Genomic DNA, 57,671 nt, shown 5'->3' on the forward strand with positions numbered 1-57,671 from the left:
GTGACTCGGACTCAGACAGCGACAGCGATTCAGATTCCGACAGTGACTCGGATTCGGACAGCGACAGCGACTCCGATAGTGACTCGGATTCGGATAGCGACAGCGATTCAGATTCCGATAGTGACTCGGACTCAGACAGCGACAGCGACTCAGATTCCGATAGTGACTCGGATTCAGACAGCGACAGCGACAGCGACTCAGATTCCGATAGTGACTCGGACTCGGATAGCGACAGCGACTCAGATTCCGATAGTGACTCGGATTCGGACAGCGACAGCGACTCCGACTCCGATAGTGACTCGGATTCGGATAGCGACAGCGACTCGGATTCCGATAGTGACTCGGACTCGGACAGCGACAGCGACTCCGACTCCGATAGTGACTCGGATTCGGATAGCGACAGCGACTCGGATTCCGATAGTGACTCGGACTCGGACAGCGACAGCGACTCGGACTCCGATAGTGACTCAGACTCCGACAGTGACTCGGACTCGGACAGCGATAGCGACTCAGATTCCGACAGCGACTCAGACTCCGATAGTGACTCGGACTCGGATAGCGACAGCGACTCGGATTCGGATAGTGACAGCGACTCAGACTCCGACAGTGACTCGGATTCGGACAGCGACTCGGATTCCGACAGTGACAGCGACTCAGACTCCGACAGTGACTCGGATTCGGACAGCGACTCGGATTCCGACAGTGACAGCGACTCAGACTCCGACGGTGGCGGGGACAACGGATCCGGTAACGGTGGCAATAACGGCGGAGGAACCGGTAACAACGGCGGCGAAACAGGCAATAACGGCGGAGGAACCGGTAACAACGGCGGTGAAACAGGCAACAACAGCGGAGGAACCGGTAGCAACGGCGGTGGATCAGGAACTAGTCAGGATGGAGGTAGCCTCGACGGCAATGGAGATGGCAACGCAGCCGGATCGGGACTAACCGGCAATGATGATGCTAATGATCCTGCTGGCGACGGGATTGACTACAACAACGGTAATGTAGATTACAACAATAACCGTAATGATGAATGGGAAGCGGTAGAAGCAGTTTATGATGGCGCCGGTGTGCTCGTAGGAGGAGACGGTTCTTATAACAACAACAACCGTTTGCCAAATACAGCCTCAACATTGTGGAATCAAGCAGCTGCCGGCGCTGCACTCTTGTTCGCCGGTTTGGCAGCCAGATTTGCAGGCAAACGAAGAAAAGAGAGCCAAAAGTAAGCGAAACGGATGGCTGGAACGTGGAAGAAGCAAATTTTATATTTGCTTCTTCTGCAAGGTGGTTAAAGGATTTATTTTTATCGCTTTAGCCCACTTGCTGAGGAAGCAACATCGCGCCAATCTCTATACAGCCCCGTTATTTGGAGGAGGACTGCCTTTTACCGAGAGAGACGGCAATAGTCGTATCATCTCATTTTTTCACAAAAGCATAATGGAATCTTTTTACTAACGAAAGGTGGAGTGCTGAAATGAGAACGATTCAGGTCACAAAGGTGCAAGACCGTTTGAATGCACTGAAAATGAAGCTGGAGCAGCATTTAAGCGAGACTGAAACCAATTTGAGGGCGGATTTGGATGGAGATATGCAATATGTCGTATTTCTATCAGTAGGCAATCCAGATATTCGGGCAAGAGTAGTAAAGGCTAGTGCCGATAATTTTATGACGGCCTGGAATCGTGTACAACGCTCTTTTTTAACATTAGTTACAAAGAAATATATAGATCCGCAGTGGATTAAGGTTGATCTTGTGTCTCATATGACCAAATGGGAATATGGGTCCTTTCAGGAGTATCTCGCCACTGTCAAAAAGAACTATTTTCGCAAAGGGATAGCGTTTGACCGCGATTTTCGGATCGCTTTTTTGGAGCAGGAGCTAAACGGGTATGCGATGATTCGGGCTAACGAGGACGACCGGCAGGAGCTGGATGAAAAAAATATCAATAACTACTTAAATTATAATTACAGCGATGCCCCTATTTTTGTGGAGCGCTTCTATCATAACAGAAGCATCTATACTTTTGAGACGATTGGATATATCGATGATGCCGGAGAAGTGTTTGAGCTGTACCGTGGTGAATTGACGAACGGCATCCGCAAGGTAGAGCGGCTTGATCTGGAGCTGCAGCAATTAATTCATAAATCAACAAATTATTTGGTAAGTCAGATTCATGCCGACGGCAAGTTCAATTATGGCTATTTCCCTTGCTTTGCCAAAGATATTGGAACCTACAATATATTGCGTCATGCAAGCACGCTGTACGCGATGGCCGAAGGATATGAAGTATTGCGGGACGAGGCGATTTTGCAAGCTATCAACAGAGGAATCGGCTTTTTGATCGACAATGCGATCGTCTATCGAGATAATCAGGCGTATGTCGTAGATCATGCCAACCATCGCGAAATAAAAGCAGGCTCCAACGCGCATGCGATTTTGGCTTTGACGAAGCTGATGCAGGTGACCGGCGACCACAGATATATTGATCTTGCCCGGGCGCTTGGACGAGGATTGCTGAGCATGCAGCAAGCGGATGGCAGCTTCCAGCATGTGTGGGAATATCCGTCCTTTGCATTGAAGGATGCCTTCCGTACGATTTATTACGAGGGAGAAGCAGTGTTCTCCCTGCTGCGCCTGTATGATTTGGATCGTCAAACCTGCTGGATGGACGCAGTCAAGCTGTCGTTCCAACATTTGATTAGAAACGACTATTGGCAGTACCACGACCATTGGCTGAGCTATGCGGCGAATGAAATAACAAATTATGCACCGGAAGATGAATATTTTATTTTTGGCTTAAAAAACTGTCAAAATAAACTGAGCTTTATTTATGACCGGAATACGACCTATCCGACATTTTTGGAATTGACAATGGCCGCTTACAAGATGGTCGGCAAAATTGAGCAGCTTGGCAAAAACCATTTGTTAACTCACATCGATAAAGATTTCTTGTTCCGTACCATCGATAAGCGGTCCGAGTATCAGCGGGTAGGGTTTTGTTATCCGGAAATCGCCATGTATTTTAAAGAGCCTAAACAGGTGCTGGGCGGCTTCTTCATTCGGCATCATGCGTTCAGAGTGCGAATTGATGACATCGAGCACAATTTATCGGGCTACTGCAACTATTTAACCTATCGCGTTCCTGTTTTGGAAAACTATGAAAGTTTAACCTTAACTAATGTGTAGGGACAAGCAAGGAAGCATATATACTGAATGAAGGGGTGGATGAATGATGGGAAAAAGGCTGGGTACGCTGCTCATAGCAGTCGGACTCATTTTCATCTCCGTTGCGATCTATCAGTATGTAGATTATCAAGTGAGTACCCGCAAGGCATTAGAGGAGGCTGAAAATATGCTGCGCCGCAAACTGCCGCAGGCGCAGCAGCCGGCTGATACGATGACATCAACCGGGCATGAACCGGATTTGCCGGTTTACACGGAACGTGAAGATTTTGAACCAAAGGACGACGATGTCGTTGGAATTCTTAATATTCCGAAGCTGGATGCCGAATTGCCGATTATCGAAGGCACTGAGGAAGAAATGCTCGCCAAAGGAGTGGGGCATTATACGAAAAGTGTGTTTCCATCAGACGGAGAGCAAATTTTACTATCCGGTCACCGAGACACCGTGTTTCGAAATTTTGGTTTATTAGAGATTGGCGATCGTTTTATTGTCGAGCTTCCATACGGTAAATTTGAGTATGAAATTAAAGAAACAAAAATTGTCGACGAGGATGACCGGACCGTTATCCGGCCGATGGGAGAAGAGGTGCTGACGGTTTCAACCTGCTATCCATTCCGTTTTATCGGCAATGCGCCGCAAAGATATATAGTATACGCCTATCCGGTTACTTTGAATAATTCGCTAAATTTATAGGGCGACGCTCCTTATTGGAGTTGTCGTCCTTCTTTTTCATATTGCTAGAGTCTCATTTTTTTCTTGTATAGCCCTACTAGTATACTACTTAAATCGTTGTTTAATTACACTACTTAGGACCCCCTATGAAACTTTTGGCGAATAGAGTAAAATTTAAAAACAGTAAGATTTGGAAGTAAAGGAGCATGGTAGGGGGGTGATCGTCATGCATCATTTTCATCTCGATAGGTCTTATGATATGTCGCTCGTCATACTTTCGATTGTGGTGGCGATGTTTGCTTCGTATGCCGCTTTAAACATCGTTCATCGCGTGCTGCATCAGCTGAAGCGGTTTACCCTGGTTTGGATTGTCGTCGGTTCGTTTGTTGAAGGACTGGGAATTTGGAGCATGCATTTTATCGGTATGATGGCGCACAAGTTGCCCTTTCCGGTCGCCTATGATATTACACTGCTTATTGTCTCGATGCTGCTTCCCATCTGTTCCTCGTTCATTGCATTGCGAATTGTTACCCTTGGATCCAACTCGATGAGGAGATGGATTTTTGGCGGACTGTTTATGAGCAGCGCAATTGCCGGTATGCACTACACAGGCATGGCTGCGATGATTATTCCTGCCAATATTTCATATGATCCCTATCTTGTACTTCTGTCAATCCTAATTGCTCTGGTAATTTCCTACACAGCATTATGGTTATATTTTAAAAGCAGCTCCCGCAGGCTTAAAAATAAAGAAAAACTGCTTGGAGGCTGTTTGCTGGGTGCCGCGATTGCGAGCATGCACTATACGGGGATGGCCGCAGCAAAATACGAGCTTGGCGACCCGGTGTCGTCCGTTGGCAAAAGGGTGCTAGCAACCGCAGATCACTTTACTTTAGTGATTTGGGTAAGTGCCGCCGCCTTGCTAATGCTGCTGCTCATTTTTCTTAGCCGGACAATTGAAAGCAGAGTGGTCATACGCATGGCAAAATGGGGGGAGAGACGTTATTACTTTATGTTCGAGCGCAGTCCCGATCTTGTCAGTCTGTTCGATGTTCAAGGCAATCTTCTGCAAGCGAACCCCAGCGTGCACAGAATTAGCGGCTACTCGGCAAGAGAATTGGCAGCCATTCAACCGCTCCAGCTTGTCGAGCAGACAGAGCGGGATAAGGTGAAGTCGATGTTTAATCGATCAGCGACCGGAGTCTCCCAAACAGGTGAGATCGCGATTCGCCATAAAAAGGGGGATCGAATTTATCTGAATCTTACAATGATTCCGTTAATTGTTAGCGGGAGGATCGAAGATATTTATATGCTCGCGCAGGATATTACCGAGCGCAAGCAATTGGAATTGCAGCTATGGGAAGCAAATCAGGCCAAAAGCCGATTTTTGGCGAGTGTCATTCACGAAATACGTACGCAATTAAATGCCATTGCCGGGCTGAGCCATCTGTTGCAGCGAACCGAGCTATCGGAAAAGCAACAGGACTATTTGGGGATTATTCAATCGGCATCGAGGTCGATCCGCAGTATAATTAATAACAATCTTGATTACTCCAAAATTGAATCAAATATGCTTGAGCTGGAGGTATGCCCCTTTTCGCTGGAAATGGTGCTAAAGGATGTTGCCGATGTCGTGGCATTGCGAGCGGCAGAGAAAGGGCTGGAGCTCTTTATTTTACATGACAGCAAGGCGCCTAAGCAGCTAATAGGCGATCCAATGCGGCTCGGTCAAGTTTTGACGAATCTGGTTGATAACGCAGTCAAATTTACGGAGAACGGCAAAATTATCGTCCGGACAACTTTAGTGGCGCAATCAGCTGAGAAGACAACGATTCATTTTTCAGTTAAGGATGACGGCATCGGTATTTCCAAGGAGCATCAGACGCTGCTTTTTGAGCCGTTCGTTCAGGCGGAATCATCGACAACGAGGAAATATGGCGGCACAGGACTAGGCTTGCCTATAAGTAAGCGGCTAGTAGAGCGAATGAATGGTCAAATTGCAGTAGAAAGCGAGCTTGGGGGTGGAAGTGAATTTTCATTTACAGCAGATTTCGGTATAGAAATTGAACAGCCGGCGGCAAAGGAGACGGTCGAGAAGAAGCTGCATATTGCTATCGTAACCGACAATAATGCAATGTGCCAATTTATTGTCGAGACCTTGCAGGCCGAAGGACACTTGATTGCTCTCGACAAGGACGGCAAAAGGACCAGGAAAGCTTTGTCGCAAATGCAGTCAACAAGTATGCCATACGCTGATCTTATTATTCTGGACTGGGAGATGGAGGGAAATGCTGAACAGGACGAACGAGCAATAATAGTAGAGCAGGCAAGAGTTCATAGTATTCCAATATTCACATTGGTAAATTGCTTGCATCGCGAGCAGCTCAATGGGGATATGGAGCAATGGACGGAAAACTATTGGATATTGCAAAAGCCGTTATTAAATTTTGAGCTGTTATCTGCCGTAGAACATTTGATGCATGCGAACTTTGCAAGAAAGCAGCACCGGCAGCCGGAACAAGAAATTGTCGAAAATGAGGTTGCTGCAACGGCAACCGATGAAGCGCGTATTCTTATAGTGGAGGATTTGGAGCTCAATCGGGTTATTTTGCAGGAACTGCTAAAGCCTTATATCCGCAATATTGAAGCGGTAGCTGATGGAGTTCAGGCAATTAAACGGCTTGCGAATACAAGTTTGCCGCCGTTTGACCTCATCCTGATTGATCTGCATATGCCTGAAATGGACGGTTACGACACTACCAAAAGGATTCGCCAGTTAGACCAGGCAATTCCGATTATCGCCGTTTCGGCCAATGCGTTTATTTGGGAGAAGCAAAAATGTGTGGAGGCCGGCATCGACGACTACATTGGCAAGCCGATTGATCCACAGTTGCTGCATCAGACGGTGAGTATTTGGCTGCAGGCAGGCAGCCGAATAAAGGGAAGGCAGGAAGGGGAGAATTATGCTTTGCAGCAGGATGAAGGGATCGGATTGCTGAATTCCTATGACTTGCTTGACCGCCTTGGCGGAAGCCCTGAGCTGCTCAATCAGCTCTATATGATCTTCTATCGGGAACAGGCAGAGCTGGATTTGAAATTGCAGCAGTTAGTTGAACAACAGGATTGGGCAGGCTTGCAGCTTCAACTGCATAATTTGAAAGGAGCGGCAGGCAACATGTCGATGGATATGCTTGCGGAAACAACGAGGGAGCTTGAGTCGAAAGTAAAGCAGGGGAAAGTAGCGGAAATAGCCGGCGATATAGAACAATTGATTTCATTACTCCATAAGGTACTTGCCGCCGTTTCCGCGCGATTGGCCCGCGAAGGCTTAGTATAGCGAAATCTACGAAATGGAAGTGAGATCAAGCTTGAAAGACAAACATACCTTATTAATCATTGATGATACATTGACGAACATTGAGCTGATAAAAGCGATTATTGACGATGAATATAATACTTTATCTGCTGTCAATGGAATGGACGGACTTGAGCTTGCCGAGCGAATGCAGCCGGATCTCATTATTTTGGATGTGATGATGCCGGAAATGGATGGCTACGAAGTGTGTCAGCGTTTAAAAAGAAATCCAAAAACAGAAGCGATTCCGGTAATATTTGTAACCGTATTGGATCATGACGAGGATGCCGAAATCGGATTAGTTGCCGGCGCGATTGATTATATTGCCAAGCCGTACCATCCCGCATCGGTAAAAGCAAAAATTCGCAATCATTTGGCCTATCGGGCGTTAATTGAAAAAAATCGGATTGGCTAAAAGTAAGGGGGCATCCAGAAAGCGGTTGAAAAAATTAAACCCTTGTTTTACACTGGTGTTTAACAGAGAGAGTATAAACTGGGGTGAGCGATGTTGGAAATCGTGACAAGACGAAAGACAAATAAATTATTCGGCAGGATTCCGGCATTATCGCAGGATGATGTGACGTATTTGACCGCAGAGCTGAACAAGCGGAAACGTAATTTGTTCGATATATTACAAAGAAAAGCAACATACCGGAATCCTGAAACGACCAATCGCATTGCACTTAAGCTAGCTTTAATCAATGAAGGATTAACCTGCCTGTCGTTGCGAGACTTTTCCAATCCGCAAAAAATAGAGGCATTAAAGCAGCTTTTCGATGATCAGATGTAAGCTTATCGCTGCGACAGGCCTGACAAAACAAAGTGGGTCGTCTGCTTTATTTCGTAATCTGGCCCGGCATCGGCATCTCGGCCGACAGCCCATGCTTCAGTAAGCAAGGAATCATAAGCGGGATAGACAAGAATAGAAATGATGTACATTTCAATTTGGGGCAGCGATTCGAAATGAAAGACGTCTTGTTCTTTGCCGGAGGTTAAAATAGTGCGCAGGTAATCGAAACAAGGGGTCAAGATATTACGAATCGCTTGTTTGAGCGGCCCGCTGGATGAGAGTTCGTGTTTGAGAATCATATGAAATAGCTTGTTTTCATAACGCGCTCTAAGGAAAAGCTGGATAAAATGGCACAGTTCCTCAGCCGGCTCTTCAATTTGCTTTTGCCCCTGGTTGAATAAAGAGCTGACATCCTGTGTCAGCCGCTCGATGACGGCATAATATAAATTTTCCTTGGAGCCAAAGTAATAAGACACTAGAGCCAGATTTGCATCTGCCGCATCGCAAATTTGGCGTACAGAAGTGTTGTTGTAGCCGCTCTCAGCAAAGCATTGCTTCGCGGCATCCAAAATTCTCTTCTTTGATTCTTCCTTTTTGTTACTCATTATTCCTCCATTGGCCTTTTAGACGATTATAATTTTTGTACAGCATACATACAAGTTCATAGCCGGAAGATTCCAAGCGCAGGCATTACTGCCTGGAATCTTCCCGCGGGCTGCGCAGTAGAAGCGATTTTCGGGATGTTGAAGGAAATATACGTGCCTTGATTTGAGTGACGGCACTATGTCCCGCTCATGCCAGATCCTATCGTCAATGACGGCGAATGCTTCATGCGAAGGACGATCTATGATTTCTATCTTTATTATACTTCCATTTGCGCGAGTTAAAAGACCGTAACGCAAGGCATTTTCTACCAGAGGTTGCAGGGTAAGCGGCGTCAGCCTTTTCTTCTTGATTTTATAGAATTTATAAAATTCGGCTGGTTTGGCCTTAGAGTTGGAGAATGTCAAGTGTTTTTTAAGCCAAGTGGACACACGATCCGCTATTTTGTCGAATACCGACCAATTCAGAGGTGTCCCGGACACAGGATGCGTTATTTGCGGTTTAGTCGGGTTTTCGCGGTGTCATGTCTTATTCAGTTCGACGAAATGAAGGGCTTTTCCTTCGTCTGAAAATAAACATAGGGAAGAAATTAAAAAAATATTGAGGAATCTTAGAGCCTGATGTTTGGTTGCAGCTGCTTGGGGGAAAAGCATCCTAAAAGCTTCATTTACAATCGTTCAAAATATCGACAAACGACATAGGAAATATGTACTTAATTCTGGAAGTCGGGCTAGGAAAAATCGACATAAGGTGATATACTAGAGTCATAGAAATACAATATCTACCATGCTTAAGTCTATGGGAAAAGGACCCTTGATATGAAAGCTTTCATAGTTGATGACGAACGACTAGCTGCTGCAAGGCTGAAGAAGCTGCTTGAGAAGGACATTGGCGGGGTTGAGGTTTTAAGTGTTTATACCATCCCAAGCGTTGTTATTGAGCAAGCAAGTGTTCTGAAGCCGGATGTTGTTTTCTTGGACATTCATATGCCCGGTATTAACGGGCTTGAGCTGGGAGAGCTGCTTCAGGAAGTGCTGCCGGATGTCGAGCTTGTATTTGTAACCGGCTACGATCATTACGCTGTTCGCGCTTTTGAGCTTTACGCGCTGGATTATATTGTGAAGCCGGTGCGCGTGGACCGTCTAAGGCTGACGGTACAGCGGCTGCGCGTTAAGCGGCAAGAAGCGAAGACTCCTGAAGCAAAGTTGCCGAGCATATGTTGCTTTAAGGCGCTGCGCTTTCAATTTCCAGGCCAGGAGCCACGGGCAGTTAAGTGGCGGACAAGCAAGGCGCAAGAGCTATTTGCTTATTTATTGCATCATCGCAATGTTGTAGTCGATCACGGAACAATCATGGAGCTATTTTGGCCGGAGATGGATGTACCGAAGGCCATGCAGCAGATGTATACAACAATCTATCATATTCGCAAGGTGTTGAAGAGTGAAGGATTGACATCGGTGACGATTACGAGATGCAATCATGAAGCCGGTTATCTTCTTACGATTGGACAACCAGTTGAATTAGATGTTGAAATATGGGAGCAAAGCATCAGGCAGCTGGATTCCAGCAGTTCGCAGGATGTAATTGAGCTTGAGGAAATTTTGCAGCAGTACACTGGCGATTACTTGGCCGACTACGACTATTTGTGGGCTGAGCATGAGCGCGAGAGACTGCGGCAGCAATGCATAACGCTGATGAGCGCCTTGGTTAAGCTGTATCTTGATCAGGGTCAGAAGATGAAGGCGAGCAGAGTATACGGGCGAATGCAGCAGTTGTTTCCGTATGAAGAAGAGGGCTACTTTGGCTTGATGAAGCTTTATGATTTATTGGGCGAAAGTGCCAAGGTGGACGAGCAGTACCGTTTGTTAAAGTCGCGGTTAGCTGACGAGTTGGAGGTTGACGTGCATCATACCATCAATGAATGGTACAAGCGGTGGAAGCAATATCGGAGCGAGGCTGATCCTCGCCAAGTGAGCTATTCTCGATAATGGCAAACCTGTCGAAAGACAGGGACGCAAAGCTACAGGGCCTTCCCTCAAGGATGGCAGCCAGCTACCGAAATGAACAAGCTTTTTTTATTTCATAGCATGGCAAAAAAACTTTACACGATAACGGCAAACCTGTCGAAAGGCAGGGACGCAAAGCTACAGGGCCTTCCCTCAAGGATGGCAGCCAGCTACCGAAGGGAGTTTTTTTATATGCGTAAATTTATGCTGACGTTGATGGCGTTTGTTGTTTTATTGGCTGCGGTTGCTGGTGCTGCCGGCAATGTACAAGCGGCGGCAAACGCTGGACAAGCTGCATGGTTGGACAAGGGTGAACTGAATAAAGGACTTATAGCGGTTCATTACAATGCCGAACCTAAAGTCAAGATCAAGCTGATGATTGCAAAAGGCGCTGGAACCTACACCTACACGGTGCGTAACGGAGTGAAGGAAGAGCGGTTCCCGCTGCAAATGGGCAACGGAGACTATACGGTTACACTGCTGGAGCAGGTAAACGGAAATCAGTATAAAGTTATTGGCAAAGATACAGTGAAGCTGAACCTGGCTGATCAGAATGTCGTATACTTGAATACGGTACAAAATATTGAATGGGACGCTCAGAACCAGGCGATTGTCAAAGCAAACGAACTGATTAAAGGGAAAAAGACAGACGCGGAGAAAGTGAAAGCGATCCATGATTTTATTATTAACAACATCGCTTACGATAATACACTGGCCAAGACAGTGACAACCGATTATTTGCCGCAAATTGACCGGACACTCAAGGATGGCAAAGACATCTGCTATGGTTATGCGGCGTTATTTGCAGCCATGCTGCGCGCGGTAGATATTCCCGCCAAAATGACAATGGGAAAAACAACATATGTAGATGTGTACCATGCCTGGAACGAAGTGTTAATGGACGGAAAATGGGTTACAATTGATACAACGATCGATGCCGGTTTGAAAAATACAAAAAAAGCATTGCCAATGATCAAGGATGACAAGAATTACAAAGTGGAAAAGCAATATTAATGAATACAAGTGGGAGTCCTGTAGCTTGCAAGTTGCTGACAGGACTCCCTTTTTGTCATTGTTTTTTTTGGATAACCCCGCAAGCGATTCGATTGCCGGAATTGCCTGACGGATCGGTTACGTAATCATCCTGCTTCTCGTGAATAACTAAGGCGGTGCCGCCTGGTTTTTGCAAATCGTTCAAAGTAAACACCTTGCTTTCGATGGTGGCTTCTACTGTCCCGTCCTTTTGAACGAGAAGATTGGGTAGATCGCCGGTATGAAAGCCTTTCGGATTATTAAATCCATGATGCTTGTGGGTCAGATTCAGATGCTCGCCAGCTGACTTGAAATCTGGCTTTTCACACAGACCGGTTTCATGAATATGAAAACCATGCAAACCAGGCGGCAGTTTTTCCGCTTTTATGTTGATTTGGACCGCATTTTTCTGCTGCACAATTGTCGCCGTTCCAATCTCCTTGCCTTCGCTATTAATGATGGTCACAGCGATCGGTTTGTGAGCTGTGGAGCTGGCAAATGCAGCAGGTGAGATGGAACTGATGACACCCAGCATTAACAAGCTGCCGCAGCTGAATAGGCGCACCGTTTTACTTAATGACTTCCTCATTATTGGATTCCTCCTGGTAATGTTTGTGATTCTTCTTCATAGCATGTCCTCCCGGCCGGAAAAATATTAGTGCGAAGTGACCAACATTGCGTAATATTACCTAGCATGAGAGGGCGGTCAGATGCTCATTCTAAGCTGCAGGAGGTGAATCATCATAATGATGAACAAAAAAACTTATGGTGTACTGCTGCTGTCGGTTGCTTTGGCGACAACAGTAACGGCAACAGGATGCGGTAAAAGAACAACTGACGGCGTTAGAACAAATCAATACCGTACGACGACAGATAACCGCATTTATAAAGATGGTGTCCGAACAAATATGTATGGCGTTACTCCGCGGGCTCATACCTATGACCGCATGACAACTCCAACTCCAACAACTCCAGGTCCGCGGACTTATAATTATGACCACGTGACGACTCCATCTCCACGGGCTTATAATTATGACGGTATGACGTCTCCGGCCCCAGGAAGAGGAGTTACCGGTCATCAGAATAATTCCGCCGTTGCCGACAGAATGGCAACCCAAGCCAAGGCTGTAAAAGGTGTAAGCAAAGCCACTGTTATCGTTCACGGACGTGATGCAGTAGTAGGTCTTGAGGTCAAACCCGGTCAAAACGGCGCTGCTGTAGCGCGACAAGTCAAGCGTACACTGGAAAAGCGTGATGCCGGCTACAAGGTGCACATTACAACCGACAAAAAGCTTCACACACGCATCACGAACATGAAACATCAAATGAGTTCAACGGATGGAACGACTGGAACAACTGGAACAACTGGAACAACTGGAACGACTGGCACGACTGGAAGGTCGCTGGATGGCATGACTGGAAGGTCGTTTGGCGGCAGTAATATAAGGCCGCTGGATGGACACCCTGTTCGCAATTTTGCCAATGATATCGGCGTACTGATTCAAGATATCGGTCGTACAGTTACAGCGCCATTCCGTTAAGCCGACAAGATTTGTCAGCCATAATGTTCTTGTATTCGTACAAGAGCATTATGGCTTTTTAATTTTGATGGCGCAAATGGCATGATCTTACTAGGATTATGGGCGCCTGGAGTTTTTAATTGCGCGTATTTTATGTTATATTTAAATCAAACCCGAAAGCGGCGCAACATAATCCATGTCCACTGGTTTGGTTTATAAGAGGGAGCAGATGTTCAGACGGATTTGTAAGGTTTAGCCGCTCCCGGAAACAGTGTATTTGCTGTGGATAGGAGTAACTATATGATTCAGAAGATAACGGACTTTCTGATGGATTTTGGCGCATGGGGGCTGTTTATTCACTCTTTCGCTGATGCCATTATCGTGCCGATTCCGGCATTTTTTCTTCAAGTTTCTTTAAGTCTTGCCAACCCGTCCACTGCACTTTGGCTTGCTACGGTCGGTTATATTGCGTGCCTTTTAGGCACCCCTTTTGGCTATTTGATCGGTAAAAAAGTCGGCAATACGGTGCTGTACAAAATCCTTAAGCGCTCCTGGGTGGATTCCGCCACGGAGATGTTTAAAAAAAACGGGGAGACGGCAATTCTTATAGGCTCCTTTACTCCGATACCTTTTAAAGTGTTTACCATAATGTCGGGCTGTTTGAATTTCCCGCTATGGCGTTTGCTTGCTTATGCAGCTGTTGGCCGTGCTGTAAAATTTTATGTCATAGGTTTGCTGTTTTACTTTTACGGCCGCACAGCAGAACATATGGTGAAAGGTGTATCCATTTATATTTTTGTTATTGCTGTGCCTTTCCTCATTATTTATATTCTATTAAAAAAGAGAAGGCAAAAGAAAAAAGCGTCGCAGACTCCCGAAGACGCCCCGAAAGCGGAGGCTGATACCTTCTTAACAGAGGATTCAGCTGAGCCAGCGGCAAAACCTGACGCTTCACAGCCAAAAAACACGCGTCTAGGCGGAAGAGCTTCTAATGAAATAACGCAAACACCAGAGCACTAAAATATTTTTTATGTATAGAGCTGCCGATCGTTTAGGCTTTGAACGAGGCAGCTTTTGCGTGTTTTTTAAAATATAAGAAAGTAAAAGTTTTACCTTATACACAGCTTATATTTCTAAGGAAAGAAACTTGCTTCGCGCCAAGGACGGCGTCAGCCGTTTCTTTTTGTGGACTTTTATTGACCTGTATAGATTCTTTGGGCCATAATAAATTATGGCTATGATTAGTAAATGAGGTGTCTGTAGTGAGCGGTTTATTAATTCGTATGGAAGAGGCTTTTCCGTTATTAACGGCAATGGAAAAAAAGGCAGCGCGATATATTCTCGATCACCCGAAAAGCATCGTTAATTTATCTGTTCAAAGCTTGGCGAAGCTGGCGAATGTCAGCGAATCGACATTGGTGCGGTTGTCCCGTTCGATGCAGTGCAAAGGGTTTCAAGAGCTGAAGCTAAAAATTGCCGCTGATCTGGCGCTATCAGATGCGGCAGATTCGAATGCCGATGAATATCAGGATATCCAGTTTGATGATTCGATACCTAATTTGATCGCTTCGATCTCGCGCAATAACATCAAATCGATTCAGGATACGCAAATGATTTCTTCCATTAAAGAGATGGAGCAGGCGATTCAGGTTTTGCGTTCGGCACGCAAGATTGCGGTATTCGGCATTGGGGCTTCGGCGATCATTGCCGAAGATTTTAAGTTCAAGCTTACCCGGATTAACCGCTGGTGCGAATCGGCTTACAGCTTTGATATGCAGGCTGTCATTGCGGCAAATTTGAACAAGGAGGATGCTGTACTGGGGATTTCGTACTCCGGACAGACGGAGGAAACGATTCGCTCGCTCGAAATTGCCAAAGAAAATGGGGCGGCGATTATATCGCTAACGAAGTTCGGGAACAATCCGGTAGCAGAATTGGCCGATATTCGCTTGTTCGTCAGCTCGCTGGAAAAAAGCATTCGCAGCGGCGCGATGGCATCGCGAATTGCGCAAATGAACATTATTGATATTTTATTTGTCGGCATTGCGGCCGGACAAGCGCAGGAAGCCATTCAGTCGCTGGAGCGAACGCGCAAAGCTGTAAGCTGGTCGAAACGTACAAAAGGGTAGCAAAGCAGGCTGCTGTGGCTAAAAGTTAGTAATTGTATGCAATCAAATGAAATTTTGTACTAGTATAGCATTGGAAGCATGGTATTAAATTCACCCAAATCATAAACGATTTGGGTTTTTCTATTTTGAAAATAAATATCTTGATGTAAAACCATTCACTGTGATACGATGATTTCAATCGTACTTTACATATTGGGAGGCAGTTATGATGGAACGTAAGATGGCTAATAATAAAGTGCGGATTGCTGTCTGCGGCATTCTTCATGAGACGAATACATTTGCTCCTGGCAGGACGACACTTGCAGATTTTAAAGCGGATTGGCACGCTGGCGATGCTTTTTTAGAGCGTTATACCGGCACGAGAACGTCGATGGGCGGCGTGATCGATGCGACCCAAAAAGATGGGTTGGAGCTCGTCCCTGGTCTCTATACGTACACCACTCCGTCAGGGATGGTAACCTCCGAGACGCTTGATGCGCTGGAACGTGAGCTGGTTGATTCGATCGCGGCGGACGCGGACGGTATCGTCATGATTTTGCATGGCGCGATGGTTGCCGAGTCCTGCTTTGATGTAGAGGGCAGGCTGATTCGTACTGTGCGCAACAGATTTGGCAGTAATGTACCGATTGCTGTTACACTTGATTTGCATGCCAATATTACCCCAGAAATGGTGGAAGCCGCTGACATATACTCGTGCTACGATACGTATCCGCATATCGATGCCTATGAGCGTGCCATCGATGCAGTCAACATGCTGGCAGCCGCCATACGGGGTGAGGTTAAGCCTGTGCTGGCATGGAGCGCTCCTGGAATGGTTGTTGTACCCCAAGCGATGCTGACCAGCGAAGGGGCGATGAAGGAATTGATGGATGAAGCGGCAGCGATCGAGGCTGATCCGCAAGTATTGAAGGTTACTGTTGCAGGCGGCTTTCCGTACAGTGACGTTCCTTACGCAGGCATGTCGTTTATCGTAGTGGCAGACGGTTCTCAAGAGGTTGCCGATAAATATGCGCAGCAATTAAAAGCATGGGCATGGAATAACCGCCACCGGTTCATTACACCGATATATAGTGTGCAGGAAGCCTTGCAGGCGGCTTATGCAGAAGAGGAGGGGCCGGTTGTGCTGACGGAGGCCTCCGATAATGTCGGCGGAGGCGCGCCTGCCGATGGCACCTTCTTGTTAGCAGAGCTGGTGAATGCACCGCGCAAAAGCCTTATCGTCATCCGCGATGAGGAGGAAGCCCGCAAAGCTTATGCTTTAGGAGCTGGAGCGGCCTTTGCAGGCGAGATTGGCGGCAAGTCCGACAAGCTGCATGGCGATCCGGTGAAGGTATCGGCTGTTATTAGCCAGGTTAGCGATGGAAAATATCGTCATGTAGGTGCTTATATGACAGGCCAGCATGCAGATATGGGTCGGACAGCCGTTCTTGAAACGGGCAATTTAACTATTATTTTGACTGAAAATCGTGTGGCTCCATGGGACGTGGCGCATGTCACTTCAGTAGGGCTCGATCCCGGCCAGTTTCATATTATTGTAGCGAAGTCGGCAATTGCTTGGAAAACTGCATTCGGTGATCTCGCCAAAAAAGCGTTCGACGTAGACACACCGGGTTGCTGCAGCGCCTTGCTGTCGCATTTTGAATACAAGCATTTGAATAAGCCATTATATCCGTTCGATATCGCTTGAATGAATTGTGAGCAGCAACTATCGGGAATAGCTGATAGTTGCTGTTATTTTAAACGGGCATTTTGTTGCTGCCTGACAGTAAATTATCGTTGCAATTTATTGCCGGAGCGGCTACATTGGAAGATGGTTTAAATTTTCGCTCAGGGAGGTATTGTTATGGTAGAGCAAAACAAGCCGTCCGCTACGGTCAAATCGGCCGATCGTGTACTGGATATTTTTGAATTGTTCGCATCGGAGCAAGAGCCGATGAATTTGGTGGAAATTGCTCGCAAACTGGACATGCCTGTTAGCAGCACATACAAAATTTTGCAAAATCTTTTGATGCGCGGTTATTTGGAAACCGATAAAAATGAGAAAATGTTCAAGCTAGGCTACAAAATTCTGGAAATTGCTACCCGCTATGTGCAAAATACGGATCTCATTACCGAATTTCATTACATTAGCCAAAAAATTGTGGACGATATTAATGAAGCCGTCTTTCTATCGATTCGCAATGAGGATAAAATCTTGTATGTTGCCGAGAAGCAAAGCACACATCCGGTGCGTTTCGTCTCTCACAGAGGGATGAAGCTCCCGCTTCATTCTACCGCAATGGGAAAGGCGCTGCTTAGCAGTCTGGAGACAGAAGAAATTACGGCGCTCTATCCGAATGAAGAGATGGGCAAGCTGACCGACAGTACGGTGACTGACCGCAGCACTTTGTTGAAGCAGCTCGAGCTGATTCGCGCAGACGGGTTGGCATACAGTTATGGTGAGTCTGTGCAAGGCATACAATGTGTTGCCGCGCCAATTTTCAATTCGGAGGGAAAGGCCGTAGCATCCATGAGTATTTCGATTCCTTCTTCCCGATTGAATGATGAGCTGTGGCAGCGTGCGATTGATGCGGTGAAGCAGGGTGCGAAGGAATTAAGCCTTAACTTGTATCATCAAGGGGACGACAGGCTGTAGCCTGTCGTCCTTTTTGTCAAAATATAAGAAAGTATAAGTTTCACCTTATACATAGCTAATATTTCTAAGGGAAGAAACTTGTTTCGCGCCAGGATGGCGTCAGCCGTTTCTTCTTGGCGTTCCTCAATAGCCCACGAAAGGCTGTATGTTAGCGCCACAGGCCGGATTGCTTGATCTCGGCCAGAAAACGCTCGAATTCCGGAATATTCAATTGCTGGGCCGCATCCGACAATGCTGTAGCCGGATCGGGATGCACCTCCACCATAATGCCATCCGCGCCTGCTGCCAGCGCGGCCTTGGCGCAAGGGGCGAGAATGTCTTTGCGTCCAGTGGAATGCGTAACATCGACAAGGACTGGCAAATGGCTTTCCTGCTTAAGGATCGGCACGGCGGAAATATCAAGTGTGTTGCGCGTTGCTTTTTCATACGTTCGGATACCGCGCTCGATCAGCATAACTTGGGTGTTGCCGCGAGATACGATATATTCGGCAGCATGCAGAAATTCATCGATCGTAGCCGCCAGTCCGCGCTTCAGCAGAACAGGTTTCCGGACATCGCCGGCAGCTTTCAGCAGCTCGAAGTTTTGCATATTGCGCGCGCCGATTTGAATGACATCGATATAGTCGCAAGCGAGCTCGATATGGGAAGGGTCGACGATTTCACTAATCGTCTTCAGCCCGAATTCGCTGGCGGCTTCTTTTAATATTTTCAAGCCTTCCATACCAAGCCCCTGAAAGTCGTAAGGAGAAGTACGCGGTTTGAAGGCGCCGCCGCGCATAACAGTTACGCCTGCCTGCTGCAATGCTGCTGCTACTTCGCGTACCTGTTCGTAGCTTTCTACCGAGCATGGGCCAGCGATCATAACCGGTTTGCTGCCGCCGATCGCAGTATCGCCAAGTGCAATTACAGTATCCTCCTGTTTTTTCTTGCGGCTGACGAGCAGATGTTTTTTATGGTCCGTTTCTTGCAAATCGAGCGATGCTTTGAAAATTTGCTTGAACAGATGGCGGATTACTTCGTCATCGAAAGGGCCGTTATTGCGCGCGACTAATTGCTCGAGCATGGCTCGTTCGCGCACCGGATCGAATTTTGGCACCCCTTGTTTTTCTTTTTCTTGGCCAATTTGCTTGGCAATTGCCGCTCTTTCGGATAATAGCGCAAGCAATTCCAAATTGATCTCATCCAGTCTTCCGCGCAGCTGCTCTAGTGGGTTTGCCATTATGATTTCGCTCCTTAGTTTTGTATGCATTGTCCGGCCAGACAACAAAAAGACCCCCCGCCGCAAGGGACGAGGAGCCGTGGTACCACCCTTATTAGATTGGCGAGTCCCGGATGCTATGGGAACCAATAACCAATCTCACTTGAACCTTTAACGCAGGGCACGGGTATCCTTAAAGACTGCATGGCTTGCAGTCACTTCGGGAAACCAGCTCGGGAGTGAACTTCAGCAGCATGCTCGCCTCGGGTGCTCTCAGTCGGTGGCACGCCTTTCCTGTCAGGAAAACATAAGCTGCTTACTCTTTCCGTCATCGCTTTTGTGAAAGTGTGTTTGATTGAAAACCATCTTAAACCAGAATGAACCTGTCCGTCAAGCCCATGTTTTAAAGCGTATTTGCTTCAGCGCGACAGAGCAAAGAGAGAGTAAGCTGTTGCTATTGACCTTGCGAGCAAGTCAAAAAGGCTAGTCATCTGTCATAGGGCTGACCCCATATTCGGGCCATCCCGGCTCCGCTTCTTGCTTATCGGGAGCAGGGGGCGGCAGCTCGCGAAATTCCTTTGGCGTCATCCCGGTCTCCTGCTTGAAGAGGGCGCTGAACTGGGAGGCGGTCGAGAAGCCGCATTCCATCGCAATGGCTGCGATTTTCAGCTCGGGCTTAGCCAACAGTTTCTTGGCATGCTCAATGCGTTCGAGCATAAGGAAATTCATCGGGGACATGCCTGTACGCTCCTTGAACACATGGCGGAAACGATCGGTGCTATATCCGGATAATGAAGCCAGCGTTTTTAACTGTAGCGGTTGTGTATAGTTTTCTTTTATAAAATTTCGCGCAAAATGGATGCGATCCTCTGCTTCAACTTCTCCGGTAGCCAAATCCGGTGTACGACCGATTTCCAGCATCAGCTCATTGCCAAGCATATTAAGCATCAGCAGATGATAATTTTTTTTGCTTATTAATTCAGACTTCATTTTCTCGAAAATTTGCTGCACCGGATGGTGGGGTGAATCCCGAAAAACGCCGTTTGGCAGGGAAACCGGCACTTCATCGAAATGAAAACCGATAAACAGCAGCTCTGTTTCCTCGTCATGCCATTCGTTATGCAAGCTTTTCGGGCGGTTGACAGCAAAAGTATTCGGGCCATATTTGTAACGCTTGCCGTCAATCTGCGTCATGCCGGAACCGCTTTTGTAGTAGACGATTTCATAGCAAGAATGTCTGTGATATTCGACGCTCGTTGCCCCTTCCAGCAAATAAAATTGCATAAAACTTAAATTAAAATTCATTTTATATCAGCCTTTCTATGATAGTGAATAGCCGAATCGTTATATAGATTGATTGTAGTAAACATGTATACTGGTTGCAAGCAAGAGATTAGAAAGCTGCGTAATGAAGCGGTTACAGTGGAAAGGTGAGTGGGAAGAAAATGAGAAGGTTGGTTGTTGACACTGATATTGGGGGCGATATCGACGATGTGCTGGCATTGAGCATGGCGATTCATTCACCGGAACTTGTTATCGATGGGGTGACGACGGTAGGCAGAGGTTCGGAGCGCCGAGCGAAAATAGCTGCCCAGCTGCTGCGTTTGAACGGGATGGAGCATGTGCCGGTGGCTGCGGGAGCACAGCGGCCGATAGCCGGAGAATGGCCGGAGTGGGACGGCCCGAACCAGTATGGCAACGAACTCGCCGATGTGCCTGTCAACTCACAGGAGGATGCGGTTGATCTGCTTATTCGCTTGGCAGAGAAAGAGCCCGGAACGCTGACGATTGTGGCGATCGGGGCTCTCACGAATGTGGCACAGGCAATAGAGCGTTCCCCGTCGTTTCGGAACAATGTCAAAGAAATTGTACTTATGGGCGGAGCGTACACATTTCATTTTGTGGAATGCAATATTGTGAATGACCCGGAAGCGGCGCAGATTGTTTTTGAATCTGGCATTCCTATCGTAGCGGCCGGACTGGAGGTATGCCTTGATTTGCAGTTCGATACCGACGAAGCGATCCGCATTCTGCAAAACCATGGGACAGAGCAAGCTGCCTTCCTTGCGCAGCTTGTAACCCGGTGGAAGGCGGTAGGCGTTAATCGCCCGATTATTATGTTTGATGCGATTCCGTTCGTCTATTTGATGGAGAAAGGCCTTGTCCGGACAGAAGAACGGGCGGTTAAAGTGGAAACATCCGGTACTTATACTCGAGGAATGACTTATGTATTTGAATCGCCATTTAACGAAAGCTGGCCAGGGGTACCGCGCATTAATGTGTGTCAAGAGGTGCAGGCGGCCAAGCTTATGGAGCTGTTCGCAGAACGGGGGTTATTGAGTTGATCGCGGATCATATATAGCCGTTCGATGATAGTCTATTAGCCGAATAATTATATCTTTGAGCGATCACTAGCCTTTATACTTGAGAGGAACGGCTGACGCCTTCCTTGGCAAAGGAAAGCGGTTTCATATTAGGGTGAAAAAAAGGGGAGACGAAAAAATGCGAAAAAAAATGCTGATGGTCACGACTGCTTCAACGTTGCTTCTAGGTCTTCTTGCCGGCTGCGGCGGCAATAGCGGCACAAAATCCGAAGGAGATGGCGGCGGGGGCAATGGCGCTGGCGGCGAAGGCGGCAAGCCGGTGACCTTGAAGGTAGCCTTTTTCCAAGGAGGTTATGGTGATTCCTGGTTCAAATGGCTGAAGGAAGAATTCGAGAAGCAGCATAACAATGTCACCGTGGAATTGGAAGGCAGCCCGAAGATGAACGAGATTCTGGAGCCGAGAATCAAGAGTGGAAGCAATGTTCCGGATGTAGCGTTCATTGATGCCAGTTTCATGAAAAAGTGGGGCCCTTCAGGCAAGCTGGCCGACTTTACGGACACATATAATACAACACAGCTGCCTGACGGAAAGACGATCGAGCAATCAGCAGACGACCTGGTTAATCAATCGATGACGATATTGGGGAAAATATACGGGGTTCCTTGGGCGGCATCGCCACGCGGCATTGTATATAATGTCGGCATGTTTGAGGAGAATGGCTGGGAATATCCGCAAACCTGGGAAGAGATGGAGGCGCTGGTCGAGAAAATTAAAGCGAAAGGGATTGCGCCGTTCGTCTATCCGGGCAAATATCCTGGCTATGTGCAGCCTGTAGGAATTAGCGGCCTTTTACAGTATGGCGGTCCAGAATTTCTTGAGAAGCTGACCAATACTAAAGAAGAAGACATTCCCGGCCTATACGGCGATGAGGTGTTCCGCAAAGCCTATAGTCATGTGGGGCAAATGGTGAAGGACAAATGGTTTATGGACGGATCGCTTGCGCTTAACCACACCGAATCGCAAATGGAATTTCTGCGCGGCAATGCGGCAATGATTCCTAACGGCGGCTGGCTGGAAAATGAAATGAAGGACGCAATTCCTGAAGGCTTTAAAATGCGGATGGCTCCTATTCCTCCGGCACAGGACGCCGTCGTGAAGGAATCAATTATTCCAGTAGATCTGCTGGGCTTCGGCGGTATTCCGAGCGCCTCCAAAAATATTGAGACAGCCAAGCAATTTTTGCTCTTTGCCTCGACTGAGGAAGCGAACCGCAAATTTACAGAGCTAACCGGATCGGCCAAGGCGATGAAATATTCGGTTGAAGGGCTGGGGATTAGCGATTTTACAAAGAGTGCAATCGAAGTGACATCCACGTATAAAAATCTGACGTTAAACTATGAGCCGCAATCGCTTGGCGAAAGTCCGGGGATTGATGCTTATGCAGCTATTTTGTCCGGCCAAAAAACGACAGAGCAAGTGATGGAAGCGAATATTTCTGCTGCGCCGCAAAAATGGAAGGATCAGCAGGAGATATTGAACAGCAAGTAACAGGGTACAGATGTTGAATGGTGGAGCGTTCCGCAGTGCCCGGATAGCGAGCGGAGCGTTCCATTGCTTTACGAGTAAGGGAAAGGGATGAATGATATGAAAGGGCTGTTAACGAAGAAAGGCTTATTTATTACCGTAATGCTGGCATGGCCGCTTATTCACTATGCCGTATTCGGTCTTTACTTGCAAGTGCAGACACTGCTTTATTCCTTTCAATCGTGGAATCCTCTCACTGGCAATCAAACATGGGCCGGCATCCGCAATTATGTGACTGCTTTCCGGGAAATGCGTACCGATGGCGTATGGTCCTCGGCGATATTGAACACGCTGCTGTTTATCCCGGTCAATATTTTGGCCGTCATTTTGGCGATGATCATTGCGATTTTACTTTATCACAAAGTGCCGTTTGCCCGCTTTTTTCGGGTCGTCTATTTTTTCCCTTCGCTGATCTCCATCGTAGTCATTACAATGGTTTTTTCGTTTGCGCTTAATCCGACGCAAGGGATCGTGAACGGTTTGCTGGAAGCGGTGGGATTGGAGCAGTTCAAAAGGGCATGGCTTGGCGATCCGCAGACGGCATTGCTTTCTGTGTTTGTCTTTTGCATCTGGGCCGGCATTGGGGGGAGCAATGTCATTTTGACAGGCGCGCTGCAGCGGATTCCGCATGACTACTTTGAGGTCGGCAAGCTGGAGGGAATCGGCTTTTGGAAAGAGCTGTATCATATTGTTTTGCCGCTGCTCTGGCCGACGCTATCGACGTTAATTATTGTATCGACAAGCGGAGCGTTTACAGTATTTTTGCAGGTGATGCTGCTGACGAACGGAGGACCGTTCACTTCTTCTACAACAGTCGGGCTGGAGATGTACCGTCTAGTCATTGAAAAAAGTGATTACGGCATGGCCTCGGCCTACGGCATCATTTTTACAGTGATCGGATTCGTTGTCGTCTGGTGCATAAAATGGTTGACGGAACGGGTTGAAACGGCTGAATTCTAGACTGGCGAAAGGGGAATGCGAGCGTGAACAAAAGTGGGCAACAGCGCAAATTTAACAAAGTCATCCTGCTTTTTTTAGAATTGCTTTTACTATTGTATGCGATTTCATTGATTTATCCATTCATCTGGATGCTGGTAAATTCGCTTAAAACAAACGAGAACTTTTTTCAAAATATTTGGTCGCTTCCTCGTAAGTGGGCCTGGGAAAATTATGTTGCTGCCTGGAATTCGGCACGGATCGGCACTTATTTTTTCAATAGTGTGTGGATGACGGCTGTAGGCACATTTACGACCGTCATGGCAGCGGCTATGCCTGCGTATGTACTGGCCAAATATAAGTTTAAAGGCTCGAATATCGTTTATGGCTTGGCTATCATAGGATTTCTTATTCCCGCTATCGGCACTTTCGGGCCGTGGTACATTTTAATGCAGCAGCTTGGCCTTTTCAATCCGGCAGGGGTGCTGATCGGTTATTCGGGCGGTATCGGCTTTTATATGTTAATTTTGTATTCATTTTTCAAAGGCATCAGCTGGGAATATGCGGAAGCGGCGTTTATGGACGGGGCCGGCCATTTCCGCGTGTTTTTCTCGATTATGCTGCCCTTGGTGCGGGGAGGAATTGTCGCAGTGGCTACTTTCGCGCTCATTGGCATCTGGAATGATTATTTCCAACCGCTGATCTTGCTGCAGAGCGAGCATCAGTACACCATTGCCGTCGGGCTATCTTATTTGGTTGAGGCCCAGAAATATAGCGCTGACTATACGGTTCTGTTTGCGGCGATGTGGATTGCGCTTATTCCGATTTTACTTGTTTATATGGTCATGCAGGAGAAGTTAATGACCGGCTTTACGATGGGCGGCATTAAAGGCTGATTGAAAAGGGGGAAGGGACGAAATGAAACAGATTAGCGTTGCTGTTGTTGGTGCCGGGGTGCGAGGGCAAGCCTATGCGGATTATGCGCTTGACCACCCGGAAGAGGTAAAGGTTGTAGCGGTTGCGGAATGCAATACGGAGAGAAGACGACAATTTCAGCAAAGTCACGGCATTGAGGATGCAAATGTTTACTCTGATGCAGACTCGCTGCTGGCACAGGAGCGTATGGCGGACGCCGTTCTTATTTGCACGCAGGATCGCGATCATTATGAGCATACGATGCAAGCGCTGGAGCGCCGGTACCATGTGCTGCTGGAGAAGCCGATGTCCCCATCGCCTGAGGAATGCGTAGCGATGGGGGAGCGGGCAAAGAGGGCAGGGGTCGTTTTCTCGATCTGCCACGTGCTTAGGTATACGCCTTTTTTCAGCAAGCTGAAAGAATTGCTCGCTGCCGGCAAAATCGGTAGGCTTATGACCGTTCAACATAATGAATACGTTGGGTATTTGCACCAAGCCCACAGCTTCGTGAGAGGAAACTGGCGCAGCACCGCGGAGTCTAGTCCGATGATCTTGGCCAAAGCCTGTCACGATATGGATATTCTACAGTGGTTGATAGAAGCGGAATGTCGATACGTTTCATCGTTCGGGTTTTTGAGCCATTTTCGAGCCGAGAATGCGCCGCCTGGGGCGCCGGACCGATGCCTGGACGGCTGTCCGGCCGCGGATTCATGCGAATATTATGCGCCCAATCAATATTTGACGGAGCATGTGGGCTGGCCGACTTCCGTTATCAGCACAGACTTGACCTACGAGGGAAGGTATAAGGCGTTGCAGGAAGGACCTTATGGCCGCTGCGTCTACCGCTGCGATAACGATGTCGTCGATCATCAAGTTGTCAGCTTCGAGTTTGCCAACGAAGTTACGGCCACGTTCACGATGACTGCCTTTTCCAGAGACGGGGGCCGATTTATGCACCTCACAGGTACTGAGGGGGAGATCAGGGCTGCGATGGATAAAAATGAGCTGCTCGTCAAGCGCTTCGACACGGGATTGGAAGAGTTGATTACACTTCGAAATCCAGGAGGGCATGTGGGGCATGGCGGTGGCGATATGAGGCTGATGCGCGATTTCATCCGCCTGGTGAAAAGCGGTGGCGGAGAGAAAGGGCTGACATCGGCAGAAGTTTCCGTTCAGAGCCATTTGCTTGCATTCGCGGCGGAAGCTTCTCGTAAGGAGAAAAAAATGATTGACATGAATTTGTTTACGGCGGACAAACAGAAATTTTCACGCTGAAACCTAAATATGCGGTATAAGGAGGAAGCGGGTTGCGCCGGCATGCATTCTGCGTACGGAACGGCCCCCATAACAACGGAGTGGGCGGAATTTCTATACAGCGACCGCAACAAAATTAAGCTGCAGGCGGGAGGAACCTACAAGGTCACTTTTAAAGCCAAGACACTTACGTCTCCGGGGCCTGGGGGCAACTTTTACTTCTTGGCCCGTTCCACGATCGCTGGCCACATGCAAGACGTAGGTATAAACAGCTGGACCGACGGGGGCGGGGCACCCTACACCAAGAGCTTCACGTTCTCCATTCCCAATTACGAGGACTATTATTTGGTTTGGGGCGTGCACTTTGGCGGTTCCATTGCAGTGGACGATATCACGATCGAGAAGCTTTAAACCTTTCATGGGGGGGGGGTGCAGGCGAAGTTCATTTGGGCGGGGTTTGCCAAGCGATAGACAAAGAAGGGAATGACGGATAGACGCCGGGCGGAAACCTGCTGATAGCGGTGATTAGAGAGGGAGGATCGCAGTCGATGAATAAATATCGTATATTTCTGGCTGTTTTGGCCGGCTTGCTGCTTATAGGTTTGCTGCCTCCAGGAGTGCCTGCATGGGCCGAGGGAGCGGAAGCCGGACGGGGAGCGGCAGAGGCAGGAGAACAGGATTTTAGGATAGGCCAGTACGGCGGTGCTCCTGCGCTATTCGTGAACGGGCAGCCGGAGTTCCCGATGTTCCTGTTTGAACAGGAAATCTCGGAGCGGGACGCACAAGTTTTTCAGGATGCGAATGTGAAGCTGTATTCATTCATTGAGAAAACAAGCTTTCTCGACCTGGGCTGGATCGGGCCGGGGCAGCAGGACTTCTCAACGGTAGATCGCGTAATGAAGACGTTCGTTGAAAGGGTTCCAAACGGCCTGGCGCTGCCCCGTATTCATCTGTGGGCACCAGAATGGTGGCTGGAGGAAAATGATGAGGAAGAGCTCAGCTATACGCTTCAGCCCCCAGATCAGGGAGCGCTTACAAAGGATGCGTCGATGGCATCGGTGAAATGGCGCAAGGATGCGGGGGAGTCGCTGCGGAGGCTGGTCCGCCATTTGCTGAATGGCCCTTATGCCGACCGGCTGCTGGGATTGACATTGGCGGGAGGGATGTACGGCGAATGGCATAACTGGAATGCCGAATATTTACCTGACGCCAGCGAGCCGATGCGGCAGGCGTTTATTGCTTATTTGCAGGAGAAATACAGCAATAATGAAGCGCAGTTGCAGGCTGCATGGGGCGATCCGCAGATTACGTTCGGGTCGGTGACAATACCGACGGCCGAGGAACGTCAAGCTTCCGACGACGGGCTGTTCCGTGATCCGAGCGTATCGCGGCGCGTGATCGACTACTATGAAGCTTATCAGCAAGCGCCGGTAGACGCGATCAACGAATTCGCGGGGATCGTCAAGGATGAGAGCGACGGGCGATTGCTGGTCTCCGTGCTGTATGGTTATAGCCCGGACATGAGCTACATGCCGCAGGAAGTGCATCACCGGGCGGTGGCGCAGGCATACCGGCTGACAAATGTTGACATGTTCACATCGCCGCATTCCTATTACCGGCGGGCACCGGGCGATGACGGAGCGCTGCGCACGTATCCGGGCAGTCTGGCACTGCACGGAAAGCTGTTCATTGACGAAGCGGATGATCGGACTCATCTGGCTCCGCCGGGCACCTCATTCGTGCAGGCGACCAATATGAACGAGTCGCTAGGCTTGCTCCGCCGGGCGTTCGGGCAGGCGGTGACACATGGCACCGGCATGTGGTATATGGATCACTCGTCCGGACAATGGTACAACGATCCGGCGTTTGCTGCGGAGTTCAAGAATTTGAAGAAGTGGGGCGACTATTCGATGAAGCTGCCCCGGCAGCGGAATTCCGAGGTAGCGGTTATCTCGTCGCCGCAGAGCACGTTCTACTTGGGAGGAGATACGGATGTTACAGCGGCATTTTATGAAGGGCCGTCGACGACGCGGCCGCAAGGTCTTGGCGAACTGAGCAAGGCAGGGGCGCCGTTCGACCGTTACGTCATCGAAGATCTGGAGCAGGGTCTGGTGCCTGATGATTACAAGGTGTATATTTTTGTCGATACGTTCTATTTGACGAACGCACAGCGCACGGCGATTGAAAGGCTGAAGAACGCCGGACGAACGCTGGTCTGGACATGGGCGCCGGGCTACGTCTCCGAGAATGGATTGTCCGCTGCGGGAATGGAGACTTTGACCGGCATTTCTCTCACTTCGGCCGATGACGCGGGTGGTCCCGGTCAAGGCGAACCCGCCGAGAGCGAATGGACGGAAGACTTCGAAGGCGGGAGCTTCGCGGAGTCCCGCTTTTTGGACGGAGAACGCAGCGGCAACGGAGTCGTCACGGCGGATGCGGATAAAATCATTGCCGGCGGCTATTCCGCTTTCGGGGAGGCTGACGAGTCGGTGGATTGGCATGAATTTCTGTACACCGACAAAAGCAAAATCAAGCTTGAACCGGGAGCGACTTATACGGTTACCTTTAAAGCGAGGACGCTCGCCGCGCCGGGCGCGGCCGGAAGTTTCTACTTTCTGGCACGGACGAAGTCGGGCGGCAATGCACAGGACGTTGGCGTAAATAACTGGACGGACGTATCGGGGGATCCCTATTCGAAATCGTTGACCTTTACGCTAAAAGGCTACGAAGATTACTATTTGATCTGGGGGCTGCACAACGGCGGCGCACTAGCCGTCGATGACATCGTCATCCGGAAGGAGGCGTCAGTGCCGATAGAACTCCCGATACAGTATCGGCTGAACGCCGATCTGTTCCCGGGCGTGACGACCGTTTACGGGGATATGAAGCTGACACCGGTGTTCCGGCCAGATGCTGCAGGCGCCCAGGTGTGGGCCAGCTCTTCACCGGACGGGGCTCCGGCTGTCATCGTGCGGGACTTTCCAGAGTGGCGATCCGTCTACGTTCCGGCTCCTCCGATCGCGGCTCCGCTGCTGCAGCGGATCTATAAGGAAGCGGGAGTCCATGTTTATTCAGGTAATTACGATAATCTGGAAGCCAGCCAGTCATGGGTAAGTCTGCATGCAGCAGCTGATGGAATCAAGACGATCAAGCTGCCGCGCACTGCGAACGTATTCGATATTATCGGCAATCGCAAGATGGGGGACGGCATCCGGGAGTTCCAATTCGAAATGAAGCGGGGAGATACCGCGATTTTCATGCTAGAAGAGGAGACGCCGGCGCCACGACCACCGGAAGGTGGAGGACAGGACGTGTGGAGCCCTGTCTTGTCAGAGAACGCCGATCTCAAAGAATTGCAGGTACTGGCGAACGGGCAGGCGTTGACGATGACCCCAACGTTCTCTGCCGGTACGACGGCTTATACGGTGCAGACTTCATCCGCCAAGGCGGAGATCACAGCTGCCGTATCCCATAATGCAGCGAAAGCGACCGTAGAAGGAGAACTGCTTGACGGCGGACTGACAGTGGACCTGAAGGAAGGAGACAATCTTTTTAAGATCGTCGTTCGGGCGGAGAATGGTTTTACGAAGACTTATATCATCAATGTCAAGCGCGAACCCCTTGTCGAGAAGCCTGAAGTTGGAACTGAAGAGCCGGCAAGCCCGGGTGGATCAGGGCGCTTATCTGATATTACGGGGCATTGGGCGGAAGATGCGATCCGGACGGCTGTAAGGCAAGCAATCGCGAAGGGTTATCCCGATAAGACATTTAAACCGGATCGTCCGGCGGGCCGGGCGGAATTCGTCGTGATGCTGATGAATGTGCTTGGGTCGCAGGGCGATCGTGAAGGGCTGACGTTTAGCGACCGGAACCAAATCGGTGCATGGGCGAGACCGGCGATTGAACGGGCGGTTACAGCGGGAATCGTGACGGGCAACAAGCGCGGGGCCTTCTTGCCGAATGCGCCGCTGACACGGGCGGAAATGGCTGTTTTGCTGGCGAGGGCGCTTGGCGCATACGGAAAAGCAGGAGTCGCGGCTGGCTATGCTGACGATGCGAGTATTCCGGCATGGGCCAAGGACGCGGCGCAGTCGATGCGGGAGCAGGGCATTATTGCCGGCAGAGGCGGTAACAAATTTGTCCCGGAAGGCACTGTAACACGTGCGGAAGCAATCGTTGCGCTGCTGCGCCTGCAGGGGGCTGTCAACGCTTCCTGATCATGCTATGAACGCGAAAGATGGAGCAGAGTGAACTCATTCTGCTTCATCTTTTTATTTTAACTGGCCGGCCGTCTGTGCTCAGTTGTATATTGGCGTAATGGCCAGGTGGAATTGTTGCACAAAACACAACATTTGAGGAGCAAATCGCTGGATTGCTTGAAAATGATGTACGTTCTGCAACAATCATCCCCACTTAGTTACCTTGGTGGAGCAAATTATTGCATTTCGCGCAACAATTCGGGGTATGCTCGCTTCCTGCTATGGATTTGTTGCATAAGCTGCAACATTTGGGTGCGTTTCGCCGTTCACCAGTTGGACGGCGACAGAGATGCGGACATACGATCCGTTATTTTGTCGAACCCCGGCTCATTCGGAGGTTTCGCGGACATACGATCCGTTATTTGCCGTTTTTGCTGGGGTTCAGCGGCGATTTGAGGCCAATAACGGATCTACGGTCCGCGAACAAGCCGTTTGATAGGTTTGTTCACAAATAACGGAACCACGGTCCGCTCGGACCCCGCATCGCCCGCGCTTGCCGAAGAAAGCGCAGCAGATGCCCGCGGCTCAAGGCTTGTCCGTCCATGATAAACAGACAGCCTCCGTATGTGTCCGCGAAGATTCCTTCCCAATCAGGTCAAGGCAAATTCTGCAGCTTGGCCAGCAGCTCTTCCTCTGTCATCTTGGATTCTTTAAAGGCGCTTTTGTATTTTTCCTCATTGTTGATTGCGATTAAGGTATCGTTTTGCAATTGAAAAATAAACGGCTCAATCAGGCCATAATATTTTGATTGACCGGAGCTGGACGGGGCCACTGCAAAGAGATAGTGCTCATTTTTATGCAAGGTGGCTCTTGGATTGTTCTTTTTGCCGCCTATGACGACGCGAATGCGATCCGCCGCCTTCAGCTCTCCTTTGAAAACATCAGTGACTTCGACCGTATACTCTGTACCGGATGCAGATCCGTTGTCGGTAACAAGTCCTTTAATGACGACGGGGGAAGTGGAAAGCGCCATATCGATATCCGTAGCAATCGCTTCATCCGCTGAACTGGAGGTTGAAGCGTTCAAGCTGGTAAATACAAAATAAACCAATGCTATAATTAATAGTGCTGCAATTATCATTAACATAAGCTCTTTAGAGCGGAAAGTCATACTGTTGCTCCTTTTTCAGTTAATAGGATCTATTTGGCAAATGAATAATCTATTTCGCACATTTACATTTGGAAGCGATTACAGTATCGTGTGTATTTCACTAAGATATTATTTTATATGATTCCTATGCAAATTTCTACATCCTTAGAAGTAAGCCTTAGCATTAGCTATGCTATGATAGTGGTCAGAGAGAGATTGAGCGCAGGTTGATAAATTGGTGAATGGAGGTAAACTAAGTATGTAAGGTGTTTATTTGGAGGTGGAAGTGCTTATGAACAAATTCATACATCATGCGGTAATACGCTGCTGCTCAGTAGTGCTGCTTGCCGTTATCGTCTCATTAAGCGGTTGCTCCTTTGCCGGGAAGAATGACCGGAGCGAGAGCGAAAATCCGTATGTCGCTGAAGGGCCTAATTTTAAAATCGACCGGCAGCGGTTTGATTTGTATAAGGCGAATATGGAGCTTGCTGCAGAATGGAACAATGTCGAGCAAAGCCTGTCCGACGAGCAATTGCTGGATGTATTGATCAAGAACGAGTTGGCTGTCCAAGAGGCCAAGAAGCTAGAGATCGTCGTTACAGCGGATGAGGTTAAAGAATATATCGCTTATCAAAGAAGTACACTGGAACTGCCGGCAGGCGTCGATGAACAGGAACAAAGGATTCGGAAGCTGATGGATGATCGCATTGCACAATCAGGACTGACAGAGGATGAGTTTTGGACAAGTGAAGATACGAGACGCGGCTATGAAGATGCGATCTATCTCTCGAAGCTGATTAGTTATCTGGTTGATAATGAAAAGATAGGCGGCAGGGAACAGTTCGATACCTACCAGAACGAGCTGCTGCAAGTTGCAAAGGCGAAATCGTTAATAAAGATTTATTTGTAAGATGCGGGCCTGTTAACCGGAGTGCGCAAACAGCATTCTAATTTGCAGGCTTTTTGTTTTTCTCGCTGTGTTCATAATAGTTGAAGCAATGGTCAGATTGTATTACACTGGATTCAATTAATCTGATAATCATTCTCAGGTAGATCATGGTATGAGTTGTATGTTCGGGGGCAGCGGAATGACAAAGAAAATACTGTTAATAGAAGATGAAAAAAATATGGCGCGATTTATCGAGCTGGAACTGCGGCATGAAGGCTTCGATGTGCGCACTGCGCATGATGGTGCAACGGGGCTGATGCTTGCTATGGATGAGGAGTTTGATGTCATCCTGCTCGATCTGATGCTTCCACAGATGGACGGAATCGAAGTGTGCCGTCAAATTCGCACGGTCAAAAGGACGCCGATCATAATGCTCACCGCCAGAGATGGCATCAGTGACCGGGTACAGGGGCTGGATAGCGGGGCTGATGATTATGTGCCGAAGCCGTTCGCAATTGAGGAGCTATTAGCGAGGATACGGGTTGTCCTGCGACGTCAGGAGCAGGAGCTCGAGGAGCGCCCGCCGGCAGCTCATCTGATGTTTGAAGATCTGACGGTCAATTTGGATGCAAGAGAGGTTAAGAAGGGCGAAGAATCCATCCATTTGACAAAGCGGGAATTTTCGCTGCTTGTTACTTTTATGGAAAATGTCAATCGCGTCCTGTCGCGGGAAGTGCTGCTCGATAAGGTGTGGGGCTTCGAGGCGGCGGTTGACACGAATGTGGTCGATGTGTATGTGCGTTACTTGCGCAACAAGATTGATACAGCGGGCGCGGCAAGCTATATTCAGGCTCAGCGGGGGATTGGATACGTGATGCGAAAATGAGAATAAAATCGTGGGCAGCACCATTCTCTCGTCTGCCGATAAAGTGGAGGCTGACATTAGGGTCAGCCTTGCTGCTTTTTTTGCTGTTCGCGGCCTATAATGCTGCACAATACTGGTTTGTGGAGCAATGGATGTTCAAGAAGGAAAAGGCGGCCATGCAGAACAATATGGACGAAATACTGAATTACTTTCTGGAGCGGGAGGCATCATTCTCAGAAGAGGAAATGACGCAAATCCGTACTTTCCTACAAAAGGTCAATCGGCAGAAGCAGCTGGTGCGAATTTTGGATGAGACGGGCAAGCCGATCGCGGTCGTATCCAATGAAGTGCCGGCAGAATGGGTGACGCCTCATACTACCGCCCATACCACGTTCAGCAAGGAGCAGGAGGCTGGACAACTGCTGCTCGTCATCCGGAGCCCGCTAACTATTTTTCAATTCAATGGCACGATCGAAATCGTAAAAAATACCGAGGAATTCAAAAATTTAACGGAAGCGCTGCTGCAGGTTATGATTCTGTGCGGCATTGGCGCGGTGCTTATAAGCGGATTAGGGGGGATGCTGCTGGCCCGCCAGCTGTTAGGTCCGCTGCAATCGATGGCAGAAGCGATCAGAAATGTGAAACAGAAAGGGCTGCACGAACGGGTTGGTCTTCGCCCTGACAGCAGTCAGGATGAGATAGCCGCGTTAATGAAGCTATTTAATGAAATGATGGACCAGGTGGAACGTTCGTTTCAGCAGCAGCGCCAGTTTGTCGAGGATGCTTCGCACGAATTGCGTACGCCTGTAGCTATTGTTGAAGGGCATCTGTCACTGCTACGCCGCTGGGGCAAGTCAGATCCGCAAGTGTTGGAGGAATCGCTGGAAGCATCGATCCAAGAGATTGCCCGATTGAAAGGACTTGTACAGGAGCTGCTGGAGCTTACGCGAGCCGAGCAGAGCGGACAGGATGTACCTGCAGTAACAGAGGACCCGGAGAAAGTGATCGAAACAATTGCAAAAAAAATCTCTGCGCTAAACCCAACGCTGCAGATAAGCTGCGATGCTGGAGTGCTGCAGGGGACTGCAGTAGCAATAGGCGAGCAGCATCTAGAGCAAATATTGCTCATCCTGTTGGACAATGCGGTTAAATATTCAGAAAGCAGGGAAATAAATATAACGGCACAGCGGCTTGCCGATCACAAGGTATGTATCTCCATCACCGATTTTGGCATTGGCATACCGGAGCGGGATTTGCCGCATGTGCTGGACCGTTTTTACCGCGTGGACAAGGCGAGGAGCGGGGCGCAGGGCGGACATGGTCTGGGGCTGGCTATCGCCAAGCGGCTGGCGGAGCGGCATGGGGGAATGATTGAGATACGGAGCAAGGAGCATGCGGGTACGACCGTCTCGGTTTTTTTGCAGACGATTGCTCTGCCGACGGAAAGTTCATAATTTATTTTCAGTTTTCACAGCGTTTTCTCATTTTTGTTCGCTACAATAGCAATAGTCAATCATGGTAATGATATTCATTATCAATGAGGGCGAAGAGGCGCTTTTACCGGATGATTCAGGCAGCATACGAGCGTCCCTCTTCTTTTCCACTCAAATGAGAATGAATCTTATTATCAAAAACGTAACGTCATGTATTCAAAGTAAAAGGAACGAGGTCGGAATACGAATGAAAAAGAGAAAGATAATCAGCATGATGCTTGTAATGATGATGGCTTCTGCATTGATCGCAGGCTGCGGTTCAACTGCGAAGAATGGCGGCGAGGCTGGAAACACAGGAGACAAGCAGCAGGAGAATGCTGGCGGCAACAAGGATAAGGTCGTGAATGTGTTTACGGCGAGACATTATGATGTGGATGCGAAAGTGTACGAGGAATTTACAAAGCAGACAGGCATTAAAGTCAATGAAGTGAAAGGGACGGCAGAAGAGCTGGTCGAGCGTTTGAAGCGGGAAGGCGAAAGTACGGAGGCTGATCTGTTTGTAACCGTTGATGGCGGCGTGCTGAATTATGCGAAGCAAAATGAAGTACTGCAGCCGATCGAATCAGCATCAGTGCTGCAAAATGTGCCGGAGCAATGGCGCGACAAGGATAACAATTGGGTCGGCATGGCGACGCGGGCGCGTGTTATCGTCTATGCAAAGGACCGAGTGAAGCCGGAGCAGCTGTCCACTTATGAAGATTTGGCAACAGACAAATGGAAAGGGAAAGTGCTCGTTCGTTCTTCTTCCAGCCTGTACAACCAGTCGCTGCTTGCTTCCTTCATTGAGCTGAACGGGGAGCAGCAGGCAGAAGAGTGGGCGAAAGGAATGGTGAGCAACTTTGCCCGCGATCCGGAAGGCGGGGACCGCGACCAAGCGAAGGCGATTGCCGCTAAAGTGGGCGATGTGGCGATTATGAACACCTACTATGTCGGTCAAATGCTCAATTCCAAAGACGCGGAGGAAGTAAAGGTCGCTGAAAATATCGGTATATTTTTTCCAAACCAGGATACAACCGGCACGCATTTGAACATTAGCGGCGTAGGGTTGACCAAGTATGCGAAGAACAAGGACAATGCGCTGAAGCTGATCGAGTTTATAACAGGCAAGGACGGCCAGACAATTTTGACGCAAGGAAGCTTCGAGTTCCCGGTCAATGAAGCGGCGGATAAGCCGGAGCTGCTGAATACATGGGGCGAGTTTAAAACCCAGCAAATCGATTTCGCCAAGCTCGGAGAGCTGAATAAAAAGGCGACCGAAATTTTGACTAAAGTGGGCTGGAAATAAAAATGAATGTTTCCGCCTGGTTCCGCAACGGCATGCGCCACGGGAAACGGAAGCTGAACGGCTGGACGATTATAAGCGTTATCGGGGCCCTCGCGGCCCTTATTCCGTCTCTCTATATTTTGGTCGGGCTCTTTCGAAGCCCAAATGAGAATTGGCAGCATATCTCGCAATATATGTTGAAGGATTATGCGCTTCAGTCCTTATGGCTGGTGCTCGGCACCTGTGCGTGTGCCGTCATTATCGGCGTGACGCTGGCATGGCTTGTCGCTGCATATGAATTTCCGCTCAGGCGTTTTTTCTCCTGGGCGTTTGTGCTGCCGCTGGCGATTCCGCCCTATATTGCGGCATATACCTACGGCTCCATGCTCAGCTATACAGGCAGCGTGCAAGTTTTTATGCGCAACGTGCTCGGTTGGACGCCGGATCAGAAATATTTTGACATTATGTCCATGAAGGGCGCTATTTTTATTTTTACGCTATTTTTGTTTCCGTACGTTTATTTGATTACGCGGTCCTTTCTGGAGCGGCAAAGCGCCTCCTTTATTGATAATGCGCGGCTGCTCGGTAAAAATCCGCTGCATATCTTTTTTCGGATCGTGCTGCCGCTGTCGCAGCCGGCTATTATGGGCGGAGTAAGCCTTGTTGCCTTCGAGGTATTGAATGATTTCGGGGTGAGCAAGCATTTCGGCATTCAATCGTTTACATCGGCCATCTTCACCACCTGGTTCGGCATGTATGATGTCGATTCCGCCATGAGGCTGGCAGCTTTGCTGATGAGCTTTATTATCGGAATTTTTATTATCGAACGCCTGCTGCGCAGACGGAGAAAATATCATACTTCTACTGCGCGAATGGCTCCTTTGCAGCGCAGACGGCTGCGCGGCTGGGCCGCTTGGGCAGCATTCGGGTTTGGAGCTGTGATCGCGGCGCTTTCGTTTTTTATTCCGGTCATTCAATTGATCGTGTGGGCAGGCTGGACGTACAAGGATGTGCTGAATGCCAAATTTGGCGAGCTGCTATTCAATACATTGTCGATTTCGCTGCTTTCCATCGCCATACTTATGCTGCTCGCGATTATTGTCGCTAATGTAGTTCGCAGCGAACGGACGACGTTCACCCTTCTTTTGTCCAAGCTGATTTCGATGGGCTATTCGATACCTGGCGCGGTGCTTTCGATCGGCGTGCTCGCTATCTTTATTTCACTGGATCATTTGCTTAGCGGTGTGTACGGCTGGCTAGGCTGGGGTGCGGGCAAGCTGGTGCTTAGTATGTCGCTCGTTATGCTGGTATTTGCTTATGTCATCCGTTTTTTGGCTGTCGGTTACAATGCAGTCGAGGCTGGCTTCGAAAAAACAGGCAACCGCTACACGGAAGCTTCGCGCCTGCTCGGGCATGGGATGACGCGGACGTTTTTTAAAGTTGATCTGCCAATGATCAAAGGCGCGGTGCTGACCGGGTCGATATTGACATTTATGGAAATCGTCAAAGAGCTGCCGCTCACCTTGCTGCTTCGTCCGTTTAATTTTGAAACGCTGGCAACAAAGGCATATCAATACGCAAGTGATGAACAAATTCACCAGGCCTCCGTACCGTCGCTCTTTCTAGTCGGGATCGGGATCGTGTCCGTCGCCTGTTATCACTGGCTGGGGGAGAGGAGAGAGCAATGAAGCTACTCGAAATGTCTGATGTATCCTTTCATTATTCGAACGGGAGGCAGCAGGTACTGCGCAATTTCTCGCTCGATTTGGATAAAGGCGAAGCGGTAGGCGTGCTGGGACAGAGCGGCTGCGGCAAAAGCACGCTGCTGCGGCTGATCGCCGGATTGGAAGCGCCCGCGGCGGGGCGGATCGTCATTGGCGGGAGAACGATGGTTGATGAGAGAGCCTTCGTTCATCCCGAAGCGCGCGGCGTCGGCATGGTGTTTCAGGATTATGGCTTGTTCCCGCATATGACGGTGGAGAAAAATATTATGTTCGGCCTGCATCGTCTCGCGCGAAAAGAAAGGGCAGCGCGACTGGAAGAAATGCTGGAGCTGGTGCAGCTGCAGCAATACCGCAAGCGCTACCCGCATGAGTTGAGCGGCGGCCAGCAGCAGCGCGTGGCTTTCGCCCGGGCGCTGGCGCCGCAGCCAACCCTGCTGCTCATGGATGAGCCGTTCAGCAATCTGGATACGAATTTGCGCGGGGAGATCCGGGCGGAATTGCGTGAGCTTCTTAGCAAGGCAGCCATCACCTCGATTCTCGTTACCCATGATCAAGAGGACGCCGATGCGATTTGCGACCGGATCATTTATATGGCGCATTGAATGTATGCACAGTAACGGGTTCCGTTTTGAGGTGCAAACGCTCAAAATGACCATCCATTTGCACTGAAATTGGATGGTCATTTTCGTTTAACAACAGTTTATTGTTACTTAACTTAAGATAACTTACTCTTTTTCCATACGTAGAAGAAAGTAACTCATTTCAGGATCATTTTTTAAACAACCACTAATTGTATAGTTGATTTCACCTTGTGAGGTTTCCTCACTTGATACTTTGGAGCATTTGGTAACAATCAATTTCCGTTAGGTTTCAGTCAACCTAATACATCAAATAGATTCGGACTAAAGTTAACATAAATGACAGCCCTTTTCGGGAATAGTTTGCCCGGTAATGGGACGTATTCGGATTGGCCCTGGACTATAATGAGGGTGTGAATGATATTCACGACATTGTAGCAGGGAGCGATGGGAATGGAGACAGGTGTCAAGCAGCTTTCGTATACGTATGAGTTTGACAAGGCTGATGTAGAGGGGATTCGAAAATGCAATGAAGAGCACGGCTTTGCCATTGTCAAGCAGTTGCTTTCCCCGGATATGGTCGATAAACTGAAAGCAGAAGTGCTGCAAGTACTGGAGGATGAAACGGCTACGAGGCCAGGCATTACAAAATTTGCGACCAGCTTTATCGAGCAATCGCTTACACTGGCAAGCTTGCTTACCTATGAGCCGTATATGAACATCGTGCGCCATTTGTACGGGCATGTGCCTTTAACGCTTAATCGCAGCGCCGCCATTTATAAGCGGCCGGGAGCGCCCGTCGGGGCATGGCATACCGATTGGGCGCCGCGGGTTCATCCGTACTCGGCCGACGGCCTATTGAATACGACTGGGGCGGCTTCGAACTGGTTTTATTTGAATGGCACACATCCAGATCGAGGCGGCCTGGCGATCATCCCGGATTCTCATACAGAGGATTGGCCTGGACCGGCAGGCTTCGAGCTGACGGAGAAGCGCAAGTCGTTTTACCGCAAAGGGGAGCAGCCGAGCGACTGTATCGATATGGACTTTGCCGAAGCGTTCCCGCTTTATTCCGACCCCGGCGACATGATTATCTTTGCCGAGCGGACGTATCATGGCGTTTATGCGCATAATGGGACTGAGCCGCGCTTAAGCTGCGGGCTGTCATTCCGTCCAAAAGGGCAAAGCTTTGAACACATATGGGAACTGCCTGAAACGGCCCGGCAATTCATTGCAGGCTGTCCGCCGGAAGTGAAACCGCTTGTAGAAGAATATGTAGGGATGGATAAGAGCTGGAAAAGCAGCAGGTAATCCGCTAAGTGTACAATAGGATGCAGGGGAAAGGAGGAGTAGCAGGTGGGCTATATCGATCAGGATACAGGTGTCAAAATTGAATTTGCGCTTGATCAGGCATCAGGCGTTCGAATTATTGAATGGACGTTGCATCGCGTGCAGGAGCCCATCCATTGGCATCCGACGCTCGAGCTGTGCTACTGTTTATCTGGACATGGCACTGTGACTGGTATGGAAAAGCGATATGAAATCGGCCCAGGCGACATTATCCTTATGAACAACACCGAGCGGCATACGAGCCAATCGAAGCCGGGAGAGGCGTGCAATTGTTTAGTGGTGTGCCTCGATGTGCGGACGATCCAAAGTTTTGACCCGGATTTGCTGCTGCCCTTTATTTATGACCCCGCATCCTTCGACCATCTTATCCCTGCCGAGTCCGCAGCGGCGCAAGAGATCGGCCCAATGCTGCAAGAAATGAACCGCGAGTTGCAAACGATGGGCACCGCCTATCAATCGATTGTCAAAAGCTTGCTGTTCCGCAGCTGTGCTTTGCTGCTCCGCCATTATGAAGCAAAGGGAATAAGCAGCCGCCGTAAACGGAACGCCAGCAAATTTATGCAGCTGCAGCCGGCGTTGGCATATATTCAGGAGCACTATCAGGAGCCGCTGCAGCTGGATGAAATCGCCCGCGTACTGGCGCTCAGCCCTTCACGAACACGGCATCTGTTTTTGGAGGTAATCGGCGAGCGCTTCAAGGCATATTTGCTGCAAATTCGGATTCAAGAGGCGGTTCGGCTGCTCAGTGAAACCGACATGACGATTACAGACATTTATTTAAGCTGCGGCTTCCAAAGCTCGACCTCGTTTTATCGGGAGTTTAAAAAGCTGATGAACCGCTCTCCGCAAAATTTTCGCCATTATGCGCTAGTGAAGGTTGAGTAGAGGATAAGCTCTCTGCTTAGCCTTTTTGTTTTAACAGTAGACGGAATGGAAGAATCCACTCGATCATCGCCATTTCTTTGCGCTCCATATTATGTTAATATTTGGAGGTGGAAAGGAGGGAGTGCGTTGAAGCGATTGTCTAAGCCGTGGCTCTTTGCTTTATTATTCGTCCTGGTTGCAGGTGCTTTGATATGGATCGGCACCGGGCAGAAGCCAAGCGAGCAAGGTGCGGGCGATACGGTGAATCCGATCGAACAGCAGCAGCCTGAAGAGAAAGAACCGGATACAGAAGGCGCGCCAGTGGAACAGGAGGGGAACAAGATCGCTATACCGCAAGCAATTGTGACGACATTCAAAGGTGATCCGCGGACAAGCCGTGCGTTTACTTGGCATACAGATACTACGGGAGAGAAGGCTGTATTGCAGCTCGTGAAAGGAACGGATGCGTCAGCGTTTGAGGACAAGAGAGAAATATTGGAATTTCAGGGAGAATCCTCGGAGTTGGTTTTGCATAACGGAAAAATCAAGGGCGTACACAAAGCAGAAGCGGCCGGTCTTGAAGCCGGTGCGAGTTATTTGTATCGGGTTGGTAATGGAAGCGCGGAAGGGTGGAGCGAGCTGGCTGCTTTTACGACCGAGCAAGACGGGCTTGATGCTTTTACCTTTATTGATGTAGCCGATTCGCAAGGGATTACCGAACAGGATTTCGAGCTGTGGCGCAATACGCTGGAGCAAGCGTTCAAGCGGTTTCCGGAGTCGGCCTTTCTGATCCATAACGGCGATTTGACGGAATATCCTGAGGATGATGCGGCATGGAATCATTTGTTGAACAAAGCGCGCCCATGGACAGCAAGCGTTCCGTTTATGCCGGTGACCGGCAATCATGATCAGGTCGACAAAAAGGCGGATGCGTTTGTGTCGCATTTTAATTTGCCGGATAACGGAGCAAGCAGCACCATCCCGGGGACAAGCTATACGTTCAATTATGGGCCGGTGCATTTTGTCATGCTGAATACGGAAGCGAAAATTAAGGAGCAGGTGGACTGGCTGGAGGAGGATTTGGCTGCAAATCGCCAGCCATGGACCATTGTTTCGATTCACCGACCGGCTTACGGGGGCAACCAGGATAAGAAAGTTGTAAAGCATTGGGTTCCGCTGTTTGACAAATATGGAGTCGACCTCGTTCTGCAGGGCCATAATCATGAATATTCCCGCTCGTATCCGCTTAAGGATGAGAAGATTGTGGAGACTGGAGGAACGGTGTATGCGACGGTCAATGCCTCCGGACAAAAGTTTAATAAGAAAAAGGACGACCAGTATTATCATAAAATACATTTTCAGAACAAGAAGCAGATGTATGCGGGGATCCGAATAGCTGGCGACAAGCTGACTTATCAAGCTTATACAGTAGATGGCGAGCTGGCGGATGAGTTTGAGCTGACGCATAAATAGCCGGTATTTGCGATGCTGCTCCACTCCCCGGGAAGGATAGGAGCAGCATACGTGCTAACCTTTTACGGTTGCGATCGGCGCTACTTCGGCTACAATTGCCGCCATGCCATAATCGACATGCGATTGAATAACAGGTGTAATATCTTTGTAGGCGAAAGGCGCCTCTTTTTTTAATTCATCTTCCCATTTCTTCAAAATATCGCTCCGTCCCCGCAGGTCTGCCCGTTTCGGGTCAATCGGATTGATCACCCGGAATTGGCCTAGAAACTTGCGGAATCTGGCATCATCCACTTTAACCGCATCGCCGCGCGACAGCGCGCGTCCGGCGCCGTGGCTGGCGCTAAACAAGCTTTCGCGATTGCCGAGCCCCGCCAAAATAAAGCTGTGCGACCCCATAGACCCGGGAATAAACACAGGTTCGCCCGTATATTGGAACGGCGTCCCCATCATTTGCTCGGCGGATTTGGCCGTGCATGATCCTTTGCGGTGCAAAAATCCCTGCATATCCTCCAGCCGCTCTTCCCATAAGTAATTGTGCGGCGCATCATACAACAGCTTTTGCTCAAAATCGCCCAATACATCCGAGAGCGATTTGTACATCATCAGCCCCAGCATTAAACGATTGGCAAAGGCAAAATTCGCCGCATTGTGCAGGAGGCTCCAGAACGCCGACCATTGCGCGGCAAAGCGCTCTGAAAGCGGGAGCGGGTACATCCCGTTCTCCGGATGCTTGAGTGAGGAAGGGTACATCTTTTTCAGCATTTCCTTTATCCAGGCGCCGCTATGGTAGCCAAGCGCCACCGAGCCGGTATGGATCATGAGGACCACTTGCCCTTCTTTAAGCCCCCACTGGCTGGCGACTGCACCGTGATGCACCTTTTGTACGACCTGGATTTCGAAAAAATGGTTGCCGCCGCCCAGCGAGCCGATTTGCGCATCTCTGGAAAGCTCTGTTGGTCCAAGAAAATCATCGAGCCCGATCGTGGCGTCAGCGATAAAGGAGCCCATTTTGTCAACCTGATTCAGATCCTGCTCCTGCTGCCCCTCATTATAATAACGCCAAATTCCTTCGCCGCGGGCTTCCTTATGACTATCCAGAATGCCGATTAAGCCTTCTTTTAACATTTTTTCGCGCATATGGCGCGTCATCGGAATATTGCGCCCTCCTTCAAAAAAAACATGTCGGATATTTCGCTCAATGGCATCGAGGTTGGCCCGGACTTGTTCCTCGTCTAAATCGGTGACATAAAGGCGCATGCCGCAATTAATATCGTTGCCGATGGCCTGCGGCAGCACAAAGCCGCGCGTGAACAGCGTCGTACCGACAGGGATGCCGCTCCCTTTATGAAAATCAGGCGTAATCGCCACTTCAAGCACCGCGGTATCGGCATCGTCAAAATACCCCGGCTCATGCTTTTGCAGCATTTCAATCGTATCATTGATTTCCAGCAGCCGATGCAGCTCTTCTACCGCATTGTTTTCAATCTTCACATCCGAATTTATAAAATATTTAATCGGAGCTTCCTTCAATTTAAAACCACCTTTGTATAAAATGCGAACATATGTTCAGAATTTAGGGATATAAAAAGCCGCCCAATGGCAGCCTGTACGCGTGGAGCTATCGTGTTATTATGGGGAACTAACCGCGGTACTGCCTATCGGCAGCGGCGAAGGAGCACCCTGAAATAACGCAGTGATGTGCTGATCCATTGCGTAACAGGCATTGAATATGAAGTTGGGGCTTGCCTAAACACAGATTTCCAGCATCGTATGCGAACATAGTAACTCCTCCTTTCGTTTCTGCTTAGTACTCATAATAGCATTGGACAATTTTTCCTGTCAACCTTTTATAATGCTGAAGTCATGGCAAGTTCCGCGACACCATTAGCCGTTCGCGATACTCACTCGGGGTGTAACCGGTCTTCTCCTTAAAGATGCGGCTGAGATGCTTCCAGTCGCTGTAGCCGACGAGCGGAGAGATATCGTACAATTTCGTTTTTGGATCGGCCAGCTGCTTTTTGACCTCTTCTACGCGGATATGAGTCAAGAATTCCAGAAAAGTCATTTTCGTATGCTTGCGGAACAAGCGGCTAAGATGACTTGGGCTGATATATATCGCTTCGGCGACTTCCTTCAGGTTTAACGGATCTGCAAAATGAGCCGTAATATAGTCTTTAGCGAGCGCAATGAGTCCAAATTCGGTATGTCCGGGAATGACGGCCTGCAGCCATTCGTTGATTTCATTCAGCAGCAGCGTTTGCAGCTGTGACGATGTTTGCGCCCACAGCAGCTTTCGGCTTGTAGAGACAAGGCGAGCCGGTAATGAGCGGCTTGCTGCAGGATAGGCGAGCGCAAGCTGGGTATATAGCGTTTGCAGCAAATCCTCAATGGCGGGAGCCAGGCCGGCTGCCGGACAATGAGCAAATAAAAAAACGAGCCGTTCCATACATCCTTGCAGTACTTCTTCCGTCTTACTAACCGCAATCGCTGATCTAAGCTGTTCTATATGCTGCTGTTCCCATATAGGAATCGCGGCGGCTTCCAGCAAACGAAAATGGCCGCTGCCAGCTTGCAGCCGGTAAAAAAGCGTTGTACAAGCTTCTTTTTCTAATCGGTCCCATTCAGCGGCACTGCTTGCCGAAAAGCCAAAGCTTGCTTGCAGCTTGACGTTTTCCGACCAAAACTGGTCAATTGCCGCTGCAAGCTTGAATATCGCAGCTTCGGCGAGCTCCGCGGTATCAGCGCTTACGCCTATTAACAGATTGAAGGGTGAGAGCCGCTCGCTGGGTGTGATAAAATAGAGCTGTTCGAACGCTTCGGCTACTTCAAAGACAACTTTCCGATACATCCACAGTACCATCTCCTGATCGCCGAGCTGCCGCTGCCTTGCTTCATTGGCCGCATCCAGATCGCAGGCCATCACCCGCTTGACCGGATAGGGCAGGGCGGCAAATTGTTCGCCTGTCATGAAACGCTGGCGGTCGCGGACCCGCTTGGACCGTTCCTGCTGCCTGTTCAGCATAGCTAGCAGTTCACTAGATTTAACGGGTTTGAACAAATAGTCTTCTGCTTTCAAACGGATCGCTTTTTGCATATAGTGACGGTCATTGTAACCGGTGAGCAGCACAACGGGAAGCTCGGGATGGCGATGCTGAATCATTTCGGTTAAGGCGAGGCCGTCCAGACCGGGCATATGGATATCCGAGATAACCAAATTTACCGGTTGTGATGACAGGATCTCCAGCGCTTGTTCCGCGTTCAAAGCATGATAGATATCGAAATTAGATGGCGACAGCTCGCGCAGCAAGGCGGCCAGCCCGCTCAAAATCGTCTCTTCATCGTCTACGAGCAATATATTCATCAGCTTCCCTCCGTCTCATCATGCTGGACGGGCAATGAGAGTGTGACGATTGTGCCGCTGTACGGCTCGCTCGTAATCGTCATCTCGCCTGCGTCCTTGTAAATCAGCTTGAGCCTGCGGTAGACATTGCGCAAGCCTACATGTTCGCTAGCCATGCGTTCATTCTCCAGCACGGCCTGTAATTGTTCCATATCCTCCGGCTCGATCCCGCGCCCTTCGTCAATGACAGAGATGAGCAGTTGTTCGGAAGCTGGCAGCAGGATGCGGATCGTCAGTGTAATGTTTCCTTCATCGTCTCTCCCATGAATGATCGCATTTTCTACGAGAGGCTGAAAGAGCAGCGCCGGCAGCTGGACATGCATTGTTTCTTCTTCTACATCGTATAGAACTTGCAGCCGGTCGCCAAAGCGCAGCTGCTGCATATATAAATAGTTTTTCATAAAAGCCATTTCGCTGCGGAGCGGCACAAATTCGTTAGGCTGACTCGTATGATAACGGAAGAGATCGCCAAGCGCGATTAATCCGTCCTCCGCTTTCTTGACATGGCCATCCTTGACGAGATACCGCAGCGTTTCCAGTGAGTTGTTCAAAAAATGCGGGTCAACCTGACTGCGTAAAGCTTGAATCTCCGCTTCCTGCTTTAATATTTTGACCTGATAGACTTCATTGATGAGCAGATGGATACGCCCTGACATCCTGCGCAGTGCCTCCCATACTAGACCGACCTCATCAGTGCGGACAGGGGGAAAGGCCATCCGAAAATCGTTGAGCTCCAAGGTGCGCAGACCATGCACTAACAGCCGCAATCGCTTCGTCATACTATAAGCGAGCAGAATAGCAGCGACAATGGCGATAAGAATACCGGCAGCTGCACCGAGTACATTCCACCATTTTACCGAGCGTACGCCTTCTTGCAAATTTTCCAGCGGAATAACGGAAATGACCTTCCAGCCGGTCTGAGTAGATTTGGCGTAGCTGATTAATTGCTCGCTTCCGTCAATTTCCTCTACCTTCGATTGCAGCGAGGCTGCCGCAACTTCCCAATCCAGCCCGAAGTCGCCTTGCCAATCATCGCCGATTTCACCATAGCCTTGCGTGTACATAATGCGGTTATTTTGATCGAGCACGATAATTTTTGAATCGTGGCCAAAGTTGACATTAAGCAGCATATCATTAATCATTTGCAATGATCCATCCACTTCAATATAACCAAGAAATTGATCGGTGCTCATACTCCAGAGCGGTTGAATGACCTTGAAGACGAAGGGATTATCCTTAATCATCGCATTGCGCTCTGTTCCGTAGACAAGCAGGCCTCTGTTGCCCGGGTCCACCCGGGAATACCAGGATTGTTGATGAAAATCAGCATCTCTTATCCATTGCCCGCCTGATTGGGCGACTTGAATATAAGCGCCTTCATGAAGCATATGTAGAACGATAGCACTTACGTACGGTTTTTGCTCAATATGAAATTGCCGAAGCGTATCACTTAGCAGGACTGAGCGGGGGAGATAATTTTCTGACTCCTCCATGCTCATAACAGCAGCGATGCTGGCAGAATGCGGCGGCAGCAAGGCGAGCTTGGTGATCGTCAGCAGCTCATTCTGGTAATTGTCCAGATGAAGGCTCGTCTGGTTCAGCAATTGCGGGACATAGTCATGAATTTGCTCCTCTAGCGAACGGTTGAAGATTTGATAGGAAATATAGCCTGTAAGAGCTACCGTCGCAGATATCAATAAAGAGTAGACAACGATCAGCTTCATGGCGATCGGCCAATTGTCGATTGTCCATATTGAAGGCTTAACTGTCAATATTTCACCTCTTTGACCAGATTGAAAGCCTGTTTCCTTTTTTAAATGTAGACATATCTTTTACGCTATGTTCAAAGTGTAACGCGTGCTGACATGGCAATCAACCGTAAAGCGTAAGAATGATCGGAATTCCCCCCCTGATGCAAAGATTGTCTCATTTTCAACCTGCAACTACTCTTCTATACTGAGAGACATCAACAGAATGAGCTGCGACGCAGAAAGAGGGGAAGCATTTGGTTTGGAAAAAAATCTGTAAGCATTGGCTGCTTTATGTATTATTTATTCCTGTCATCGTGTTTTTCATCGTGTTCCGTTATTACCCGATCATATTGCAGGCGGTACTGGCATTCAAAGAATTTACGCTGATGGGCGGCATTTGGGGCAGTCCGTGGGTAGGGCTGGCCAATTTCAAACAGCTTCTGTCTCATACCGATTTTGCACGGGTGCTCAGTAATACGATTGAAATTAGTTTACTCCGGCTATTATTCGGATTTTTCCCGCCTATCATTTTGGCGATTCTGCTATTTGACCTTACATCCTCCAAGTTTCGCAGAATTAGTCAAACGATTTTGTATATTCCGCATTTCTTTTCGTGGGTCATTATTTATGCGATTACGTTCTCGATGTTTTCCAATCTCGGTCTTGTGAACCAAATCAGTATTTGGCTCACAGGCGAGACGATCCCTTTTCTTACTTCGGAATCATGGTTCCGTCCGCTGCTTGTAGGGTCAGGCGTGTGGAAGGAGCTGGGCTGGGGGACGATCATTTATTTGGCCGGACTGACGGCACTCGATCCATCCTTATATGAAGCGGCGAAGATGGATGGCGCTGGGCCGTTCAAACGGATTTGGCATATTACCTTGCCTGGCATTGCACCGATCGTTGTCTTTTTGTTTACGATTCAAATAGGCAATATTTTGTATGCCGGCGGTGAGCAAGTACTGCTATATTACAGCCCGGCTACATATTCGGTCGGCGATGTCATCGATACATGGGTCTATCGTCAAGGTCTGGCACAACTGCAATATAGTTTAGCAACAGCGATGTCGCTGTTTCAATCGTTATTCGGGCTGGCACTCGTATTGATGGCTAATAAGGCTGCCAGAAAATTCGCCGGTACAGGAATCTGGTAAGGAGGGATAAGGCTCATGAAACAATCATGGGGCGAACGCTCCTACCAATGGATATCTTACGCAATAGTCGGTCTATTATCAGTAGCTTCGCTATATCCGCTGTTTTATGTATTATCGTTGTCGCTTGTCAGTGAACAGGAATGGATTCAGCGAAATGGCTTTATTTTCATTCCTTTTCATCCGACGTTAATTGCATATGAGCGATTATTTAGCGGCTCTACCTTCACCAATGCGCTATGGGTCAGTATTATTAGAACGGTAGTTGGTACTTTGAGTGTGCTGACGATGACGACGATTGCTGCTTATGTCGTATCACGGCGCGAACTGGTTGGTCGCAAGCTGTTCGTGTTTCTGATTCTTGTTACGATTTTATTCCATAGTGGCTTGATTCCCGGGTATCTGGTTGTTAAGGAGTTAGGTTTGCTGGACACGCTTGGAGCCCTTATTATCCCGATGCTTGTAGATAGCTGGAGTGTGCTGGTGCTCATGCAGTTTTTCAGAGGGGTTCCAAGGGAAATGGAGGAAGCGGCCGAGGTGGACGGGGTTGGCGACTGGACACGGATGACGAAAGTTATTTTGCCGATGAGCAAGCCCTCTCTGGTTGCGATTGGTCTGTTTATCGCCGTTTCTCACTGGAATAGCTGGTTTGACGCGTTCATCTATTTGAATTCACCGGACTGGATGCCGCTGCAGCTAATTATGCGCAATATGTTCGCCAATGCGAATGTTGGTGCTGATTTCAACCCTTCACTGGTGAACAACCCAGCTGAACGCGTTTCGACAGAATCGCTGAAGATGGCGGTTGCCGTTATCGGCACAATCCCGATTTTGCTGGTATATCCGTTCCTGCAGAAGCATTTCACCAAAGGAATGTATCTCGGTGCGGTAAAAGGATAGATTGCCAGGTCTAATATGAACAGAAGGGGAATGTCAGATGAAAAATAAAGTGAGCAAAACAAGCCAATTACTTGCAGTTGCTATGACATGCAGTCTGGCACTGAGTGCCTGCAGCACGCAGGAGAAAGAGACGCCGGCGAAACAGTCGGAAGGAAATACCCCTGCTAATAACACAACGGCTGGGAATGAAAAAGAGAAGCCATCATCAGAAAAGGTTGCAATTTCGTTAGTCGAAAATGGCTGGGTCAATACGCCTACTGATGATAACGATCCATGGAGAAAATGGATGAACGAGAAGTTCAATGTTGATTTCAAGCTTGCGGCCTATCCATATGCCGATATCGAAAGCAAGCTGATGGTGCAGTTCGCCTCGAACGAAGCGCCGGATATGATCTTTGTCTATGATCAGAATATTATGAAAAAGCTATATAAGCAGGGCGTATTACTTGATGATTGGACGCCGTATCTGGATAAATTGCCGACGCTTTCCGCTACATTTACCGATCAGTCGAAGGCTTTTGCCACACAAGAGGGCAAAATGATCGGGCTGCCGACGATTCCTGATTCAAATAACAGATCATGGAAAATTCGCCAAGACTGGCTTGATAAATTAGGATTGGATATGCCGACCAATGAAGAAGAATTGCTCAATGCTCTGCGTAAATTTACGTTTGATGACCCAGACGGCAACGGCAAAAATGATACATGGGGCATTAGCTCGACCGGCGGCGGCTCAAATTTGGGAGAGCTTAGCTTCTTGACCTATATGTATGGCCCGATGGGCTATTTTGTGAAGGATAACAAAGTAGAGCACTCTGTCGTCAACGGCACGCACAAAAAATTTCTTGAACTCGCCAAAAAAATTGTAGATGAAAAGCTGATCGATCCGGACTGGTATACACAGGGCTGGGAGCAGCGCAAGCCTAAGCTTTTCTCAGGTAAAGTTGGGATGACACATTATCCGGGTGTGCTCGTTAATGAAATAGAAGGCGGAACAGGCGGTACAGGGGAAACTATCCATTGGTTCGAAAATTTTCAACTTCCTAAAGCGACGCCAGATGGCGGTAAACTTGGACCAGCCCCTGTAGCAAAAGGACTCTTGACTGTTTCCAAGAAAGCGGCGGAAGACCCGATTAAGATGGAGCGGATTTTGCAAATTATTGAAGAGACTACTTTTCCGAATGAAGGTTATTGGGCGCTGCGTTGGGGAGTAGGCATCAATGGACAAAAAGTGATTGATATGGAGGGCGGCGGCAAATTTATCAGCTTGAAAGGGGAGCTATATCGCCAAGATAACAAAGGGGCATATGACTGGGGTACATGGATAAGCACACGTGTGGACGGCGTCTTGGAAAGCATGAATGCAGAACCGGGCGAATCGGACAAAAAAGAAGCGCGTCTGGATAAAGAAACGCTGGCCATGGAGGCTTACCCGAACTATGAAGCTGTACTCAATCTTGATCCGCAGCTCGTTTCCGATCTTGATACATTGAAAAATGAATTTGATATTAAATATTTGCTTGGCGAAGCTTCCGATTATGATGCTTTCGTCAAACAATGGCTGTCTGTGGGCGGACAAAAATTGCTGGATCAGGCAGAAGAGCAATTCAAAACGGCCGGGCTGAGCAAATAAGACGCAGCTTAACCATTATGTGTATCGCACCGTTATAGTGGCGACCTCTAAGCCGTTGGAATAGTTACCAGTTAGAACCCGAATTGGTCGGCCGTTTGGCGGTGGCCATTTCGGGTTCTTGTGCATTAGCGCGGTTGTCAAACGAAAATATTGCATAAAACGTAACAATTGCCGACGATTCCGCCGAATTATCCGACAGCCTCCTGCCATTCGTTATTGGCGCCAATTGCGCGATTTAATGCAGCGATTGCGAGCCGGCAGCGTGTATCGGCAAAAGCCTGCGTTCCCCAAATACCAAGCCCGCCGTTCAGCCGCCTTTGTTTGATAGGTTGGCTATTGACAGCAGCCTTCGTCCAGAGATAAAATATGTGTAATCGATTACGTAAACGATTACACAGCTATGAGGTGAACAAATATTGGCAAAAGGAAAGGCAACAATCAAGCAAGTAGCGGCAGCGGCAGAAGTGTCGACGGCAACGGTATCCCGCGTGTTGAACGATAGCGGTTATGTCAGCCCGGAGGTCAAGGAGCGCGTATTCCAAGTCATCGAGCAACTTAATTACCAGCCGAGCGCGGTCGCCCGCAGCTTGAAGCAGGATAAGACCTTTATGATCGGGGTCATCATCCCGGATATATCGAACGCATATTTTATGGGGATCGCGCGCGGGATCGAGGATGTAGTCGGGCGTGAAGGCTTCCAGCTCATGTTTTGCAGCTCGGATGATCATCCGGCGAAGGAAGCGAAGCTGCTGCAGATGCTGTATGAGAAGCGGGTGGATGCAATTGTGCTGGCGACGTCCGGCGGCAATGACGAGATGATTTGCAGCTTGCGGGATAACGGACAGCCGATCGTCCTGATTGACCGTACGCTTGACGCAGCCGATATCGGGCGCTCCTTCGACCTGATCGCCGAGGATAACCGGCATGGCGCGTATTTGCTGACCAAGCAGCTGCTGGAAGACGGGCATACCCGGATCGGAGTCGTCAATGGCCCGGCAAGGGCAAGCACAGGCCGCGAGCGTTACAGCGGCGTGCTGCAGGCGCTGCAGGAGCGCGGCATCGCCGCACCGCTGGTGTATAATGGCGATTTCTCGACAGAGGGCGGGATGCGGGCCGTGCGCCAGTTTTTGCAGGCGAGTGAGCCGCCGACGGCAATTGTGTCGCTGAACAACAAAATGAGCCTTGGCGTGCTGCTTGAATTGGTGCGCAGCGGATACGCGGTTCCCGCGGATATGGCTGTTGCTTCCTTTGGCGAAGTAGAGGCGGGGCCGCTGCTCGGGCAGCCCGATTTGTATTATATTGACCAAAATCCGTATGACATGGGGAGCAAGGCCGGGGAAATATTGCTGCGGCGGATGAGCAAGGAGCAGGGAGACGCTGATCCGGCAATTGAGCTTTTTTGCAATGAACTGAAAACAATATAAGGCCAAGAGGCGAGAGGGAGCTGGAATGATGAAGATTCAGGTGGAAAATCGGCTGCGCGGCAGTATGCCAAAAATCGGGATTCGTCCGATCATTGATGGACGCAGAGGCGGGATTCGCGAGTCGCTGGAAGAGGTGACGATGGAGATGGCGCGCAATGCAGCCCATTTTTTGAGCGAGAATTTAAGGCACAGCAATGGCTTGCCGGTTGAGTGCGTCATTGCCGACACTTGCATTGGCGGCGTGGCGGAAGCGGCGCTGGCAGAGGAGAAGTTTGCGCGTGAAGGTGTCGGGCTGACGCTATCGGTGACGCCATCATGGTGCTACCCGACGGAGACGATGGACACCCATCCGACACGTCCGAAGGCGATTTGGGGCTTTAACGGGACGGAGCGCCCGGGGGCAGTCTATTTGGCAGCAGCGCTTAGCGCGCATAATCAGAAGGGGCTTCCGGCCTTTTCGATTTACGGCCGCGATGTGCAGGATATTGGGGATACGACGATAACGCCGGATGTCCAGCAGAAGCTGCTGCAATTTGCCAAGGCGGGCCTGGCGGTTGCCGTGATGCAGGGCAAATCGTATTTGTCGATGGGCTCGGTCTGCATGGGGATTGCCGGCTGTATCGTGGACGAGACGTTTTTCCAGCGTTACTTGGGCCTGCGCAATGAATATGTCGATATGACCGAATTTGTGCGGCGCATGGAGCGGGGCATATACGACCAGGAGGAGTTCGAGCGGGCGCTGGCCTGGACGCAGGAAAACTGCCGGATCGGCGCGGAGGTCAACCCGGAGCATCTGCAGCGGACAGATGAGCAAAAGGCAGGCGACTGGGAGACGGTGGTGAAAATGGCGCTCATCGCCCGCGATCTGATGATCGGCAATCCGAAGCTGCAGGAGATGGGCTACGGGGAGGAAGCGCTTGGGCGCAATGCGATTGCGGCGGGGTTCCAGGGACAGCGCGCCTGGACGGATCATTTTCCGAATGGCGATTTTATGGAAGCGATTCTAACCTCCTCGTTCGATTGGAACGGGATTCGCGAACCGTTCGTACTGGCGACGGAAAATGATACGCTCAATGGCATTACGATGCTGTTCGGTCATTTGCTGACAGATGCGGCGCAAATTTTTGCCGATGTGCGCACATACTGGAGTCCCGATGCGGTAGAGCGGGTGACGGGATATCGCCTGACCGGCAAAGCAGAGAACGGTATTATCCATTTGATCAACTCCGGGCCGGCTGCCCTTGATGGCACTGGCAGACAGACGGCAGGCGGCGCTCCGGCGATGAAGCCGTTCTGGGAGATTGGCGAAGAAGAAGTGCGAGCCTGCCTCGAAGCGGTCAAATGGTGCCCGGCCGTCGACTTCTTCCGCGGAGGCGGCTTCTCCACCGACTATACGACACAAGCGGGCATGCCGGTCACGATGGCGCGCATTAATCTGGTCGCCGGACTTGGCCCGGTGCTCCAGCTGGCGGAGGGCTACACAGTAGAGCTGCCGGACGAGGTGCATGACAAGCTGGATCAGCGCAGCAATCCGACATGGCCGACGACCTGGTTCGTGCCGAATTTGACGGGCGAAGGCTTGTTCAAGGATGTATATTCGGTGATGAACAATTGGGGCTCGAACCACGGTGCGCTCAGCTACGGGCATATTGGCGGTGAGCTGATAACGCTTGCTTCGATGCTGCGCATTCCCGTATGCATGCATAATGTGCCGGAGGAGCGGGTTTTCCGCCCGAGCGCCTGGACGGCTTTTGGCGGCATGGATCCGGTTGGTGCCGATTTCCGGGCATGTCAAGCCTTTGGGCCGCTGTACGGCAAAGCCTAGTTGAACGGGAGGAGCTGGCCGAATGGGTAAGCGGTATACAATTGGAATTGATTATGGCACGGAATCGGGAAGAGCGCTACTGGTCGATTTGGAGACGGGCGAGGAGGCAGCGACTCATGTCACGCCTTACCCGCACGGCGTAATTGACAAGCGGCTTCCCGGCAGCGGGATTAAGCTGGGGGCGGATTGGGCGCTCCAGCATCCGGGAGATTATGTAGAGGTGCTGCGGCGCTCGGTGCCCGCTGTGCTGCAGGCCGCCGGCGTAAGCGCCGAGCAGGTGATCGGCATCGGCGTAGATTTTACAGCTTGTACGATGATGCCGCTTGATGAGACGGGAACGCCGCTCTGCTTGCTGCCCGAGTGGCAGGACGACCCGCACAGCTGGGTCAAATTGTGGAAGCATCATGCGGCGCAGGAGGAAGCGAACCGCCTGAATGAAATTGCCGCATCGCGGGGAGAAGCGTTTCTCGCCCGTTACGGCGGCAAAATATCGTCCGAATGGATGATACCTAAAGTATGGCAAATATACAACGAAGCCCCGCATATTTATGCAGCGTCCGATCGTTTTATGGAGGCGGCAGACTGGATCGTAATGCAGATGACAGGCGTTCCGGTGCGCAATAGCTGTACGGCCGGCTACAAAGGGCTATGGCATAAACAGGACGGATACCCGTCACGGGAATTTTTTGCCGCACTGGCTCCGGGGCTTGCAGATCTAACTGAGACAAAGCTGCGCGGGGAGATTGCCCCGCTCGGTGCGAGGGCTGGCGGGCTTAATGCTCATATGGCGGAAATGATGGGGTTGCGCGCCGGCACAGCGGTTGCTGTTGCGGTTATCGATGCCCATGCGATGGTGCCGGCTTGCAAAGTTGTCGCGCCAGGCAGCATGGTGCTCGCGATGGGCACTTCCACTTGCCATCTGCTGCTAAGCGATCAGGAGATACATGCCGAAGGAATCAGCGGCGTCGTCGAAGACGGCATCGTGGCCGGATTGTTCGGCTATGAAGCGGGGCAGGCGGCGGTCGGCGATATTTTCGGCTGGTATGTGGAGCAGGCCGTTCCGGCATCTGTGCATAAGGAGGCAGCGGCTTCCAGCGTTTCCGTTCATGCGTGGCTGGAGCAGGCGGCAGCGGCATATAAGCCGGGGGAAAGCGGGCTGATCGCGCTCGATTGGTGGAATGGCAGCCGTTCGGTGCTCGTCGATGCCGATTTGAGCGGTTTGCTGATCGGCTGCACGCTGCAGACGAAGCCGCAAGAGATTTACCGCGCCTTGCTGGAGGCGACGGCGTTCGGCACGCGCAAAATTATTGAAGCATTTACAGAGAGCGGAATTGAGGTCGAGGAGCTGGTCGCTTGCGGCGGCTTGCCGCAGCGCAACCGGCTTATAATGCAAATTTATGCCGATGTAACTGGGCGCGAAATTAAAATTGCCGATTCTGTGCAAACCGCGGCGCTCGGTGCGGCGATGTTCGGCGCAGTCGCTGCCGGCTCGGCGGCCGGCGGCTATGATTCGATTGTCGAGGCGGCAGCGAAGATGGCCAGGTTGCGGGAGGAGACTTATAAGCCGAATCCGGCTCATACTGCTGTCTATGACGAGCTTTACAAGCAATATTTGGAGCTGCATGATTATTTCGGCCGAGGCGCAAGCGGAGTAATGAAACGGCTGAAGGAACTGAAAATGTCGGCGGCAGAATAATAAGAAGGCTATCCACCTTCACGGGCTGTTGCAGCGTGACGGCTGGGTAGCCTTTGTGCCTCGGCGCCCCTTGCCGCAGGCTTCTTTGGCATGCGTGCAAGCAGGAGAAGCCTGCCGGAATGGCGTATTTTTAATAGGGAGGCTGAGGGCAGCCAAAGCTCGGATTAGGAGGGAATGTACATGAGTGATCCAGTTCGTATCGGTCTCATCGGCGCAAGCTGGTTTGCTGATCTGTGGTTTTTGCCAGTACTAAGCAAACATCCGAAGGTAGAAGTGGCGGCCATTTGCAGCAAAAATGGCGCAAATGCGGCAGCGATGGCAGCCAAATACGGGATTCCTGCCGTATACGCTTCAGCAAGCGAAATGATGGAGCAGGCGGGTTTGGACGGTGTCTGCATTATCACTCCGAATGATACCCATTTTCCGCTTGTGATGGAGGCGCTGTCCCATAATCTTCATGTGCTGTGCGAAAAGCCGCTGGCGATGAACAGCGAGCAGTCGCGGGAGATGGTGGCGGAGGCAAAGCGCAAAGGCGTTATTCACGCGGTCAACTTTACAGTTCGCGAGCATCCGGGCATCCAATATTTACGGGAAGCGGTAGCAGCAGGGCGGATCGGGCGGCTGCTGGAAGGGCGCTTTGAATATACGGGTGACTATGCGCTCGGCGGCTCGGCTGGCTGGCGCGGCTCAGTACAGCAGGCGGGCGCAGGCGGCATTTTGCAGGATTTGGGATCGCATCTGATCGATATGGCTCATTACGTAACAGGAGAGCGCATAATGGCTGTGCAGGGCTCGCTGCGCTGTACAGAAGCAGGCGGGATCGTAAATTTCGCTGAACGGTCCGCTCAGGATCAGGCGGCGGATTCCGCTTTTTTCATCGCGGATTTTCAAAGCGGGGCCCACGCCAGCTTCCATACAAGCTGGGTTCGCGCACAAGGCGCGGGCGGGCAAACCTTCTCGGTCGAGCTGTTCGGGACGGAGGGCGGCGTGAAATTTGCGACGGAAGGTTATGGCTACAAATTATATGATTGCTGTACAGGGAAACGCTGGCAGCCCATATCGCTACCTGATGCGGATGGCTGGGATTTAACCGCCGAGCCGAGCGAGGACCGATTCCGGCCTTATCGGGAGACCGATAAAAATGAAGTGTGGAAGTGGGCGGAGGCCATTTGTAACAAAAAAGTCGAGAAAACGGCAAATTTAACGAATATCCCAACTTTTGATGATGGCGACCGCGCGCAGCGGGTGATTGATGCGGTGCTGGCGGCTGCTGCGGTTAATAAAAAGGTGAACATTTTTTACGATTAATTGCGGCTTCGCACGCCGCTTTATAAAGGCCGAAAAAGCGCGCAACCGCGCTTTTTTTGCTGCCCGCGAATGGCGGAAAGGGGCGATCCGGGGCCTCAGTGCAGGGCGAAAATTTCCTAAAATTGACTTGCAATTGGGCGATCTTTCATTTGCTGCGAATTACTCTATCAATCTCATTTTTTTAATAAATAGACGATTGGCCCCGTTGACAAACACAATATATTGATATAGATTTGATAAAGCGAACTACATATGGACGTCACGGTGCAGATTTCTCTACTAGGGATTGAAAGTTCCCTGCCGGGAAATCTGTCTGTTTGTGGCAGAGTTGTGACGGATAATAGGAAGGTGGAGGAACGGGGATGCTGATCGCCTATGATTCCAGAACGGGGAATGTGCGACGGTTTATTAACAAGCTTCAGCTGCCGGCCGTGCAGATTGATGCTTCGATGACAATTGATGAGCCTTTCGTGCTTGTAACTTATACGACTGGATTTGGCCAGGTGCCGGAGAAGATATTATCCTTTTTGAAAAATAACCATACAAGGATGCGCGGTGTGTCCGCGAGCGGCAATCGCAATTGGGGCGAACG

Annotated in this window: 44 protein-coding genes, 1 pseudogene and 2 riboswitches (1 of these 47 running past the window's edge); of the genes and pseudogenes, 37 read left to right on the forward strand and 8 right to left on the reverse strand. The window is 49.8% G+C overall.

Annotated elements, in window-relative coordinates:
• The 6 genes and pseudogenes from ACFQ0N_RS18210 to ACFQ0N_RS18235 form a co-directional block, all read left to right on the forward strand.
• Positions 1-1,229: pseudogene (locus tag ACFQ0N_RS18210) on the forward strand (MSCRAMM family adhesin SdrF); the annotation flags it as partial.
• Positions 1,230-1,477: 248 nt separating this feature from the next.
• Positions 1,478-3,190, forward strand: coding sequence for a hypothetical protein (locus ACFQ0N_RS18215; RefSeq protein WP_379328701.1), 1,713 nt, complete (start codon positions 1,478-1,480; stop codon positions 3,188-3,190).
• 43 nt (positions 3,191-3,233) lie between these two features.
• A complete protein-coding gene (locus ACFQ0N_RS18220) occupies positions 3,234-3,881 on the forward strand; it encodes a class D sortase (protein ID WP_379328703.1) in 648 nt (215 codons plus the stop codon).
• A 205-nt stretch (positions 3,882-4,086) separates the two neighbouring features.
• A complete protein-coding gene (locus ACFQ0N_RS18225) occupies positions 4,087-7,197 on the forward strand; it encodes an MHYT domain-containing protein (RefSeq protein WP_379328705.1) in 3,111 nt (1,036 codons plus the stop codon).
• Between the two features lie 31 nt (positions 7,198-7,228).
• On the forward strand, positions 7,229-7,630 hold the full coding sequence (locus tag ACFQ0N_RS18230; protein ID WP_379328707.1) for a response regulator: 402 nt from the start codon (positions 7,229-7,231) through the stop codon (positions 7,628-7,630).
• Positions 7,631-7,720: 90 nt separating this feature from the next.
• A complete protein-coding gene (locus tag ACFQ0N_RS18235) occupies positions 7,721-8,005 on the forward strand; it encodes a hypothetical protein (protein WP_379328709.1) in 285 nt (94 codons plus the stop codon).
• Positions 8,006-8,007: 2 nt separating this feature from the next.
• On the opposite strand, the gene ACFQ0N_RS18240 is transcribed toward ACFQ0N_RS18235, so the two are convergent.
• On the reverse strand, positions 8,008-8,610 hold the full coding sequence (locus ACFQ0N_RS18240) for a TetR/AcrR family transcriptional regulator (RefSeq protein WP_379328711.1): 603 nt from the start codon (positions 8,608-8,610) through the stop codon (positions 8,008-8,010).
• Between the two features lie 816 nt (positions 8,611-9,426).
• Here ACFQ0N_RS18240 and ACFQ0N_RS18245 point away from each other — a divergent pair.
• Together ACFQ0N_RS18245 and ACFQ0N_RS18250 are read left to right on the forward strand one after the other, a co-directional pair.
• A complete protein-coding gene (locus tag ACFQ0N_RS18245; protein WP_379328713.1) occupies positions 9,427-10,596 on the forward strand; it encodes a response regulator in 1,170 nt (389 codons plus the stop codon).
• Positions 10,588-10,668: riboswitch (cyclic di-GMP riboswitch) on the forward strand. (Overlaps the previous gene by 9 nt.)
• Before the next feature lie 43 nt (positions 10,669-10,711).
• Positions 10,712-10,792, forward strand: a riboswitch (cyclic di-GMP riboswitch).
• 14 nt (positions 10,793-10,806) lie between these two features.
• Complete coding sequence (locus tag ACFQ0N_RS18250) at positions 10,807-11,628, forward strand: transglutaminase domain-containing protein (RefSeq protein ID WP_379328715.1); 822 nt, start codon at positions 10,807-10,809, stop codon at positions 11,626-11,628.
• A 55-nt stretch (positions 11,629-11,683) separates the two neighbouring features.
• Here the strand turns inward: ACFQ0N_RS18250 and ACFQ0N_RS18255 are convergent, their stop codons facing one another.
• Positions 11,684-12,235 carry a superoxide dismutase family protein gene (locus ACFQ0N_RS18255; RefSeq protein ID WP_379328717.1) on the reverse strand — a complete coding sequence of 184 codons (552 nt, stop codon included), beginning with the start codon at positions 12,233-12,235 and terminating at the stop codon, positions 11,684-11,686.
• A 160-nt stretch (positions 12,236-12,395) separates the two neighbouring features.
• Here ACFQ0N_RS18255 and ACFQ0N_RS18260 point away from each other — a divergent pair, with 160 nt between their 5' ends.
• The 5 genes from ACFQ0N_RS18260 (at position 12,396) to ACFQ0N_RS18280 (ending at position 17,930) form a co-directional block, all read left to right on the forward strand.
• Positions 12,396-13,187, forward strand: a complete 792-nt coding sequence (locus ACFQ0N_RS18260) for a YhcN/YlaJ family sporulation lipoprotein (protein WP_379328719.1) — start codon at positions 12,396-12,398, stop codon at positions 13,185-13,187.
• Positions 13,188-13,466: 279 nt separating this feature from the next.
• Positions 13,467-14,186 carry a YqaA family protein gene (locus ACFQ0N_RS18265; protein WP_379328721.1) on the forward strand — a complete coding sequence of 240 codons (720 nt, stop codon included), beginning with the start codon at positions 13,467-13,469 and terminating at the stop codon, positions 14,184-14,186.
• Positions 14,187-14,428: 242 nt separating this feature from the next.
• A complete protein-coding gene (locus ACFQ0N_RS18270; RefSeq protein ID WP_379328723.1) occupies positions 14,429-15,295 on the forward strand; it encodes a MurR/RpiR family transcriptional regulator in 867 nt (288 codons plus the stop codon).
• 205 nt (positions 15,296-15,500) lie between these two features.
• Positions 15,501-16,982 (forward strand): M81 family metallopeptidase, encoded by a 1,482-nt coding sequence (locus ACFQ0N_RS18275; RefSeq protein ID WP_379328725.1) that lies wholly within the window; start codon positions 15,501-15,503, stop codon positions 16,980-16,982.
• Positions 16,983-17,138: 156 nt separating this feature from the next.
• Entirely contained in the window at positions 17,139-17,930 is a 792-nt protein-coding gene (locus tag ACFQ0N_RS18280; RefSeq protein ID WP_379328727.1) for an IclR family transcriptional regulator, read from the forward strand.
• Between the two features lie 148 nt (positions 17,931-18,078).
• Here the strand turns inward: ACFQ0N_RS18280 and ACFQ0N_RS18285 are convergent, their stop codons facing one another.
• Together ACFQ0N_RS18285 and ACFQ0N_RS18290 are read right to left on the reverse strand one after the other, a co-directional pair.
• Positions 18,079-19,149 (reverse strand): bifunctional 3-deoxy-7-phosphoheptulonate synthase/chorismate mutase, encoded by a 1,071-nt coding sequence (locus ACFQ0N_RS18285; protein WP_379328730.1) that lies wholly within the window; start codon positions 19,147-19,149, stop codon positions 18,079-18,081.
• A 462-nt stretch (positions 19,150-19,611) separates the two neighbouring features.
• On the reverse strand, positions 19,612-20,433 hold the full coding sequence (locus tag ACFQ0N_RS18290) for an AraC family transcriptional regulator (protein ID WP_379328732.1): 822 nt from the start codon (positions 20,431-20,433) through the stop codon (positions 19,612-19,614).
• 140 nt (positions 20,434-20,573) lie between these two features.
• Between ACFQ0N_RS18290 and ACFQ0N_RS18295 the strand changes: the two genes are divergently transcribed.
• The 7 genes from ACFQ0N_RS18295 to ACFQ0N_RS18325 all read left to right on the forward strand — a co-directional run bounded on the left by ACFQ0N_RS18295 (position 20,574) and on the right by ACFQ0N_RS18325 (position 30,359).
• Positions 20,574-21,473 carry a nucleoside hydrolase gene (locus ACFQ0N_RS18295; RefSeq protein ID WP_379328734.1) on the forward strand — a complete coding sequence of 300 codons (900 nt, stop codon included), beginning with the start codon at positions 20,574-20,576 and terminating at the stop codon, positions 21,471-21,473.
• Positions 21,474-21,630: 157 nt separating this feature from the next.
• On the forward strand, positions 21,631-23,001 hold the full coding sequence (locus tag ACFQ0N_RS18300; RefSeq protein WP_379328736.1) for an extracellular solute-binding protein: 1,371 nt from the start codon (positions 21,631-21,633) through the stop codon (positions 22,999-23,001).
• 96 nt (positions 23,002-23,097) lie between these two features.
• A complete protein-coding gene (locus ACFQ0N_RS18305) occupies positions 23,098-23,997 on the forward strand; it encodes a carbohydrate ABC transporter permease (protein ID WP_379328738.1) in 900 nt (299 codons plus the stop codon).
• Between the two features lie 23 nt (positions 23,998-24,020).
• Positions 24,021-24,869, forward strand: a complete 849-nt coding sequence (locus ACFQ0N_RS18310) for a carbohydrate ABC transporter permease (protein WP_379328740.1) — start codon at positions 24,021-24,023, stop codon at positions 24,867-24,869.
• A 22-nt stretch (positions 24,870-24,891) separates the two neighbouring features.
• On the forward strand, positions 24,892-26,163 hold the full coding sequence (locus tag ACFQ0N_RS18315; RefSeq protein ID WP_379328742.1) for a Gfo/Idh/MocA family protein: 1,272 nt from the start codon (positions 24,892-24,894) through the stop codon (positions 26,161-26,163).
• A 42-nt stretch (positions 26,164-26,205) separates the two neighbouring features.
• Positions 26,206-26,553, forward strand: a complete 348-nt coding sequence (locus ACFQ0N_RS18320) for a hypothetical protein (protein WP_379328744.1) — start codon at positions 26,206-26,208, stop codon at positions 26,551-26,553.
• A 137-nt stretch (positions 26,554-26,690) separates the two neighbouring features.
• Positions 26,691-30,359, forward strand: a complete 3,669-nt coding sequence (locus ACFQ0N_RS18325) for an S-layer homology domain-containing protein (RefSeq protein ID WP_379328746.1) — start codon at positions 26,691-26,693, stop codon at positions 30,357-30,359.
• Positions 30,360-30,996: 637 nt separating this feature from the next.
• Here the strand turns inward: ACFQ0N_RS18325 and ACFQ0N_RS18330 are convergent.
• Positions 30,997-31,482 (reverse strand): hypothetical protein, encoded by a 486-nt coding sequence (locus ACFQ0N_RS18330; RefSeq protein ID WP_379328748.1) that lies wholly within the window; start codon positions 31,480-31,482, stop codon positions 30,997-30,999.
• A 301-nt stretch (positions 31,483-31,783) separates the two neighbouring features.
• Here ACFQ0N_RS18330 and ACFQ0N_RS18335 point away from each other — a divergent pair, with 301 nt between their 5' ends.
• The 9 genes from ACFQ0N_RS18335 (at position 31,784) to ACFQ0N_RS18375 (ending at position 41,991) form a co-directional block, all read left to right on the forward strand.
• A complete protein-coding gene (locus ACFQ0N_RS18335) occupies positions 31,784-32,401 on the forward strand; it encodes a SurA N-terminal domain-containing protein (RefSeq protein ID WP_379328750.1) in 618 nt (205 codons plus the stop codon).
• A 178-nt stretch (positions 32,402-32,579) separates the two neighbouring features.
• Entirely contained in the window at positions 32,580-33,266 is a 687-nt protein-coding gene (locus ACFQ0N_RS18340; protein WP_379328752.1) for a response regulator transcription factor, read from the forward strand.
• Positions 33,263-34,699, forward strand: a complete 1,437-nt coding sequence (locus tag ACFQ0N_RS18345) for a HAMP domain-containing sensor histidine kinase (RefSeq protein ID WP_379328754.1) — start codon at positions 33,263-33,265, stop codon at positions 34,697-34,699. Before ACFQ0N_RS18340 ends, ACFQ0N_RS18345 begins: the two co-directional genes overlap by 4 nt.
• Positions 34,700-34,925: 226 nt before the next feature.
• Positions 34,926-36,023, forward strand: coding sequence for a Fe(3+) ABC transporter substrate-binding protein (locus ACFQ0N_RS18350; RefSeq protein ID WP_379328756.1), 1,098 nt, complete (start codon positions 34,926-34,928; stop codon positions 36,021-36,023).
• Between the two features lie 2 nt (positions 36,024-36,025).
• Positions 36,026-37,690: an ABC transporter permease gene (locus ACFQ0N_RS18355; RefSeq protein ID WP_379328758.1), complete on the forward strand. Its 1,665-nt coding sequence runs from the start codon at positions 36,026-36,028 to the stop codon at positions 37,688-37,690.
• A complete protein-coding gene (locus ACFQ0N_RS18360; RefSeq protein ID WP_379328760.1) occupies positions 37,687-38,328 on the forward strand; it encodes an ABC transporter ATP-binding protein in 642 nt (213 codons plus the stop codon). The genes ACFQ0N_RS18355 and ACFQ0N_RS18360 overlap by 4 nt, the downstream gene beginning before the upstream one ends.
• Positions 38,329-38,757: 429 nt before the next feature.
• Positions 38,758-39,615: a phytanoyl-CoA dioxygenase family protein gene (locus ACFQ0N_RS18365; RefSeq protein WP_379328762.1), complete on the forward strand. Its 858-nt coding sequence runs from the start codon at positions 38,758-38,760 to the stop codon at positions 39,613-39,615.
• 45 nt (positions 39,616-39,660) lie between these two features.
• On the forward strand, positions 39,661-40,539 hold the full coding sequence (locus ACFQ0N_RS18370; protein WP_379328764.1) for a helix-turn-helix domain-containing protein: 879 nt from the start codon (positions 39,661-39,663) through the stop codon (positions 40,537-40,539).
• Positions 40,540-40,665: 126 nt separating this feature from the next.
• Positions 40,666-41,991 carry a purple acid phosphatase family protein gene (locus ACFQ0N_RS18375; protein WP_379328766.1) on the forward strand — a complete coding sequence of 442 codons (1,326 nt, stop codon included), beginning with the start codon at positions 40,666-40,668 and terminating at the stop codon, positions 41,989-41,991.
• Positions 41,992-42,045: 54 nt separating this feature from the next.
• Here ACFQ0N_RS18375 and ACFQ0N_RS18380 read toward each other — a convergent pair whose 3' ends face one another.
• The 3 genes from ACFQ0N_RS18380 to ACFQ0N_RS18390 all read right to left on the reverse strand — a co-directional run bounded on the left by ACFQ0N_RS18380 (position 42,046) and on the right by ACFQ0N_RS18390 (position 47,163).
• The gene (locus ACFQ0N_RS18380; protein ID WP_379328768.1) at positions 42,046-43,521 is read right to left on the reverse strand and encodes an RtcB family protein; all 1,476 of its coding nucleotides are present in this window, start codon (positions 43,519-43,521) and stop codon (positions 42,046-42,048) included.
• A 331-nt stretch (positions 43,522-43,852) separates the two neighbouring features.
• Positions 43,853-45,352 carry a response regulator gene (locus ACFQ0N_RS18385; protein ID WP_379328770.1) on the reverse strand — a complete coding sequence of 500 codons (1,500 nt, stop codon included), beginning with the start codon at positions 45,350-45,352 and terminating at the stop codon, positions 43,853-43,855.
• On the reverse strand, positions 45,352-47,163 hold the full coding sequence (locus ACFQ0N_RS18390) for a sensor histidine kinase (protein ID WP_379328772.1): 1,812 nt from the start codon (positions 47,161-47,163) through the stop codon (positions 45,352-45,354). Before ACFQ0N_RS18390 ends, ACFQ0N_RS18385 begins: the two co-directional genes overlap by 1 nt.
• A 233-nt stretch (positions 47,164-47,396) precedes the next feature.
• On the opposite strand from ACFQ0N_RS18390, the gene ACFQ0N_RS18395 reads away from it, so the two are divergent.
• From ACFQ0N_RS18395 to nrdI, 8 genes are all read left to right on the forward strand, one after another.
• The gene (locus ACFQ0N_RS18395; RefSeq protein ID WP_379328774.1) at positions 47,397-48,296 is read left to right on the forward strand and encodes an ABC transporter permease; all 900 of its coding nucleotides are present in this window, start codon (positions 47,397-47,399) and stop codon (positions 48,294-48,296) included.
• Positions 48,297-48,311: 15 nt separating this feature from the next.
• The gene (locus ACFQ0N_RS18400) at positions 48,312-49,193 is read left to right on the forward strand and encodes a carbohydrate ABC transporter permease (protein WP_379328776.1); all 882 of its coding nucleotides are present in this window, start codon (positions 48,312-48,314) and stop codon (positions 49,191-49,193) included.
• Between the two features lie 37 nt (positions 49,194-49,230).
• Positions 49,231-50,826 (forward strand): extracellular solute-binding protein, encoded by a 1,596-nt coding sequence (locus ACFQ0N_RS18405; RefSeq protein ID WP_379328777.1) that lies wholly within the window; start codon positions 49,231-49,233, stop codon positions 50,824-50,826.
• A gap of 416 nt (positions 50,827-51,242) precedes the next feature.
• Complete coding sequence (locus ACFQ0N_RS18410) at positions 51,243-52,250, forward strand: LacI family DNA-binding transcriptional regulator (protein ID WP_379328779.1); 1,008 nt, start codon at positions 51,243-51,245, stop codon at positions 52,248-52,250.
• 28 nt (positions 52,251-52,278) lie between these two features.
• Complete coding sequence (locus ACFQ0N_RS18415) at positions 52,279-54,075, forward strand: L-fucose isomerase (protein WP_379329315.1); 1,797 nt, start codon at positions 52,279-52,281, stop codon at positions 54,073-54,075.
• A 22-nt stretch (positions 54,076-54,097) separates the two neighbouring features.
• Positions 54,098-55,771: a ribulokinase gene (locus ACFQ0N_RS18420; RefSeq protein WP_379328781.1), complete on the forward strand. Its 1,674-nt coding sequence runs from the start codon at positions 54,098-54,100 to the stop codon at positions 55,769-55,771.
• Positions 55,772-55,951: 180 nt separating this feature from the next.
• Entirely contained in the window at positions 55,952-57,079 is a 1,128-nt protein-coding gene (locus ACFQ0N_RS18425) for a Gfo/Idh/MocA family protein (RefSeq protein WP_379328783.1), read from the forward strand.
• Between the two features lie 362 nt (positions 57,080-57,441).
• Positions 57,442-57,671: the 5' portion of a class Ib ribonucleoside-diphosphate reductase assembly flavoprotein NrdI gene (gene nrdI, locus ACFQ0N_RS18430; RefSeq protein WP_379328785.1), read on the forward strand. The gene runs 130 nt beyond the window's last position; 230 of the gene's 360 nt are visible here — the first part of the coding sequence; the start codon lies at positions 57,442-57,444; the stop codon falls past the right edge of the window.

Source organism: Paenibacillus sp. GCM10027626, from assembly GCF_042676285.1.
Classification (GTDB): domain Bacteria; phylum Bacillota; class Bacilli; order Paenibacillales; family Paenibacillaceae; genus Paenibacillus_Z.

Coding starts and splice junctions, on each gene's coding strand:
- ACFQ0N_RS18355 (WP_379328758.1), top strand. CDS start 36,026: ATGAATGTTTCCGCCTGGTTCCGCAACGGCATGCGCCACGGGAAACGG.
- ACFQ0N_RS18300 (WP_379328736.1), top strand. CDS start 21,631: ATGCGAAAAAAAATGCTGATGGTCACGACTGCTTCAACGTTGCTTCTA.
- ACFQ0N_RS18240 (WP_379328711.1), bottom strand. CDS start 8,610: ATGAGTAACAAAAAGGAAGAATCAAAGAAGAGAATTTTGGATGCCGCG.
- ACFQ0N_RS18275 (WP_379328725.1), top strand. CDS start 15,501: ATGATGGAACGTAAGATGGCTAATAATAAAGTGCGGATTGCTGTCTGC.
- ACFQ0N_RS18420 (WP_379328781.1), top strand. CDS start 54,098: ATGGGTAAGCGGTATACAATTGGAATTGATTATGGCACGGAATCGGGA.
- ACFQ0N_RS18400 (WP_379328776.1), top strand. CDS start 48,312: ATGAAACAATCATGGGGCGAACGCTCCTACCAATGGATATCTTACGCA.
- ACFQ0N_RS18365 (WP_379328762.1), top strand. CDS start 38,758: ATGGAGACAGGTGTCAAGCAGCTTTCGTATACGTATGAGTTTGACAAG.
- ACFQ0N_RS18290 (WP_379328732.1), bottom strand. CDS start 20,433: ATGAATTTTAATTTAAGTTTTATGCAATTTTATTTGCTGGAAGGGGCA.
- ACFQ0N_RS18255 (WP_379328717.1), bottom strand. CDS start 12,235: ATGAGGAAGTCATTAAGTAAAACGGTGCGCCTATTCAGCTGCGGCAGC.
- ACFQ0N_RS18250 (WP_379328715.1), top strand. CDS start 10,807: ATGCGTAAATTTATGCTGACGTTGATGGCGTTTGTTGTTTTATTGGCT.
- ACFQ0N_RS18335 (WP_379328750.1), top strand. CDS start 31,784: ATGAACAAATTCATACATCATGCGGTAATACGCTGCTGCTCAGTAGTG.
- ACFQ0N_RS18350 (WP_379328756.1), top strand. CDS start 34,926: ATGAAAAAGAGAAAGATAATCAGCATGATGCTTGTAATGATGATGGCT.
- ACFQ0N_RS18340 (WP_379328752.1), top strand. CDS start 32,580: ATGACAAAGAAAATACTGTTAATAGAAGATGAAAAAAATATGGCGCGA.
- ACFQ0N_RS18405 (WP_379328777.1), top strand. CDS start 49,231: ATGAAAAATAAAGTGAGCAAAACAAGCCAATTACTTGCAGTTGCTATG.
- ACFQ0N_RS18225 (WP_379328705.1), top strand. CDS start 4,087: ATGCATCATTTTCATCTCGATAGGTCTTATGATATGTCGCTCGTCATA.
- ACFQ0N_RS18305 (WP_379328738.1), top strand. CDS start 23,098: ATGAAAGGGCTGTTAACGAAGAAAGGCTTATTTATTACCGTAATGCTG.
- ACFQ0N_RS18235 (WP_379328709.1), top strand. CDS start 7,721: ATGTTGGAAATCGTGACAAGACGAAAGACAAATAAATTATTCGGCAGG.
- ACFQ0N_RS18320 (WP_379328744.1), top strand. CDS start 26,206: ATGCATTCTGCGTACGGAACGGCCCCCATAACAACGGAGTGGGCGGAA.
- ACFQ0N_RS18260 (WP_379328719.1), top strand. CDS start 12,396: ATGAACAAAAAAACTTATGGTGTACTGCTGCTGTCGGTTGCTTTGGCG.
- ACFQ0N_RS18285 (WP_379328730.1), bottom strand. CDS start 19,149: ATGGCAAACCCACTAGAGCAGCTGCGCGGAAGACTGGATGAGATCAAT.
- ACFQ0N_RS18215 (WP_379328701.1), top strand. CDS start 1,478: ATGAGAACGATTCAGGTCACAAAGGTGCAAGACCGTTTGAATGCACTG.
- ACFQ0N_RS18280 (WP_379328727.1), top strand. CDS start 17,139: ATGGTAGAGCAAAACAAGCCGTCCGCTACGGTCAAATCGGCCGATCGT.
- ACFQ0N_RS18265 (WP_379328721.1), top strand. CDS start 13,467: ATGATTCAGAAGATAACGGACTTTCTGATGGATTTTGGCGCATGGGGG.
- ACFQ0N_RS18315 (WP_379328742.1), top strand. CDS start 24,892: ATGAAACAGATTAGCGTTGCTGTTGTTGGTGCCGGGGTGCGAGGGCAA.
- ACFQ0N_RS18325 (WP_379328746.1), top strand. CDS start 26,691: ATGAATAAATATCGTATATTTCTGGCTGTTTTGGCCGGCTTGCTGCTT.
- ACFQ0N_RS18425 (WP_379328783.1), top strand. CDS start 55,952: ATGAGTGATCCAGTTCGTATCGGTCTCATCGGCGCAAGCTGGTTTGCT.
- ACFQ0N_RS18245 (WP_379328713.1), top strand. CDS start 9,427: ATGAAAGCTTTCATAGTTGATGACGAACGACTAGCTGCTGCAAGGCTG.
- ACFQ0N_RS18220 (WP_379328703.1), top strand. CDS start 3,234: ATGATGGGAAAAAGGCTGGGTACGCTGCTCATAGCAGTCGGACTCATT.
- ACFQ0N_RS18415 (WP_379329315.1), top strand. CDS start 52,279: ATGAAGATTCAGGTGGAAAATCGGCTGCGCGGCAGTATGCCAAAAATC.
- ACFQ0N_RS18295 (WP_379328734.1), top strand. CDS start 20,574: ATGAGAAGGTTGGTTGTTGACACTGATATTGGGGGCGATATCGACGAT.
- ACFQ0N_RS18385 (WP_379328770.1), bottom strand. CDS start 45,352: ATGAATATATTGCTCGTAGACGATGAAGAGACGATTTTGAGCGGGCTG.
- ACFQ0N_RS18345 (WP_379328754.1), top strand. CDS start 33,263: ATGAGAATAAAATCGTGGGCAGCACCATTCTCTCGTCTGCCGATAAAG.
- ACFQ0N_RS18360 (WP_379328760.1), top strand. CDS start 37,687: ATGAAGCTACTCGAAATGTCTGATGTATCCTTTCATTATTCGAACGGG.
- ACFQ0N_RS18330 (WP_379328748.1), bottom strand. CDS start 31,482: ATGATAATTGCAGCACTATTAATTATAGCATTGGTTTATTTTGTATTT.